This is a genomic window from Streptococcus australis, assembly GCF_901543175.1.
Classification (GTDB): domain Bacteria; phylum Bacillota; class Bacilli; order Lactobacillales; family Streptococcaceae; genus Streptococcus; species Streptococcus australis_A.
The window spans coordinates 1,094,304-1,151,974 of sequence record NZ_LR594040.1 but is presented as its reverse complement, the minus strand read 5'-3'; the positions used below and the strand labels follow the sequence as shown (position 1 = coordinate 1,151,974).

Genomic DNA, 57,671 nt, shown 5'->3' with positions numbered 1-57,671 from the left:
CGAACTAGCAATCATGCTCAAAGAAGTAGGATTGGTGGATGCCCAAAAAGCACGAGTTCAGATTGTTCCTCTGTTTGAAACTATCGAAGATTTGGATCATTCGGAAGAAACTATGAGAAAATACTTCTCTCTTCCTTTGGCTAAAAAATGGATTGCTTCAAAAGACAATTACCAAGAAATCATGCTCGGTTACTCTGATAGTAACAAGGACGGTGGTTACTTGTCCTCATGTTGGACCCTTTACAAGGCGCAGCAACAACTAACTGCTATCGGAGATGAATTTGGTGTTAAGGTCACTTTCTTCCATGGTCGTGGGGGTACTGTTGGTCGAGGTGGTGGCCCAACTTATGAAGCCATTACATCTCAACCTCTCAAGTCTATCAAGGACCGTATCCGTCTGACTGAGCAAGGAGAAGTGATTGGCAACAAATACGGAAACAAAGATGCTGCTTATTACAACCTTGAGATGCTGGTTTCTGCAGCCATTAACCGTATGATTACCAAGAAGAAGAGTGATACCAATACATCAAACCGTTACGAAGCCATTATGGACCAAGTGGTGGATCGTAGCTACGATATCTACCGTGACTTGGTCTTTGGAAATGAACATTTCTATGACTATTTCTTTGAGTCCAGTCCGATTAAGGCTATTTCAAGTTTTAATATCGGTTCTCGTCCAGCCGCTCGTAAGACCATTACAGAAATCGGTGGCCTACGTGCTATCCCTTGGGTCTTCTCATGGTCACAAAGTCGTGTCATGTTCCCTGGATGGTATGGAGTAGGATCCAGCTTTAAAGAGTTTATTGATCAAGATCCGAAAAATATCGAGTTTCTTCGTGATATGTATCAAAACTGGCCTTTCTTCCAATCTTTGCTTTCCAATGTGGACATGGTCTTGTCCAAGTCTAACATGAATATCGCCTTTGAATATGCCAAGCTCTGTGAAGATGAAGAAGTGCAAGCTATCTATTACACTATTTTAGATGAATGGCAATTGACCAAGGATGTTATTTTAGCTATTGAAGGTTATGACGAACTCTTGGCAGAAAACTCTTATCTAAAAGACAGTCTAAACTATCGTATGCCTTACTTTAATATCCTTAACTATATCCAGTTGGAGTTGATTAAACGTCAACGTCGTGGTGAGTTATCAGCAGACGAAGAAAGATTGATTCATACAACCATTAACGGTATTGCAACAGGTTTGCGTAATTCAGGCTGATATTTTCTAAACTTCCTCTTTTTCTAGGGGAAGTTTTTGAATAGTTTAAAAAATTCTAAAAATAGTCTTGACAAGTAATTGAAAAATGATATAATTTAAACATTCAGAAAGTAATCATTGAAGTTTTTTAGAGAGTCTGTGGTTGGTGAAAACAGATAGATGAAAGTGATGAAAATTGGGCTGAATGTTATAAAGAATTTGAAATCATAAGAATTCGGTGAGCACACCTTACAGTGCAACTCGTGAATGCGAGAAAGAGCGATAGGGATATTCCCTATAATTGAGGTGGCACCGCGCATCGACGTCCTCACACAAGTTTTTTGTGTGAGGACTTTTTCTTTTAGGAGGATGATGATGGAATTTAAACGATGGCGTCGCTTGTTTTGTTGAAAAGAACATTATGCAAGTGATTTAAAAGGAGAAAGAATATGAAAAATAAACGTTTGATTGGAATTATTGCTGGATTAGCAGTATTGGTAGTGGCTAGCTTGGTTTATTCATCCATGAACAAACCAGCAGCGAAGGTGGAGCAAAAGGTTGCTAAGGTTGGTGTTCTACAGTTCGTCAGCCACCCTTCTTTAGACTTGATCTATCAAGGAATTCAAGATGGACTTGCTGAAGAAGGATATAAGGACGACCAAGTAAAAATCGACTTTATGAACTCTGAAGGCGACCAGAGCAAGGTTGCAACCATGAGTAAACAATTGGTTGCAAACGGGAATGACCTTGTCGTTGGGATTGCAACACCAGCTGCTCAAGGACTTGCAAGTGCTACTAAAGACCTTCCCGTTATCATGGCGGCTGTAACAGATCCAATTGGTGCTAACTTGGTCAAAGATTTGAAAAAACCAGGTGGCAACATTACAGGAGTATCAGACCACAACCCAGCAGAACAACAAGTAGAACTCATTAAAGCTTTGACACCTGATGTTAAAACAATCGGAGCCCTCTACTCAAGTAGCGAAGATAACTCAAAATCACAAGTTGAAGAATTCAAGGCTTATGCTGAAAAAGCAGGTTTGAAAGTCGAAACCTTTGCCGTTCCATCAACCAACGAAATTGCTTCAACTGTTAATGTTATGACCAGCAAGGTCGACGCTATCTGGGTTCCAATTGACAACACCATCGCATCAGCTTTCCCAACAGTTGTATCAAGCAACCAAACAGCTAAAAAACCAATCTACCCAAGCGCAACTGCCATGGTGGAAGCAGGAGGTCTGGCATCTGTAGTAGTTGACCAACACGATCTTGGAGTGGCTACTGGTAAGATGATTGCTAAAGTTTTGAAAGGTGAAAAACCAGCTGATACTCCAGTCAATGTCTTTTCAACTGGTAAGTCGGTTATCAACAAAAAACTAGCGCAAGAACTTGGAATCACCATTCCTGAGTCTGTTCTAAAAGAAGCAGGGCAAGTGATTGAATAAGGATAAAGGAGGAGTTGGGGACATCTCCTCCCGTTTTTACTAAAGAAAGAAATGAGTGAAAGATTATGATAGTATCCATTATTTCTCAGGGAATGGTCTGGGCGATTTTAGGTTTGGGAATCTTTATGACTTTTCGAATTTTGAATTTTCCAGATATGACTACTGAGGGCTCTTTTCCTCTAGGAGGAGCAGTCGCTGTAACCTTGATAACACAAGGAGTCAATCCATTTTTAGCGACCTTGGCTGCAGTAGGAGCAGGCTGCCTAGCTGGAATGGCGACAGGTCTCTTATATACCAAAGGGAAAATTCCAACTCTCTTATCAGGGATTTTGGTCATGACTTCTTGTCATTCCATCATGTTGATGATTATGGGACGTGCCAATCTGGGTCTTCTTGGCACCAAGCAAATTCAGGATGTTTTGCCTTTTGATTCGGACCTCAATCAACTCTTGACTGGATTTATCTTTGTTGCCCTTGTTATTGGTCTCATGCTCTTTTTCCTAGATACCAAACTAGGTCAGGCCTACATCGCTACAGGTGATAATCCTGATATGGCTCGTAGTTTTGGAATTCATACTGGTCGTATGGAACTCATGGGTTTGGTTCTTTCAAATGGGATTATCGCGCTTGCAGGAGCCTTAATTGCTCAACAAGAGGGATATGCAGATGTTTCTCGAGGAATTGGAGTGATTGTCGTAGGGCTTGCTAGCTTGATTATTGGTGAAGTTTTGTTCAAGAGTTTGACCTTGGCAGAGCGACTCATGACCATCGTTGTAGGTTCTATCGCTTATCAGTTCCTCGTTTGGGGAGTGATTGCTCTTGGATTTAATACAAGTTATCTGCGTTTGTACAGCGCCTTAATTTTGGCAGTTTGCCTTATGATTCCAACTTTCAAAAGCAAATACCTGAAAGGAGTCAAGTTTAGCAAATGACAGCAATTGTAGAATTAAAAAATGCTACCAAAGTCATCACGAATGGCTTTGATGAGGAAAAAATCATTCTAAATGATGTTTCTCTTGAAATTTTCGAACATGATTTCATTACTATACTAGGTGGAAATGGAGCTGGGAAGTCAACGCTTTTTAATACCATTGCAGGTACTTTACCTTTAACAAGTGGAAGTATCCATATCATGGGCGAGGACGTGACGCATTTTTCACCTGAAAAGCGGGCTAAGTACTTGTCTCGTGTCTTTCAGGATCCTAAGATGGGTACGGCTCCACGTATGACCGTTGCAGAAAATCTTCTGATTGCTAAGTTTCGAGGTGAGAAAAGAGGTCTCCTGCCTAGAAGACTATCAAGTCATAGAGAAGAGTTTCAGGCTACTATTGAAAAAGTTGGAAATGGACTTGAAAAACATCTGGACACCCCTATAGAGTTTCTATCAGGTGGTCAACGTCAGGCCTTGAGTCTCTTGATGGCAACCTTAAAGCGACCAGAGTTGCTCTTGTTGGATGAACACACAGCAGCTCTCGACCCAAAGACCAGTGTTGCATTGATGGAGTTAACAGATGAATTTGTCAGCAAAGATCATCTGACAGCCCTCATGATTACCCACCATATGGAAGATGCCCTCGAGTATGGCAATCGTCTCATCGTTATGAAAGAAGGTCGTATCATCCAAGATTTGAACAAAGAAGAAAAAGCAAAAATGAAAATTTCAGACTACTATCAATTATTTGAGTAAAGTAGAGAATCGTTCATCAAAAATAGAGAAGAAAAACTTAGAAACACAGAAGTGATTCTGAGTTTTTTATCTTCCCTTTCTATCAAGAAAAATAAGGTAAAGAGAATTACGGAAAGCGTATGAAATGGTTTACTTTTTTTCAGAAATAAGCTATACTAGTTTACGTGAAACTATGATAAGATGGAGGTATTGTGTATGGTTGACAAGCAAGTCATTGAAGAAATCAAAAACAATGCCAACATTGTGGAAGTCATAGGTGACGTGATTTCTTTACAAAAGGCTGGACGGAACTATTTAGGGCTCTGTCCTTTTCATAGTGAGAAGACCCCCTCTTTTAACGTTGTTGAAGACAAGCAGTTTTATCATTGCTTCGGTTGTGGGCGCTCAGGAGATGTCTTTAAGTTCATCGAAGAATACCAAGGTGTGTCCTTTATGGAAGCCGTTCAGCTCTTAGGTGAGCGCGTCGGTATTCAACTAGCCATGCCTATTCAGTCTCGTCCTCAACAGCTTTCTCCTCATCAAGCTCTATATGATATGCATGAAGAAGCTGCACGCTTTTATCATGCAATCCTCATGACGACCAAGATGGGAGAAGAAGCAAGGGCTTATCTCTACAAACGTGGATTGACGGATGAGGTTTTGAAGCACTTTCAGATTGGACTGGCTCCAGCCGAGAGAAACTATCTCTACCAACGTTTATCTGGCAAGTTTGAAGAAAAGGATTTATTGGATTCTGGTTTGTTTTATTTGTCAGATGACAATCAATTTTATGATACTTTTTTTGGACGTATCATCTTTCCTTTGACCAATGACAAGGGGCAGGTCATTGCCTTTTCAGGTCGTATTTGGCAAGAAACAGATAATCAGACTGCCAAGTACAAAAATAGTCGTTCCACTGCAATTTTTAACAAGAGTTACGAATTGTATCATTTGGACAAGGCTAAAAAGGGAACGGGTAAGATCACAGAACTCTATCTGATGGAAGGTTTCATGGATGTTATCGCGGCCTACCGTGCTGGTATAGAAAATGCTGTAGCTTCCATGGGGACAGCTCTGAGCAAGGAACATGTTGATCACCTCAAACGCTTCACCAAAAAGATAGTTCTCAGCTATGATGGTGACAAGGCAGGACAGGCAGCGACAGCCAAAGCTCTGGAAGAATTAAAAGATTTCTCAGTGGAAGTTGTCCGAGTACCTGATGCCATGGACCCAGATGAGTATTTACAAAAGAATTCTGCTGAAGACCTAGCCTACCTCTTAACCAAGACACGTATCAGTCCCATAGAGTTCTATATTTACCAACTCAAACCTGAGAATAGTGATAACTTGCAAGCGCAAATCGAATTCATTGAAAAGATTGCGCCCTTAATCGCCAAAGAAAAGTCGATCACAGCCCAGAATTCTTACATCCACATTCTGGCGGATAACCTACCTTCCTTTGATTACCAGCAAGTAGAACAGATTGTAAATGAAAGTCGGATTGTTCAAAGGCAGGAAAGAGTCAAAGAGGAGCAACCTCCAGTAGCGATTAGTTTACCTGTGACGCGACAACTGACAGCAGTTATGAGAGCAGAGGCTCATCTCCTTTATAGGATGGCTGAAAATCCAGTTGTGTTAAATGACTACAGATTAAGAGAAGATTTTTTCTTTGATACCCCAGAATTTCAGATTCTTTACGAATTATTAAATGTAGAGGGAGAAATCGGATCAGAGGAACTTTCTCATCAGACTCCTGAGGTTGAAAATGCCTGGTACCATGTTCTTGGTTTAGATTTGCCAGCTGAGATGTCTCCTCAGGAGCTAGTAGAAGTAGAAGCGACTCGTAACCGTGCCCTCCTCAGCAAGGACAACTTACGAATTAAAAAGAAAGTGCAGGAAGCTAGTCATGTAGGAGATACAGACACAGCCTTGGAAGAATTGCAACGATTGATTTCCCAAAAGAGAAGAATGGAGTAATAATGGCAACAAAACAAAAAGAAGTAACGACATTTGATGTGCAAGTAGCAGACTTTATCCGTAACCACAAAAAAACAGGAACAGCAACAGATGATGAAATCAATTCAAGTCTGGTTATTCCTTTTACCCTAGATGCAGACGGTATTGAAGACCTTTTGCAACGGATTCAGGATGCTGGAATTTCTATCACAGACAACGAAGGAAATCCAAGTGCGCGTGTTCTTAGTGCAGAAGAAGAACCAGAACTCAGTGATGAGGATTTGATTGGCTCAACCTCTGCCAAGGTTAATGACCCTGTCCGTATGTATTTGAAGGAAATCGGAGTCGTTCCTCTCTTGACCAACGAAGAGGAAAAAGAATTGGCCCTAGCTGTTGAAGCAGGTGATATCGAAGCTAAACAACGTCTTGCGGAAGCCAACCTTCGTTTGGTGGTTTCCATCGCTAAGCGCTACGTAGGGCGTGGCATGCAGTTTCTTGACTTGATCCAAGAAGGAAACATGGGCTTGATGAAGGCCGTGGACAAGTTTGACTATTCAAAAGGCTTTAAGTTTTCTACTTATGCAACTTGGTGGATTCGTCAGGCAATCACTCGTGCCATCGCTGATCAGGCTCGTACCATTCGTATTCCTGTTCACATGGTTGAAACGATTAACAAGCTTGTCCGTGAACAGCGAAATCTCCTTCAAGAATTGGGTCAAGATCCAACTCCTGAACAAATCGCTGAGCGTATGGATATGACACCTGACAAGGTGCGTGAAATCCTAAAAATCGCTCAAGAACCAGTATCTCTTGAAACACCGATTGGTGAAGAGGACGATAGCCATCTTGGGGATTTTATCGAAGACGAAGTGATTGAAAATCCTGTAGACTACACGACTCGAATCGTTTTGCGTGAGCAGTTGGATGAAGTCTTGGATACTCTCACAGACCGTGAAGAAAACGTTTTGCGCCTTCGTTTTGGTTTGGACGATGGGAAAATGCGCACCCTTGAGGATGTTGGTAAAGTCTTTAACGTAACTCGTGAACGTATCCGTCAGATCGAGGCCAAGGCTTTGAGAAAATTGCGTCAACCAAGTCGCAGCAAGCCCCTTCGTGATTTTATTGAAGATTAGAGTGAGGATGAATATGGCTTATACAGAAGAGCAAATTGAAACGATCAAAACACGCATTTTAAATGCTTTGGAAGAAGTCATCGACCCTGAGTTGGGAATTGATATTGTCAATTTAGGTTTGATTTATGAAATTCGTTTTGATGGGGACACAGGTCACACTGAAATTGATATGACCTTGACGACTATGGGCTGCCCACTGGCTGACCTTTTGACAGACCAGATATATGATGCGATGACAGATGTGCCTGAGGTAACTAATACCGAAGTTAAATTGGTCTGGTATCCAGCTTGGACTGTTGAAAAAATGAGTCGCTATGCACGTATCGCGCTAGGAATTAAATAAACAGTAGAAAAATGTGAGAGACGATTGGAAAATGAGGAAATCTCCTTCTTTTTCCTTTGGTCTCTTCTTTCTTTTGCTGATTTTCTGGAAATAAAATGGTATAATGAATGGTATGGAAAACGAAAAATTGCGTATTAATATGCTAAGTTCAAGTGAAAAAGTGGCTGGTCAGGGAGTATCAGGAGCCTACCGTGAGTTGGTACGTCTCCTACATCGTGATGCCCAAGATCAGTTAATTGTTACGGAGAATCTTCCTGTTGAGGCAGATGTAACTCACTTTCATACCATTGATTTCCCTTATTATTTATCTACATTCCAAAAGAAGCGATCTGGGAGAAAAATTGGCTATGTGCATTTTTTGCCTGATACGCTTGAGGGGAGTTTGAAAATTCCATTTTTCTTAAAGGGAATTATCAAACGCTATGTTTTTTCATTTTACAACCGAATGGAACACTTGGTGGTGGTCAATCCCATGTTTATCGAGGATTTGGTGGCAGCTGGTATTCCACGTGAAAAAGTAACCTATATTCCAAACTTTGTAAATAAGGAAAAATGGCATCCACTGCCAGCTGACCAAGTAGCAAAACTTCGTCAGGAAATGGACTTAGCTGAGGATCAGTTTGTTGTTGTCGGTGCAGGTCAGGTTCAGAAACGTAAAGGTATTGATGACTTTATCCGCCTTGCGGAGGAATTGCCAGAAATTACTTTTATCTGGGCTGGTGGTTTTTCATTTGGCGGGATGACAGATGGTTATGAACGCTATAAAAAAATCATGGACAATCCACCTAAAAATCTAATTTTCCCAGGTATTGTTCCTCCAGAGCGAATGCGGGAGCTCTACGCTTTAGCGGATCTCTTCTTGCTACCAAGTTATAACGAACTATTCCCTATGACCATCTTAGAGGCAGCAAGTTGTGAAGCGCCGATTATGTTGAGGGATTTAGATCTATACAAGGTCATTCTCGAAGGGAATTATCGTGCGACAAGTGATGTTTCAGAGATGAGAGAAGCCATTCTCGAATACAAAGATCATCCTGAAAAGTTGAAAGACTTGAAAGAAAAAGCTAGAGAGATTTCTAAAGAGTATTCCGAGGAGCATTTATTGGAAATCTGGTTGAAGTTCTATCGGGAGCAGGCGGCTCTAGGCAAAAAGTGAGGTAATCTATGCGAATTGGTTTATTTACAGATACCTATTTTCCTCAAGTTTCCGGGGTCGCGACTAGTATTCGGACCTTGAAGACAGAGCTTGAGAAGCAAGGGCATGCAGTTTTTATCTTTACAACAACTGATAAAGACGTGAATCGATACGAGGATTGGCAAATTATTCGCATTCCGAGTGTCCCTTTCTTTGCATTTAAAGATCGACGATTTGCCTATCGTGGTTTTACAAAGGCGCTTGAAATTGCCAAACAGTATCAGCTGGATATCATTCATACCCAAACAGAGTTTTCACTAGGTTTGCTAGGGATTTGGATTGCAAGAGAATTGAAAATTCCTGTTATCCATACCTACCATACCCAGTATGAAGACTATGTACATTACATTGCTAAGGGCATGCTAATTCGTCCGAGTATGGTAAAATATTTGGTGCGTGGCTTCCTTCATGATGTAGATGGCGTGATTTGTCCTAGTGAGATTGTTCGGGATCTTTTATCTAAATACAAAGTCAAGGTTGAAAAGCGTGTTATCCCAACTGGCATTGAGCTAGCTAAATTTGAACGCCCTGAGATCAAAGAGGAAAACTTGAAAGAACTTCGTTCGAAGTTAGGCATTCCGGAAGGCGAGAAAATGTTGCTGAGCCTTTCACGTATTTCTTATGAGAAGAATATCCAGGCAGTCCTAAATGCTTTTTCTGAGGTTTTGAAAGAAGAAGACAAGGTGAAACTTGTTGTTGCTGGTGACGGTCCCTATCTGGACAGTCTGAAAGAGCAAGCAGTGAAATTAAACCTGCAAAAACATGTGATTTTTACAGGTATGATTCCTCCAAGTGAGACAGCCTTATACTATAAGGCTGCAGATTTCTTCATCTCTGCCTCTACTAGTGAAACCCAAGGATTAACTTATCTAGAGAGTTTAGCAAGTGGAACGCCTGTCATTGCTCATGGCAATCCTTATCTGGATAATCTGATCAGTGACAAAATGTTTGGAACCCTCTACTATGGAGAGCATGATCTTGCTGGTGCAATCTTGGAGGCCTTGATCGCCACTCCAGATATGGATGAGCAGAAGTTGGCTGACAAGTTGTATGAGATTTCGGCTGAGAATTTTGGGAAACGAGTTCATGAGTTTTATCTCGATGCGATGATTTCAAATAAATTTGAGCAGGAACTGCGTGGCGACGAACCCATGACACAGCGATTCTTAAAAACTATTTTGTACCTACCTCAGCAGGCTGTTTCAGCTCCAGTTAAAGAGTCCAAACGAATATTAAAGGCTTCTAAAAAGCAATTGTCTAGCATCCGGGATTACTGGAGAGATTAGTAAAAATATGGGAGAATAAAATATGGCAAAAAAATTTATGAGAAGTGGTAGAGATCAAAAAATTGGAGGCGTTTGCGCAGGTGTAGCCCACTATTTTGATATTGACCCTACCATTGTCCGTGTGATTTGGGGTGTTCTTGCCTTTTGTTATGGGGCAGGGGTACTTGCTTACTTGATTTTGTGGGCAATTGCGCCTGTTTCTAGCGAATATTAAAAGAGAATTAGAATAGAACAAAGAGAAATAAAAAGGAGTCCAGATGGCTTTTGGAGATAATGGAAAACGTAAAAAAACAATGTTTGAAAAAGTAACGCTTTTTGTCGTGCTAATTATGTTGTTTGTAACCCTTGCTGGTATCTTTGCGACAGCGCTTGGAGCTTTTAGCAGATTCTAAGCAAGTTGCTAAGATAGAAACAATAACTAATGACTGGATTTTCCAGTCCTTTTTAAAGTGAGAAGAAAATATGAGTATGTTTTTAGATACAGCCAAGATCAAGGTCAAGGCTGGTAATGGTGGCGATGGCATGGTTGCCTTTCGCCGTGAAAAGTATGTCCCGAATGGCGGTCCTTGGGGTGGTGATGGTGGACGTGGAGGTAACGTCGTTTTCGTTGTGGACGAAGGCTTGCGTACCTTGATGGATTTCCGCTATAACCGTCATTTCAAGGCCGAATCTGGTGAAAAAGGAATGACTAAAGGAATGCATGGACGTGGTGCAGAAGATCTTCGTGTTCGCGTACCACAAGGAACGACTGTACGTGATGCAGAAACAGGTAAAGTCATTACAGACTTGATTGCACATGGTCAAGAATTTATCGTGGCCCATGGTGGTCGAGGTGGTCGAGGAAACATCCGTTTTGCGACACCAAAAAATCCTGCACCTGAGATTTCTGAGAATGGGGAGCCAGGTCAAGAACGTGAGTTGCAACTAGAATTAAAAATCTTGGCGGATGTCGGTCTGGTAGGTTTCCCATCTGTTGGAAAGTCAACTCTGCTTAGTGTCATTACTTCAGCCAAACCAAAGATTGGTGCCTACCACTTTACGACAATTGTCCCAAATCTTGGGATGGTTCGTACCCAGTCAGGTGAATCGTTTGCCGTAGCGGACCTGCCAGGTTTGATTGAGGGAGCTAGCCAGGGTGTCGGCTTGGGGACTCAGTTCCTTCGTCATATTGAACGCACTCGAGTCATCCTTCATATCGTCGATATGTCGGCTAGCGAAGGTCGTGATCCTTACGAAGATTACCTTGCTATCAATAAAGAGTTGGAATCATACAACCTTCGTCTCATGGAACGTCCGCAGATCATCGTAGCCAACAAGATGGATATGCCTGAAAGTCAGGAAAATCTTAAAACTTTCAAGGAAAAGTTGGCTGCAAACTACGACGAGTTCGAGGAACTTCCAGCTATCTTCCCTATTTCTGGATTGACTAAGCAAGGTTTGGCTACTCTTTTGGATGCGACAGCTGAATTGTTGGACAAGACTCCAGAATTTCCGATTTATGATGAATCCGATATGGAAGAAGAAGCTTACTATGGCTTGGATGAGGAAGAAAAAGCCTTTGAGATTAGTCGTGATGATGATGCGACATGGGTGCTTTCTGGTGAAAAACTCATGAAACTCTTTAACATGACTAACTTTGACCGTGATGAGTCTGTCATGAAGTTTGCTCGTCAGTTACGTGGTATGGGGGTAGATGAAGCCCTTCGTGCGCGTGGAGCTAAGGATGGAGACTTGGTTCGAATCGGTAAATTTGAGTTTGAATTTGTAGACTAGGAGACAGATATGGGAGATAAACCGATATCATTCCGAGATGCAGATGGAAATTTTGTTTCTGCAGCAGATGTATGGAATGAAAAGAAACTAGAAGAATTGTTTAATCGTCTCAATCCCAAACGTGCTCTTAGATTAGCACGAGAAAAAAAAAGCAATGAGAAGGCTGATAAAGAAGAAAAATAGCCTATCGACATTGATAAAACAGAACCCCGTGATTGTATTCATCACGGGGAATTTTTTAGTCATTGAAGAAAAATGGTGGCGCAAATTTTTTAAGAATTTCAAAGCAAGTCTGTGCTTCTTCGGCATTTTCACAGATAAGAAGGCAGACGTCATCACCACATACTGTGGCAATGATTTGTTTAAAATTGAGAGCATCGAGAACAGCTCCAAACGATTGGGCAAGGCCTGGCAAGGTTTTGAGGACAACCTGATGCTGGACAGGACGTAGCATGACTAAGCCATCTTCCATATAGTTTTCCAAGCGTTTTTCCCATTTGGAGATGGAACCAGTATTTAAAACATAATAAGAATGATCTGCTTCGCGAACCTTTGATAGATTCATGGTTTTGATATCGCGTGAGAGAGTAGCCTGTGTGACTTGGATGTCGTTTTCAGCTAGTAAAGCTTGCAACTCTGCCTGTGTATGAATCTTATTTTTGGCTACAAGCGCACGGATGAGTTGGTGTCTATGTTCAGATTTATTCATATGAGGCTGACTCCTTTTATGAGGGGATGGTGATGGAGGATTGTGTGAGATCGACTGTTAAGTGATAGTCTGTATTATCACGGACAGTGATTTCAAAGTCGGTAGTATAGAGAACAAGGCGAAGTGTGTCACCTTTTTTCAGCTTGTAAATAGTTGGTTGCAGCTCTAGCTTGAAGTCCATCCATTCATTTGGTTGGATATTGTCAATCTTTAAGAGGTCACTTCGGTTTTGTAAATTAAGGTAGCCTTTGGAGATGACACGTTGGGCACTTGGATTGAATGGTAGTTCGCAGAGATTTTCAAGCATGTGGTAGCGACCGTTGTCAATGGTTCTAGCACTTAAAACAGCTGGATAAGGCTGCAGATATTTCTTTTGTCCAAGTTCTAACAGTTGGGCTGATAATAAGCCCTTGTTTGTACTCGATTTGACATGAAGTTTCAGCTCCACTCGCCCATTTAAGTGAATGTCTTGACTTACTGGAAGGTCAATGGTGATCTGATTAGCTTTTCCTTGGTAAAGTTCTGTGTTGAAAGTCTGGTAAGTCTTACCATAACGATCAAAATCTTTTTGATCATACTGGTTTTGAATCACTTTTTCCTCATTACCAAGAGAGAAGGTATGCAGTTCATCTTGCTTGCCAAAGTCATCAAGACTTTGCCATGTTTGCGGTTCGGTATTGTCCTGCCAGATAACAGTCGGAAGTTGATAGTCTGAGTCAAGTCCCAACAATTTCTTACTTAACAAGGTATTCATGGACTCGCGGAAGTCAATCGACTGCCAGTTGTTCATATAGACATGGGCACCATGATGGAAAAAGAGGTGCTTATTGATATGGCTAGGAAGGGCATGAAACATCTGGTAAACATGAAGAGGTTTGACATTCCAATCCTGAGAACCATGCGTAAAGACAACCTCAGCTTGAACCTTGTGAGCATTGAGCAGATAGTTGCGGTCATACCAAAACTGATTGTAGTCACCAGTCTTGCGATCAAGAAGCTCTTTTACCTTTTCTAAGTCTGCGTGATGAGTTTCATTACCACGGATATAGTCACCAGCTAGGAGATTGCGGGAGTAAGTCAATTCAGCAAGTGAGTCAAAATCCTCACCTGGATAACCACCTGGGCTAGTCACTAGGCCATTTTCACGATAGTAGTTATACCAAGAGGAAATACCTGCTTCAGCGATAATCACTTCCAAGCCATCAACACCTGTGGTTGCAAGACCATTGGACATGGTACCTAGATAGGAAATTCCTGTTGTTGCGACTTTGCCGTTTGACCAGTTGGCCTTAACTTGGCGCTTGCGCGTGTGGTCTGTGAAAGCACGACAACGCCCATTGAGCCAATCAATGACATTTTTATATGCCTCAATCTGCTGGTAGTCCCCATTGGTCATGAGACCTTGGGAATCTTTGGTTCCAACGCCCGATACATAGAGATTGGCAAATCCTCGGGGAAGGAAGTAGTCGTTGAGAGTATATGAACTATTGATATGAGATAGTTTTTCTTCAGCTTCTGAGACGACTTCTGCTTGACCATGAGGTTCGACTACATTCAGCTTAGGCTCCTCGAACTCAATGGTGTGGGCAGGTTTGACCTCAAGCTCTCCTTCCATTTTGTAGAGAGCCTTGTCGCTGGCTTTATCATTGGTGCCTTGGTGATAAGGACTGGCAGTCATAAGAGCAGGGACTTGTCCATCATAACGTGGACGAATAATGCTAACCTTGACTAAATCAGGGAGTCCGTCTTTATCAGTATCCACACGACTCTCGACATACACGACTTCACGAATGACATCATGAGTAGAGAAGGTTGCCAAGCTTTTACCGTTAAAGTAGTGGTAGTGATTATCTTCTGAAATGAGTCCATCACTAACAAGCTGATCGATGAGCGTATTTCCTTTTTTGGTTCGCGTATTGAGTAACTGATAAAGATTTTCAATGAGATCTCCATAAACAATAGGAAAACCAGTTTCTTTACGGAACTGTTCGGCATCCTCAAAGTCAACAAGGTAGCTAAATCCTAAAAGTTGAAAAACTACTGTGTAGAAAATATCAGCTGTCAACTCTTTATCAGACTGAAAGAAGCTTAGTAGATCCGTTTCTCTATCTGCAGCTAGGGTGGATAGAGCATAATCGGTATTGGTATAAGTGAAAAAACTCCAGCGGACAAATTGTTCAAGTTGTTTTTTTGATGATTGTTCTGGTACCAGCTTCAAACCAAGTTGGGATAACTCGCGCAAAACTTGCGAATGAGAAACGGGCAAGTAGCTGAATTGATTAAAACGCATGGCGCTCTCCTTTGAAAATATTCTAAATTTAGTATATCAAAAATAAGGTAAAAAAGATATTGTTGACCTGTGATGAAGTCACTTTAAAAGGAATGGTCTTCTACCTTTTCATTCTAGTTTTTAAAATGGTATAATAGTAGTATATCTAAAGCAAGGAGGAGATGGAATGATTGCGCAGCTCGACACCAAGACTGTTTACAGTTTTATGGAAAGTGTGGTTTCTATTGAAAAATATGTACATACAGCTAAAGAATATGGCTATTCTCACCTTGCTATTATGGATGTGGATAATCTCTATGGAGCCTATCACTTTTTAGAAGTGACTCGAAAATATGGAATCCAACCTTTAATTGGTCTTGAAATGACCTTGATTATAGACGAGAAGGCGATTTCTTTCCGTTTTCTAGCCCTATCTACTAAAGGTTACCAAGAGTTGATGAAGTTATCCACTCTAAAAATGACTGGTCGAAAAAATTGGTCTGACTTTACCAGTCACCTTGAGGATATTGCTGTTATTGTTCCCTATTTTGATGGAATCGAACAGCTGGATTTGGGTCACGATTATTTTATCGGTGTTAGTCCCGATACTCACCAAGAAGTCTTTACGAAACCCATTCTCCCACTGTATCAGGTCAACTCTTTTGAGAAAGAAGACCTACAGGTTTTGCAAATCCTATCGGCAATCAAGGATAATGTCAGTCTGAGAGAAGTGGATGTGCATTCACAACAAGGGATCTTTCTAACCGCATCAGACTTAGAAGCTAGATTTAAAAATCACTTCCCTCAGGCACTTGCCAATCTTCAAGGACTGATAGAGAATGTTAGCTACCAACTTGATCCAAGTTTAAAACTCCCTCGCTTTAACCCGGAAAGATCAGCGGTAGAAGAACTTCGAGAGAGAGCTGAACAAGGGTTGATTGACAAGGGGTTAAGCTCAGCTATCTATCGTGAGCGACTGAATGAAGAATTGGCTGTGATTCATGATATGGGATTTGACGACTACTTCCTAGTGGTTTGGGATTTGCTCCGTTTTGGACGATCACAAGGCTACTATATGGGAATGGGGCGCGGGTCTGCTGTGGGTAGTTTGGTCGCCTACTCACTTGATATCACAGGGATTGATCCAGTTGAGAAGAACTTGATTTTCGAGCGCTTTTTAAATCGTGAGCGCTACACTATGCCTGATATTGATATTGATATTCCAGACCTTTATAGACCAGAGTTTATTCGTTATGTTCGTGATCGGTATGGCAGTCAACACGTGGCGCAGATTGTCACTTATTCGACCTTTGGAGCAAAACAAGCAATTCGTGATGTTTTCAAACGTTATGGTGTTCCTGAGTACGAATTAACAAATATTACGAAAAAGATCAGTTTTCGAGATACCTTAACCACGGCCTATGAAAAGAATTTACAGTTTAGGCAGTTAATCAATAGTAAGATTGAATACCAAAAAGCTTTTGAGATTGCTCGAAAGATTGAAGGTTATCCACGTCAGACCTCTATCCATGCAGCCGGAGTCGTTATGAGCGACCAAGACTTGACGGACTATATTCCTCTCAAATACGGTGAGGATATGCTGATCACCCAGTATGATGCTCATGGTGTTGAAGCTAATGGCCTTCTAAAAATGGATTTCCTCGGTTTACGTAACCTGACTTTCGTACAAAAAATGCAGGAATTGCTTGCGGAATCAGAAGGTATACATCTAAAAATCGAAGAAATTGATCTGGAAGACGAAGAAACCTTGGCTCTCTTTGCAGCTGGAAATACTAAAGGTATTTTCCAATTTGAACAACCTGGTGCCATTCGACTCTTGAAACGAGTCAAGCCGCAAGTTTTCGAAGAAGTGGTGGCAACGACTTCTCTCAACAGACCAGGTGCTAGTGATTATATTGATAACTTTGTCGCTCGAAAGCACGGCAAAGAAAAGGTGACGGTGCTGGATCCTGCCTTGGAAGACATCCTTTCATCAACCTACGGTATCATGCTCTATCAAGAGCAAGTCATGCAGGTGGCTCAGCGCTTTGGAGGTTTCAGCCTTGGCAAAGCCGATATCCTCAGACGAGCCATGGGTAAGAAAAATGCTAAAGAGATGCATTTGATGAAGGAAGATTTTATCACAGGGGCTATGAAACTTGGGCATTCAGAAGAAAAAGCCAACCAAGTTTTTGCAGTGATGGAAAAGTTTGCAGGCTATGGATTTAATAGATCTCATGCCTATGCTTACTCAGCACTGGCATTCCAACTTGCTTATTTCAAGACGCATTATCCTGCTATTTTCTTTCAAGTCATGTTGAATTATTCTAGCAGCGATTATATTGTAGATGCTCTGCAGATGGGATTTGATGTAGCGCCTTTAGCAATCAACAGCATTCCCTATCATGATAAGATTGCTCAGAAGAAAATCTATCTTGGTCTAAAAGCCATTAAGGGCATGCCAAGAGATTTGTCTTACTGGATTATTGAAAATCGTCCCTTCTCAAGCATTGAAGATTTTGTCACACGTCTTCCCAAGAATTACAAGAAACTGTCGCTTTTGACTCCATTGGTTGAACTGGGGCTCTTTGATGAATTTGACAAGAATCGTCAGAAAATCTTAGTGAACCTGCCCAATTTGTTTGTTTTTGTTGAGGAGTTAGGAGGACTCTTTGCGAATGCAAACTATAGTTGGACTGAGGCTGATGATTTTACAGAGGCGGAGAAATTTTACAAGGAGCAGGAACTGATCGGGGTAGGTATCAGTGCCCATCCTCTCCAGACTCTTGCCAAACAAGCCCTATATCCGACGACTCCAATCACTAATCTAACCGAGGGAGCTCAAGCCATTCTCCTAGTTGAAGTGCAAAAAATAAAAGTCATTCGAACTAAGAAAGGCGAGAGTATGGCCTTTCTACAGGTTCATGACAGTAAGTCTAGGCTGGATGTAACTGTATTTTCTGACCAATATCGAAAATTCGCTTCCATTTTATCCGAAGGGAAATTTTACTATATCAATGGGAAGGTTCAATCTCGAGATGGTCGTCTGCAAATGATTGCACAAGATTTGAAAGAAGCAGTGGCTGAACGATTCTGGATTCAAGTTAAAAATCATGAATATGATAAAGAGATTTCAACTATCTTGGAACAATATAAAGGCTCTATTCCTGTGATTATCAGGTATGTTGAGGAGGAGAAAACAATTGTTTCCTCCCAACATTTTGTAAAAAAAGATCCACTTTTACAGGAAAAATTAGAAGGAATTGTTATGAAAACGATTTATCGCTAAAAATACGGAAAATAGAAGAATTTTCCAATTAAATGTGGTATAATCAGTAAGAATGTTAAAAGAAAAAGGAGCATAACCAAATGAAACGTATTGCTGTTTTGACTAGTGGTGGAGACGCCCCTGGTATGAACGCTGCCATCCGTGCAGTAGTTCGTCAAGCAATCTCAGAAGGAATGGAAGTCTTTGGTATCTATGATGGATACGCAGGGATGGTTGCCGGTGAAATCTATCCACTTGATGCTGCTTCAGTTGGAGATATCATTTCACGTGGTGGTACTTTCCTTCACTCTGCTCGTTACCCTGAGTTTGCACAACTTGAAGGTCAACTTAAAGGGATTGAGCAGTTGAAAAAACACGGGATCGAAGGTGTTGTTGTAATCGGTGGTGACGGTTCTTATCACGGAGCTATGCGCTTGACTGAGCATGGTTTCCCAGCTATCGGTCTGCCTGGCACAATCGATAACGATATCGTAGGTACTGACTTTACAATCGGATTTGATACTGCAGTTACTACTGCAATGGATGCGATCGATAAGATTCGTGATACATCATCAAGTCACCGTCGTACTTTCGTTGTTGAAGTTATGGGACGTAATGCTGGTGATATCGCACTTTGGGCAGGTATTGCAACAGGTGCCGATGAAATCATTATCCCTGAAGAAGGCTTCAAGATGGAAGATATCGTAGCTAGTATCAAAGCTGGTTATGAATGCGGTAAAAAACACAACATCATTGTTTTGGCTGAGGGAGTTATGTCTGCCGATGAGTTTGGTAAGAAACTCAAGGAAGCTGGAGACACTAGTGACCTTCGTGTAACTGAACTTGGTCATATCCAACGTGGTGGTTCACCAACTGCGCGTGACCGCGTCTTGGCGTCACGCTTGGGAGCACATGCTGTTAAACTTCTCAAACAAGGAATCGGTGGTGTCGCTGTTGGTATCCGTAATGAGAAAATGGTTGAAAATCCAATTCTTGGAACAGCAGAAGAAGGAGCCTTGTTCAGCCTAACAGCTGATGGCAAAATCGTTGTTAACAACCCTCACAAAGCTGACCTTGGACTTGCTAGCTTGAACAAGAGCTTGTCATAATCAACTTTAACTAATCTGGTAAAATGACCATAAAAGGTCAAATTATATAAAGGAGTCACAAATCATGAATAAACGTGTAAAAATCGTTGCAACTTTGGGTCCTGCGGTAGAAATCCGTGGTGGTAAAAAATTCGGTGATGACGGATACTGGGGTGAAAAACTTGACGTTGAAGCTTCAGCAAAAAACATTGCTAAATTGATTGAAGCAGGAGCAAACACTTTCCGTTTCAACTTCTCACACGGTGACCACCAAGAACAAGGTGAACGTATGGCAACTGTTAAACTTGCAGAAAAACTTGCAGGTAAAAAAGTTGGTTTCCTTCTTGATACTAAAGGACCAGAAATCCGTACTGAATTGTTCGAAGGTGAAGCTAAAGAGTACTCATACAAAACTGGTGAAAAAATCCGTGTTGCAACTAAACAAGGAATCAAATCAACTCGTGAAGTGATTGCTTTGAACGTTGCGGGTGCTCTTGACATCTACGACGATGTTGAAGTTGGTCGTCAAGTATTGGTTGACGATGGTAAACTTGGTCTTCGCGTTGTTGCTAAAGACGATGCAACTCGTGAATTTGAAGTTGAAGTTGAAAACGACGGAATTATCGCTAAACAAAAAGGTGTAAACATCCCTAACACTAAAATTCCTTTCCCAGCACTTGCTGAACGTGATAACGATGATATCCGTTTCGGTCTTGAGCAAGGTATTAACTTCATCGCGATCTCATTCGTACGTACTGCAAAAGACGTGAATGAAGTTCGTGCAATCTGTGAAGAAACTGGAAACGGGCATGTTCAATTGTTCGCTAAAATCGAAAACCAACAAGGTATCGACAACTTGGATGAAATCATCGAAGCTGCTGACGGTATCATGATTGCTCGTGGTGACATGGGTATCGAAGTACCATTCGAAATGGTTCCAGTTTACCAAAAAATGATTATCACTAAAGTTAACGCAGCTGGTAAAGTTGTTATCACAGCAACAAACATGCTTGAAACTATGACTGAAAAACCACGTGCCACTCGTTCAGAAGTATCAGACGTATTTAACGCTGTTATCGACGGAACTGACGCAACAATGCTTTCAGGTGAGTCTGCAAATGGTAAATACCCACTTGAGTCAGTTACAACAATGGCTACAATTGACAAGAACGCTCAAACTCTTCTTAACGAATACGGACGTTTGAACTCAGATACTTTCGAACGTAACTCTAAGACAGAAGTTATGGCTTCAGCAGTTAAAGATGCAACAAACTCAATGGACATCAAATTGGTTGTAACTCTTACTAAGACTGGTCACACTGCACGTTTGATCTCTAAATACCGTCCAAATGCTGATATCTTGGCATTGACATTTGACGAATTGACAGAACGTGGATTGATGTTGAACTGGGGTGTTATCCCAATGTTGACAGATGCTCCATCATCAACTGACGATATGTTCGAAATCGCTGAACGTAAAGCAGTTGAAGCAGGTCTTGTACAATCTGGTGACGATATCGTTATCGTTGCAGGTGTACCGCTTGGAGAAGCTGTCCGTACAAACACGATGCGTATCCGTACAGTACGTTAATCTAAACTTTTAAAAGCCTATCATACCAAGCTTTTGTGCTTGTATGATGGGTCTTTTTTCTATTTTAGAAGATAAAAAGAGAGAGATTTTTATTAAACAGAAATGGGAAAAATAAGAGAACTATGGTATAATAGAATGTAAAGACCTTTTTAGTAAATTTTGAAAGAGTATAACATGAGAAAAATTGTCATCAATGGTGGACATCCATTGCAAGGTGAGATCACCATTAGCGGTGCTAAGAATAGTGTTGTAGCATTAATCCCTGCTATTATACTGGCAGATGATGTTGTCACTTTGGATTGTGTCCCAGATATTTCAGACGTTGCTAGTCTTGTAGAGATTATGGAAATCATGGGAGCGAAAGTAAAACGCTATGATGATGTTTTGGAGATTGATCCGAGAGGTGTTCAAAACATTCCTATGCCTTATGGTAAGATTAATAGCCTTCGTGCTTCTTATTATTTCTATGGAAGTCTGTTAGGTCGCTTTGGTGAAGCAACAGTTGGACTTCCTGGTGGATGTGATTTGGGACCTCGTCCGATTGACCTTCACTTAAAAGCTTTTGAAGCCATGGGAGCTAAGGTGAGCTATGAGGGAGACAATATGAATTTGTCTGCTCAGGGTAAGGGACTTCACGGCGCAAGTATCTATATGGATACTGTCAGCGTTGGTGCGACGATTAACACCATGATTGCTGCAGTAAAAGCTAAGGGACGTACTGTCATTGAAAATGCGGCCCGTGAACCAGAAATCATCGATGTGGCTACCCTTTTGAATAACATGGGGGCTCACATTCGTGGTGCAGGGACTGATATTATCATCATTGATGGTGTCGAGCAACTTCATGGGACGCGTCATCAAGTCATTCCAGACCGTATCGAAGCTGGAACCTATATTTCACTTGCTGCAGCGGTTGGTAAAGGAATTCGTATTAACAATGTTCTCTATGAGCATTTAGAAGGCTTTATCGCCAAACTAGAAGAAATGGGCGTTCGCATGACAGTCTCTGAGGATAGTATCTTCGTTGAAGAACAGTCTGATTTGAAGGCCATCAATATCAAAACAGCTCCCTATCCAGGGTTTGCAACCGATTTGCAACAGCCTATCACGCCACTTTTACTAACTGCTCAAGGTCGTGGAACTATTATTGATACCATTTATGAAAAACGTGTCAACCATGTTTTTGAGTTAGCAAAAATGGATGCGGATATTACGACTACAAATGACCATATTTTCTACACTGGTGGGCGTGTTCTACATGGTGCCAAGGTGAAAGCTACAGATCTTCGTGCTGGTGCTGCACTTGTCATCGCTGGTTTGATGGCTCAAGGCCAGACTGAAATTACAAATATTGAGTTTATCCTTCGTGGTTACTCAGATATTATTGAAAAATTGCGTAGTCTTGGAGCGGATATTACACTTGTTGAAGACTAAACCGTTGAGGTGATTATGAATATTTGGACCAAATTAGCAATGTTTTCTTTTTTTGAAACGGAGCGCTTGTATTTGCGTCCTTTCTTTTTTAGTGACAGTCAAGCGTTTTTCGAGATTGCTTCAAACCCTGAGAATTTGCAGTTTATTTTTCCCAGTCAAGCAAGTTTGGAAGAAAGTCAGTACGCACTTGCTAACTATTTTATGAAGGCTCCTCTGGGTGTCTGGGCAATTTGTAGCCAAGACAATCAGGAAATGATTGGTTCCATCAAGTTTGAAAAAATAGACGAAATCAAAAAAGAAGCTGAAATTGGTTATTTCTTAAGAAAGGATTCTTGGTCACAAGGTTTTATGACAGAAGTAGTTACCAAACTTTGTCAGCTTTCATTTGAAGAATTTGGTCTCAGACAGCTGTCAATTATCACCCATTTGGAAAATGAGGCTAGCCAAAAAGTGGCTCAAAAAGCAGGGTTTGGTCTCTTTCGCCAATTCAAGGGGAGTGACCGCTATACGCGTAAAATGAGAGACTATCTTGAATTTCGTTACATAAAAGGAGAGTTCAGTGAGTAAACACCAAGAAATCTTAAGTTATCTGGAAGAGTTACCAATAGGAAAACGTGTCAGCGTTCGTAGCATTTCCAATCACTTGGGTGTCAGTGATGGGACGGCTTATCGTGCCATTAAAGAAGCTGAAAACCGTGGAATTGTAGAAACTCGACCTCGTAGTGGAACCATTCGTGTCAAATCTCAGAAAGTGGCGATTGAAAAACTGACCTATGCAGAGATTGCAGAAGTAACCTCATCTGAAGTCTTGGCTGGTCAGGAAGGGTTAGAGAGAGAGTTTAGTAAATTCTCCATTGGTGCCATGACTGAGCAGAATATTCTCTCTTATCTCCATGATGGTGGTTTGTTAATCGTCGGAGACCGTACTCGTATTCAACTTTTGGCTTTGGAAAATGAAAACGCAGTTCTGGTGACGGGTGGTTTTCATGTGCACGAGGATGTACTGGAACTTGCCAATCAGAAAGGTATCCCTGTTTTACGAAGCAAGCATGATACCTTTACAGTTGCAACCATGATCAACAGAGCTTTGTCAAATGTGCAGATTAAGACAGACATTTTAACAGTTGAAAAAATCTATCGTCCTAGCCATGAGTATGGCTTTTTGAGAGAAACGGACACAGTGAAAGACTATTTGGACTTGGTACGTAAGAACAGGAGTAGTCGTTTCCCAGTCATTAACCAACACCAAGTGGTTGTTGGGGTTGTTACCATGCGAGATGCGGGGGATAAATCACCCAGCACAACGATTGATAAGGTGATGACTCGTAGTCTCTTCCTTACAGGATTGGCAACGAATATAGCTAACGTCAGTCAACGGATGATAGCAGAAGACTTTGAGATGGTCCCAGTCGTGAGAAGCAATCAAACTTTGCTCGGGGTGATTACAAGACGAGATGTCATGGATAAGATGAGTCGTTCTCAGGTTTCAGCCTTGCCGACTTTTTCAGAGCAAATTGGTCAGAAGTTGTCTTATCATCACGACGAAGTTGTGATTACAGTTGAGCCCTTTATGCTTGAGAAGAACGGAGTTTTGGCAAATGGTGTTCTTGCTGAAATTTTAACTCATATGACACAGGATTTGGTGGCAAATAGCAGACGCAATCTCATCATTGAGCAGATGCTAATTTACTTCTTGCAGGCTGTGCAGATAGATGATACTCTGCGGATTCAGGCTCGTATTATACATCATACCAGACGTTCAGCTATTATCGATTACGATATTTATCATGGTCATCAGATTGTTTCAAAAGCAAATGTCACAGTGAAAATCAATTAGAAACTAGGAGAAAAAATGATAACTTTAAAATCAGCACGTGAAATCGAAGCCATGGACAAGGCTGGTGATTTCCTAGCTAGTATTCATATCGGCTTACGTGATTTGATTAAGCCTGGCGTGGATATGTGGGAAGTTGAAGAGTATGTTCGTCGTCGTTGTAAAGAGGAGAATTTTCTTCCTCTACAGATTGGAGTAGATGGGGCAGTCATGGATTACCCCTATGCCACTTGTTGCTCTCTCAACGACGAAGTAGCTCACGCTTTTCCACGTCATTACATCTTGAAAGATGGCGATTTGCTCAAGGTTGACATGGTACTCGGAGGTCCGATTGCCAAATCCGACCTCAATGTGTCAAAACTCAACTTTAATAATGTCGAGCAAATGAAAAAATACACCCAAAGTTATACTGGTGGTTTAGCTGACTCATGTTGGGCTTATGCGGTTGGTACTCCGTCTGAAAAAGTGAAGAACTTGATGGATGTGACCAAGGAAGCTATGTACAAAGGGATTGAGCAAGCAGTTGTTGGAAATCGTATCGGAGATATCGGTGCAGCGATTCAAGAATACGCTGAAAGTCGCGGTTATGGTGTGGTGCGTGATTTGGTTGGTCACGGTGTCGGCCCAACTATGCACGAGGAGCCAATGGTCCCTAACTATGGTGTTGCAGGTCGTGGTCTTCGTCTCCGTGAAGGAATGGTGCTGACCATTGAACCCATGATCAATACTGGAGACTGGGAAATTGATACAGATATGAAGACTGGCTGGGCTCATAAAACCATCGATGGTGGCCTATCTTGCCAGTATGAACACCAGTTTGTGATTACCAAAGACGGTCCTGTTATCTTGACAAGTCAAGGTGAAGAAGGAACTTATTAAAATGAAAGGAGCTTAGCTCCTTTTTTTATATTCAGTTTAGATAAAATAGACAAGCGTAGCAAAGTTGTCACAAATTTTTTCTTTTGTAGTAAAATAAGATTAGAATTTTGTGAAAGTAGGTAATTCGTTGGAATCTATTATATTTTTAGTATCGGTTTTTTTAGCCGGCATTCTATCTTTCTTTTCACCTTGCATCTTCCCTTTGCTACCAGTCTATGCTGGTATTTTATTGGATGATCAAGGAAATTCGAAAAGCTTTCGATTTTTCGGAAGAGAGGTTGCATGGTCAGGCTTAATTCGGACTTTGTGCTTTATTGCTGGAATCTCTCTTATTTTCTTTATTTTGGGATTTGGAGCTGGATTCCTAGGGCACATGCTCTATGCTGACTGGTTTCGTTATGTTATGGGAGCAGTCATTATCCTCTTGGGTCTTCACCAGATGGAAATCTTGCATTTCAATAAACTGGAGGTTCAAAAGACAGTCACCTTCAAACAATCACAGTCCAATCATTATCTGTCAGCCTTTTTGCTTGGCATAACCTTTAGTTTTGGTTGGACTCCTTGTATCGGACCAGTTTTGAGTTCGGTCTTGGCTCTTGCGGCTTCAGGAGGGAATGGTGCTTGGCAAGGAGCTATACTAACCTTAGTGTATACATTGGGAATGGCACTGCCTTTCCTTGTTTTGGCCTTGGCTTCGGGCTGGATTATGCCCTACTTTAGTAAACTAAAACCCCATATGATCCTACTAAAGAAAATCGGGGGAGCTTTGATTATTTTGATGGGATTATTATTAATGCTAGGGCAGTTAAATGCCTTGTCAGGAATTCTTGGATAAAAGGAGAAAAAGATGAAAAAAGTTATTTTTGCAGGATTGAGCCTCATGTCATTATTTTTGTTGATTGCCTGTGGCGAAAAAGAAACCAAACAATCAGAAAATCCCAAACAGCCTGCTGTACAACAAATCGCAGTAGGAAAGGATGCACCAGACTTCACCTTGCAGTCTATGGATGGCAAAGAAGTCAAGTTATCAGACTATAAGGGCAAAAAAGTCTATTTGAAATTCTGGGCTTCTTGGTGTGGTCCTTGTCGAAAGAGTATGCCCGAGTTGATGGAATTAGCTGCAAAACAAGATCGAGACTTTGAAATACTAAGTGTCGTCGCACCAGGATTACAAGGTGAAAAAACAGTTGATGAGTTTCCAAAATGGTACCAAGAACAAGGCTACAAGGATATACCAGTTCTATATGATACCAAGGCAACTACCTTCCAAGCCTACCAAATTCGTAGTATTCCAACAGAATACTTGATTGACAGTCAAGGAAAAATTGGAAAAATCCAATTTGGTGCTATTAGCAATGCAGATGCTGAAGCAGCTTTTAAAGAGATGAAATAAACCTAAAGAATACGAAAAAATCGCGAAAAATCGCGATTTTTTTATAGTTTTTCATTGATAAAGCGGATAAATTGATTCCACCAAACTTTTAAGAAGAAGGCTTTTTCAACTTTCTTTTCAGAAACCATTTCAAAAGATGGTTTTTCGGAAGTGAGGTAGCCTTGACCAACCAAATCTTGATCATCATAGGTTAGATGACCAACAACAGTTTCAGCTTCTAGTGGCGCTGTCTCGGTCTTGGTTTTTGGAGTGAACTGCAGGCTTGATGATGCTCGACTTCCCAATCGTTGAATGACAGTGATATCAGATTTAGCAACAGCAGTTACGGTATCTTCCTTCCCATCAAGTACAGAAACTTTGCTATCTTTGTAGGCCTCTCCTTTCTGGACAATTGTTTTGGGAGCATAATTAGATGTTATATAGTCCAAGAGAGAAGAAGTAGCAGTAAAGCGAGCGTAAGGATTACTGTTTTGCTGGTCAGCGTTTAGGACAACAGTGATGATTCGCATCCCTTTTTCGGTAGTTGTTCCAACGAAAGAAGCTCCAGCCTTGTCTGTTGTACCAGTTTTGAGCCCATCTACTCCACCTCGATATGCTGGCATTCCTTCCAACATATAGTTAGTAGAGTGAATTTCCATACCAGCAAATGTTGATGAAGATTTCTTGGTAATTTCTAAAACTTGAGGATAATCTCTGATGAGGTTTCGAGCGATGATGGCCACATCGTAAGCACTTAATTTGTTTTCCTCATCCTTTTTAGAACCAGGATAGATATTATTTCCAAGTGTTTCGTTATTAAGCCCAGTAGTATTGACAATAGTAGCATCTTGGATACCCCATTCAAGAAGTTTCGCTCTCATTTTGTCAACGAAGTCTTTCTCTGAACCAGCAATTTTTTCAGCAAGAGCAATTGCTGCACTATTGGCACTTGATACTAGAGTCGCTTCCAATAATTGTTCCACTGTGTACTTACGCGCTTCCATAGGAACATTGCTAGCCTCAGAATTGGTTGTGAGTTGGTATGGATAGTCAGAGATATCAACTGGGGTAGATAGGCTAATTGTACCTTGCTCCAAGGCTTCATAGACTAGGTAGACAGTGAGAATCTTGGTGATAGAAGCAATTTCAACAGCTTGAGTAGCATCTTTCTCGTAGAGAATTTTTCCAGTGTTTGCTTCAACAGCAATGGCATGTTTGGCAGCAACATCAAAATCTTGCGCAGATACAGTAGGAATGGTTGTACCAAAAATGATAAGAGTTAGTAAGGATAAAATTATTTTCTTCATAGTAGTTTTATTCTATCATAAAGCGAAAAAATATTCTCGTTTTTATAGTAAAGCCATCTTATATTTTTGAAGAATTATGGTAAAATAGAAAGAAGGAGGCGCCTATGTTCCGTAGAAACAAGTTATTTTTTTGGACAGCTGAAATTTTACTACTAACTCTTATTTTATATCTTTGGAGAGAGATGGGGGCGATTGTCACACCTTTTGTGATGGTCGCCAATACCATTATGATTCCATTTTTGCTCGGAGGATTTTTCTATTACCTGACAAATCCCATCGTAACATTTTTAGAAAAGAAATGTAGAGTCAATCGTTTGATAGGTGTGCTCATCACTCTTTGTGCCTTGATTGGTACAATAGTAGTAGGGGTAGTCTACTTGCTACCGATTTTGATCAATCAGTTGACAAGCTTGATTATTTCTAGCCAGAATATCTATAGCCGCTTGCAAGATTTGGTTATTGATTTATCGATGAATCCTATTTTCCAAAATATTGATATTCAAAAAGCCATTCAACAGTTGAATTTATCTTATGTTGATATTTTACAAAACATTCTCAACAGTGTGAGCAATAGTTTAGGCAGCGTTCTTTCGGCCTTGTTTAGTACTGTTTTGATTCTCATTATGACACCAGTCTTTTTGATTTATTTCTTGCTTGATGGTCATAAGTTCCTTCCAATGATGGAACGAACAGTCCTAAAACATGATAAATTAAACTTCTCCAGTCTATTGAAGAATTTGAACGCCACTATCGCACGTTATATCAGCGGAATTGCGATTGATGCTGTTATCATCGGATGTTTGGCCTATATTGGATACGGTACGATTGGGTTGAAATATGCTCTGGTCTTTGCCATTTTTTCTGGTTTGGCAAATCTTATTCCCTATGTTGGACCAAGTATCGGTCTGATTCCTATGATTATTGCCAACGTCTTTACTGATCCCCACAAGGTTCTCATTGCAGTAATTTATATGTTGATTATCCAACAAGTGGATGGGAATATCCTCTACCCTCGTATCGTTGGAGGGGTTATGAAGGTTCATCCAATCACCATTCTGGTTCTTCTCTTGTTATCTAGCAATATTTACGGTGTTATCGGAATGATTGTAGCAGTGCCAACTTATTCTATCCTAAAAGAAATTACTAAGTTCTTGGCGAAATTATATGAAAATCATAAAGAAGCCAAAGAAAAAGAACAAGAAAAATCAGAATTAATCTAAAAATCAGGGAGACCTGATTTTTTTGATAAAAGGACTTGAGGTTAGTCTGGTCAAAAGTGTTTAAAATGATTCCGTTGGAGAAGGAAAAGAATGGAAAATTATGAGATTTAGAATAATTCACAAAATATGTGTAAAACACTTGCAATTTAGCTGAAATTTGATAAAATAGTAAGGAAAGTTAGACTGTATTGCCTACTGTCTATCTATAAAATATATTTTATTGGAGGCTTTTACTCAAATGGCAAAAGAAAAATACGATCGTAGTAAACCACACGTTAACATTGGTACTATCGGACACGTTGACCACGGTAAAACTACTTTGACTGCAGCTATCACAACTGTATTGGCACGTCGCTTGCCTTCATCAGTTAACCAACCTAAAGACTATGCGTCTATCGATGCTGCTCCAGAAGAACGCGAACGCGGTATCACTATCAACACTGCGCACGTTGAGTACGAAACTGAAAAACGTCACTACGCTCACATCGACGCTCCAGGACACGCGGACTACGTTAAAAACATGATCACTGGTGCCGCTCAAATGGACGGAGCTATCCTTGTAGTAGCTTCAACTGACGGACCAATGCCACAAACTCGTGAACACATCCTTCTTTCACGTCAGGTTGGTGTTAAACACCTTATCGTCTTCATGAACAAGATTGACTTGGTAGACGACGAAGAATTGCTTGAATTGGTTGAAATGGAAATCCGTGACCTCTTGTCAGAATACGACTTCCCAGGTGACGATCTTCCAGTTATCCAAGGTTCAGCTCTTAAAGCCCTTGAAGGTGACTCTAAGTATGAAGACATCATCATGGAATTGATGGCTACTGTTGATGAGTACATCCCAGAACCAGAACGTGATACAGACAAACCATTGCTTCTTCCAGTCGAGGACGTATTCTCAATCACTGGACGTGGTACAGTTGCTTCAGGACGTATCGACCGTGGTACTGTTCGTGTCAACGACGAAATCGAAATCGTTGGTATCAAAGAAGAAACTTCAAAAGCAGTTGTTACTGGTGTTGAAATGTTCCGTAAACAACTTGACGAAGGTCTTGCTGGAGACAACGTAGGTGTCCTTCTTCGTGGTGTTCAACGTGACGAAATCGAACGTGGACAAGTTATCGCTAAACCAGGTTCAATCAACCCACACACTAAATTCAAAGGTGAAGTCTACATCCTTACTAAAGAAGAAGGTGGACGTCACACTCCATTCTTCAACAACTACCGCCCACAATTCTACTTCCGTACTACTGACGTTACAGGTTCAATCGAACTTCCAGCAGGTACTGAAATGGTAATGCCTGGTGATAACGTGACTATCGACGTTGAGTTGATCCACCCAATCGCCGTAGAACAAGGTACTACATTCTCAATCCGTGAGGGTGGACGTACTGTTGGTTCAGGTATGGTTACAGAAATCGAAGCTTAATTCGATTTAGTTCCCAGAAGAACAATTATTTAAGTCAGACACTAAAAGAATCTTGCTTTGCAAGGTTCTTTTTTTCATTCTATTTTTTTAAGAAGACCTTCTAGTATAGCGATATGATAGATTTTTTGGTATAATAAATGTTATGGAAATCGAAAAAACCAATCGCATGAATGCGCTTTTTGAATTTTATGCTGCGCTTTTGACTGATAAGCAGATGAACTATATAGAGCTTTATTATGCAGATGATTACAGTCTTGCTGAGATTGCTGAAGAATTCGGTGTCAGTCGCCAAGCTGTTTATGACAATATTAAGCGGACAGAAAAGATTCTGGAAGACTATGAGATGAAATTACACATGTACTCAGACTACATTGTCCGCAGTCAGATTTTTGACCAGATCTTGGAGCGATATCCTAAGGATGACTTTCTGCAGGAGCAGATAGAAGTTTTAACAAGCATTGATAATAGAGAATAAGAGGAAGAAAAATGGCATTTGAAAGTTTAACAGAACGTTTACAGAACGTCTTTAAAAATCTACGTAAAAAAGGAAAAATTTCTGAGGCGGATGTCCAAGAAGCGACTAAAGAGATTCGTCTAGCCTTACTGGAAGCCGACGTTGCTTTGCCTGTTGTAAAGGACTTTATCAAGAAAGTTCGTGAACGTGCAGTCGGACATGAGGTCATTGATACTCTTAATCCAGCACAACAGATTATTAAAATCGTTGATGAGGAATTGACAGCTGTTTTAGGTTCTGATACGGCTGAGATTATCAAGTCACCTAAGATTCCTACCATTATCATGATGGTCGGTTTGCAGGGGGCTGGTAAAACAACCTTTGCTGGTAAGCTGGCTAACAAACTCAAGAAGGAAGAAAATGCACGACCTTTGATGATTGCTGCGGACATCTATCGTCCAGCTGCCATCGATCAGCTGAAAACACTTGGACAGCAGATTGATGTACCAGTTTTCGCTCTTGGAACAGAAGTACCAGCTGTTGAGATTGTTCGACAAGGTTTGGAACAAGCGCAAGCCAACCACAACGACTATGTCTTGATTGATACGGCAGGGCGTTTGCAGATTGATGAGCTCTTGATGAATGAGCTTCGTGATGTTAAGGCCTTGGCCCAACCAAATGAAATCCTACTCGTCGTTGATGCCATGATCGGTCAGGAAGCGGCCAATGTCGCCCGTGAGTTTAATGCTCAGTTGGAAGTGACTGGTGTCATCCTTACCAAGATTGATGGAGATACTCGTGGTGGTGCGGCTCTGTCTGTTCGTCACATCACTGGAAAACCTATCAAGTTCACTGGTACAGGTGAAAAGATTACAGATATCGAAACCTTCCACCCTGACCGCATGTCTAGCCGTATCCTCGGTATGGGGGATATGCTGACCTTGATCGAGAAAGCTTCTCAAGAATACGATGAGCAAAAAGCTCTTGAAATGGCTGAGAAGATGCGTGAAAACACTTTTGATTTCAATGATTTCATTGATCAATTGGATCAGGTGCAAAACATGGGGCCGATGGAAGACTTGCTCAAGATGATTCCAGGTATGGCTAACAACCCTGCCCTTCAAAATATGAAGGTCGATGAGCGCCAGATTGCTCGCAAACGTGCCATCGTATCTTCGATGACACCTGAAGAGCGTGAAAATCCTGATTTGTTAAATCCAAGCCGTCGTCGTCGTATCGCTGCAGGTTCTGGAAATACCTTTGTCGAAGTCAATAAATTCATCAAGGACTTTAACCAGGCCAAACAGCTCATGCAGGGTGTCATGTCTGGTGATATGAACAAGATGATGAAGCAAATGGGAATCAATCCAAATAACCTTCCTAAAAACATGCCAAATATGGGTGGCATGGATATGTCTGCCCTTGAAGGAATGATGGGACAGGGTGGCATGCCTGACTTGTCAGCACTTGGAGGAGCAGGAATGCCAGATATGAGCCAGATGTTTGGTGGTGGACTCAAAGGTAAAATCGGTGAATTTGCCATGAAACAGTCTATGAAACGTATGGCCAACAAAATGAAAAAAGCGAAGAAGAAACGCAAATAAAAAAGGGAAGCAGAAGTGCTTTCCTTTTTTATATAAAATATGTGCTTTCTATGCTTAGGCAATTTTCTTAATCGAAAAATTACTAAATAGAAAGGGTGATCTCAAATCCTTGCATCCATTCGGATTTTACTGCGATGTCAATTTTTAAAGCATCTGCTAATTGTTTGACCAGGTAGAGTCCCATGCCTGTTGATTTTTTTCTTGTATCACCTGAATCACCTGTAAAGCCTTTTTCAAAGATATGAGGGAGGTCGCAAGCTTTAACTCCGCAACCATTATCCCTAATAATCAGACTTGTGTGTCCCTTCTCTCTTGACATAGAAATATTGAGTTCAGGCTTGTCAGAGCTATATTTAAGGGCGTTGGCTAGGATTTGAGAGAGGATAAATTCAAAACTGCGTTGATCGGTGTAGCAGGTTCCTTGTATGTTTTCTAACTTAATCGTAAAATTCTTTTCTTTGAGCAAGGGATCAAAGTTTTCCAAAAGATCTTGGATACACTCTTCTAAGTCAAGATCTTCAAATAGAAAATCATTTTTTTCACTTTTCACCCTATAATAGAATAAGATCTGTGATACATTTCCTTGGATTTGATTTTTCACATAGTCCAACTTAAAAGCTGTATCCTCAGGCAACTGGTCGCTTTGATTGTCTAAAAGGAGGGAAAGAAGTGATAGAGGGAGTTTAATCTCATGCGCCCATTTTTCAACATAGTCCTCGTACTCAGCTAGTAATGAGTTGAGCTTTCCTATTTCAACTTGCTTTTGATAAAGTGTATCTGCCATTTTTTCAATGCTTTCTTTCTCTGAGGCACTTGATAAATGCAATAATTCAAGCTCAGTATCCGTCTTGGGATTGGCTATGAAGGATTTATAGGCAGCGGATTTTTTTCTTTCTTTTCTTATAAGTAGGAATGATAGGATGAAAAAGAGCAGGACGGTAGCTAAAAGATAGAGAAGGATGAGGGCTTGAAACATTCTCAAATCTGAAAGCCAAAGCAGGACAGCTGTGAATAGATCAAATGCTAAAAGAACAAGTAACCAGGGCAGATAGGCAGCTAGATATTTAAGATTCTGTTTCATCTGGACTTACCTCTTCTAGCTTGTAACCAATACCTCTGACGGACTTGACTTGAAGGGCAATGCCAGCCTGTTTCATCACCTTTTTGAGCCTTGCAATATTTACTTGAAGGGCATTTTCATCGATGAACTCAGTTGTATTCCACAGTTTCATGCTTAGTTCTTCTTTTGTGACGACAGAATCAGTTGCCACTAATAAGATTTCTAACAATTTTCCTTGATTTTGGGGGAGTAAAATCGAATGTCCATTGATATAAAGGGCATAGGTCTGTCTATCCAGCAGAAAATTATCTTTTTCAAGTAGATTTTGTCTGCCTTCATAGCGTTTCAAGATATTTTCTATACGTGCCAGAAATCTTTCTTTCTTGAAAGGTTTTGTTAGATACTCATCTGCCCCTAATTTCAGGGCGTAGATTTCATCTTTTAGTTGTTCACGAGAGGTGAGAACCAATATAGGCACAGAGCGTTTTGACTTGAGATTTTTACAAATTTGAAAACCTGTTTCTCCCGGTAAATTCAAATCCAGTATGATTAGATCTGTATCGTATTGCAGCACTTGCTGGGTTGTATCTTTGAAGTCAGTCAACTTATCAACCTGATAACCCGCTTTCTCTAACAAGATGACAATTTCATCTCGAATCAAGGCTTCATCTTCAATTACCAGAATATGCTTCATATTAGTTCCTCCTTTTCCTCGCTTTTTAAATTTTATTCTTGTCTTTTTGGTTCCATTAAGGATAACAAGTACTTGTTACTATTTTTCTTTACAATTCTGATATAGATGACTTCAAAACCAGCTAAGAGCAGTACGATCAGCATGGCTGTGATAAATTTCTGCCCCATGTCCATTCTTACACTAGCAGGTACTATTCCTGTGAGGAGGGAGCTCACACCGAAGCTACTGCTGATAAGTGCGAGGGCTATTGGTAGACCGAAATACCAGTTGACTTGCTTTTCTGACGATTTACAAAGAGTTTCATAGTTGGCGCCAAGATGAATCAAGGTTTGGTATCGTCTGTAGGATTGTCTTTGTCCCATCATAAACTGGACGCCGATAATTGTATTTGCGACAACAAGGAAGATGATTGCCAGATAAATAGTAATATAGCTGGCAGAGATAATATAAAATAATTGTCTTCCCATATTTTGTATATAGCTTTCATAACCAAGAGAGGTTTGATTTAGCTTTTCATTGGCATCTGAGATAGCTCTCATCAAGCCTTTTTCCTTGACAAGATTAGGAGCTAGGATGCCACTGACATAGTTTGAGTATTTACTGTCAGTATAGTTCATAAAGGCCTCATCTGGAAGAATGAGAGCGACAGAGAGGGTTACCTCACGGTCCGTTACAATTGGTAAAGACTGTACCTCTCCAATCAATTTTATATCATTTCCCATGACTTTGATTTGAGGGGTTGCTTTCAGAACAGAGTTAACCAAGTTCTCATCAGGTAGAAAATCTTTCCCCATATACAAGTAGGCTTCCTTACTAGTTAATTCTAGAGGAGGGAGGTTTGCAGCCTTTCTAAGCTCATTGTATTCAGAGAGTGGCAAAAGGTGGCAACTTATATATTTTTGGAAATTATGGACTAAGATTTCCTTGTTTTTACTGTCTTTTTGCTCTTTCAATACCTTGATGAACTGTTCAAAGGATACGGACTCATGTTCTTTTGGTTTGCCGACTTTGATTTGCAGAATCTTTGAAAACTGTGATGCTAGTCCTGTAGCTTCAAGCTCTTTTTTAACTGTGTCTATATCAAGATTTTCATCTGTTTCTTGCTTGCTATCTCTAAAAGTATAATCCAATACGTGGGTTTGATTGCCTGAATTGCCGCTTGCAATGGCAACACCTGCTCCAAAGAGGCACAAGGCAGAGAAGATTAAGAGGGAGCAGATGGCCAGTATAGTTGAGCGCTGGATAACTAATTCCTGAATCTGTCTAAAATTATAGGTATGAAGTTTTCGATTGCTTCCAAGCTTGACCAAAAAGTCTATAAATAAACGCATACCAAAGAAGAGCAGGATGGTTCCTAGAGTTCCCAAGAGAACAGTGATGCCCATGGTTATGACACTCTTCCAAGCTCGTCCACTCATACCCAAGTAATAGGCTGCCCCGAGAAGCAACATTCCAATGGAAGAAGCAAGCCAATAAATACCTCTAGGTAGAACTTTCTTCATACCGGAAGGAGAATAGGATAGTAGGTTTCCGATTTCTTTATTGGCCGTCTTTGCACTTAAAAGAACAAAGACTGCTAATTTGACGGCTAGGAAGCCGATGACTGTATAGAGTAGAGCTGTGGTAGATAGAGAAAATTGATGCTCAATAATCCCTAGTCCCACAATTTTAGCGGTTATTAGGCTGATCAGTTCTGAAATCAAGATGGCAATAGGAAGGCCTATTCCAAGAGCAAGGATGCTGTTTCTCAAATCCTCGAGTAGGAGCAATATGAACAGTTTACCTCTCCGCATCCCCAGTGTGAGATAAACACCAAATTCATGTTTTCTCCTTTCCATCTGCATACTGCTTGCGAAGTAAACTAGAAAAAAGAGGATAAAGAGGGTTGCTACATAAAGGATGGGAATCATGCTAAAGAGTTTATTTACAGCGTCACTCTCTATTTGTTTGAGAAAGATCATCACATCTTGATGGGACAAAGAAAGGATGATGTAAAAGGAGATAATAGAAAGAATCATAGAACTGAAATACAAGCCATTATTCTTTCGATCTCTCTTGCTATTTCTTGAGACTAATTTAGAAAACATTGCCATCACCTCCAGCCAGGGCAGCCATAACCTTTAGTATTCTGTGATAGAAGTCTTCTTGACTTTCTCTTGGATAATCGCGTCGGATTTCATGGAATAGTTTTCCATCTTGGATAAACAAGATGCGATTACAAAAGCTAGCAGCGACCGAGTCGTGGGTCACCATGAGAATGGTGGTCTTTTCTATTTGATTCATTTCGGATAATTTTTGCATCAAAATGGTCGCATTTTTTGAATCCAAAGCCCCTGTGGGCTCGTCTGCAAATATAATCTTAGGGTCTAAAATCAAGGCACGCGCAGCAGCTACCCTTTGCCGTTGACCACCCGATAATTGAGATGGGAACTTATCCAGAAGTTCAGAAATATCCAGATATTGGGAAAGCAATTCTAATCGAAGCTTGCTTTCGTTGGCATCGACCTTGTGCAAAGATAAGGGGAGTAAGATATTTTCTTTGGCTGTCAGATTGTCCAAAAGCTCAAAATTCTGGAAGAGATAGCCAATTTCCTTGCCACGATAATCAGCTAACTGACTACCTTTTAACTGACCTAAATCTTTTTCTTGCATTTGAATGGAACCGTCAGTTGGCTTGATGATTGTGGCGAGACAGTTAAGAAGGGTTGTTTTCCCAGAACCGCTACTCCCCATAATTCCTAAGAACTCGCCTTTTACAACTTGAAAAGATATGCCGTCCAAGGCTTTGGTGATATTGGGTTCTTTCCCATAATGCTTTTTTAATGATTCTACTCGTAAAATGGTTTCCATGTGAAATACCTCCATCTTTTGTTACTTTCATTATAGTATGAATCAGAGTAGAATAACACTTACGGATGATGTAAGAAATCTTTATCGTTGATTTTTATAGTCAGGTTATTGGACTTATGCTTACTATATTATAGCATGGTTTCAGGGATTTAAAAAGAGGAGTAGAGGTTGAGAAATTTTCCTAATATTGAAATAATAAAAAATAATACCACTGAAGTTCATGCTCCAGCGGTATTATCTTACAGGAAAATCTATTTCCGTTCTTATTTTCTATTGTTACTTCATTTAAATCTGACAAAGAATAATTGTAGCAAGCTAGTTTTAAAGAATTCTTTTCAGCCTACACTATTTTTTATCCAAAGATAAATCTCACTATACGATTACTGGCTTTCTCTGTTACCTTATTAATATCATCTTTTTTCCAATAGGGCTTTACATCATTGCCATAAGTTTCTACAAGAGCAGTCGCTAAGGGATAAATGCTATTAACATAGCCTAATTTACTCTTTTGTGTTGTAGATACCTTTGTTCTAAACTATTCATTTCCAATTGTTTATAACCAATAAAACAGTAAGAGAATTTGATTTTATTGTTTTTTTGATTTATAATTATAATAGGTTAGATTTGTATAGTATTAAATTTTCGGAGGATACATGGATGCCAAGAGAAGGAGTGACTATTTACGATTTATTAATTTCGTGTCCCGGGGATGTTACTGGCTATCTTCAATTAATTAAGGAAGCTGTTGATAATTTTAATAAACTATATGGTAGTTTGAATAATATACAAGTATCAATCAAGCATTGGTCAACGGATAGCTTTCCTGAATCAGGTGATAAACCACAGGAATTATTGAATAAGCAAATTGTTAGGGAATGTGATGCAGCTGTTGCTATATTTTGGACAAGATTTGGTACAGCAACAGATAATTATGGATCAGGAACGGAAGAAGAAATTGAGGAGATGCTATCAGCTGATAAACAAGTTTTTATGTACTTTTTAGAAGCTCCGATAATTCCGTCTAATATAGACATTAAGCAATATGAAAAAGTGCAAGAATTTAAAGAAAGATATAAAGATAGAGGGATATTTTTTATAGTTAATGACGAGAGTGATTTTCAAAGGCTTTTTACAAATCATCTATCACTTTATTTTTTAAAATTAATTTCAGAAAAAGAAACTTATCAAAACGAAAATATAAAACCGTTTGTGACAATAAGGGATAAAAATACATTATCTGACGAAAATGTTTTACCTAAACAATTTAGTTTACTGGAGTCAAAATTTATCAATGAAAAGCAAAGTAGGATTAATGAATATATAGATGAACTAAACAGTACCGTAATTTCTGAAGAATCAGGTATATTAGAAGATAAATCTAAAAAGTTGATCATGCTTTCAAAAGAAGATGCGAATGTTGATTTTCTTTATAAAATGGCTGATTCTGTGGTTATTAGTGATGAATTCAAAGATACTATAAATGATTTCGCTAAAGAAAACCAAATCAAACTACATGAAAATTTTTGGTACTTAGGAAATTTAAGGAAAGATAAATTTCAGGTGAAAATTCCTTTCGGTAACAGTAGTCCTTCGTATATAGGGTCTGACAAGGAAAAGAAACGCTTTTCTAAATTAAACAAATTATATTGGGAAATAATATCTTACAAAGAGTACATTGAATATTTCACATACATAGATAACATTAAATTTGTCGAATTAATCGTTTCTAACTTAGGTAAAACATATGATGAAGATATCGATATAAAACTGATGGTACCAAAAGGTTGTCTGCTAAAACATAATAACTTACTTTATCCAGGAGAGAACATAATTGAGGAGATACAGGGAATTGAATTAGATGAATTTCTATTTAAAATTAAAGAAAGTGACTCAGTTGATGCTTACGCCTATTTTCAAATAATTCCATCAAATATAGAAAGAATTAATATTAATCCGCTTATCGCATATACTACAAGACCTGGTTATGAAGATCAAAAATACAACTATAAAAACTCTTTAGAACACATATTTATATATAAAAATTTTACAAATTCAGAATTTGATATTTTAAGATTTGGCATTGAGTATTTGAAACATAACTCCTCAATGGCATTTCCATCGATACTAATGTTTGAGAATGTTCCTCAAACGATTGAATATGAGATTACTTCAAAATATATACCGGATGTAGTGAAGGGTAAGATACATTTAAAAATTGATTAATAGGTGTTTAATTGGTTAATAGAGCTCAGGAAGTATTCAGAAAATTTAGGTAGTAAGGAAATAATAAATAAAGAAATAGATTTGATTAGTGAGTTTGAATATAATAATGATTTTTACCGTGTTTATGAATTGCGCGGGGATAATGGAGATTATTCTAGAATTGTTAGCGAGTCTAAGAAAGGTATGTATATAGAAAGTAGCAAAAAGGTTAAAAAGATATTAGGTTTAAATACTGAAAAATAGTTTTTGTTGTTAAATTGTTGTTAAAATAAAGTAAAAAGCCTTAGAAAGATTGATTTCTAGGCTTTTTTTAACTCATTAACTCTATTCCCACTCAACGGTTGCAGGTGGTTTACTTGTAATATCGTAGACGATACGGTTCACGTGGTCTACTTCATTAACGATACGAACAGAGATTTTTTGAAGGACTTCCCATGGAATTTTCGCGAAATCAGCTGTCATACCATCGATAGAAGTGATGGCACGGATAGCGATGGTGTAGTCGTAAGTACGACCGTCACCCATAACACCTACTGAACGAACACCAGTGTTGACAGTGAAGTATTGCCAGATATCGCGGTCAAGACCAGCTTTGGCGATTTCTTCACGAAGGATGGCGTCTGATTCGCGAACTGTTTCAAGCTTTTCTTCAGTGATTTCACCCATGACACGGATCGCAAGACCTGGTCCTGGGAATGGTTGGCGCCATACGATGTGGTCTGGCATGCCAAGTTCTGTACCAAGAGCACGAACTTCATCCTTGTAAAGAGTGTTAAGTGGCTCGATAAGCTCGAACTGCATATCTTCTGGAAGTCCACCCACGTTGTGGTGAGACTTGATAGTTTGAGCAGTATCCGTACCTGACTCGATGACGTCTGTGTAAAGTGTTCCTTGAGCCAAGAATTTCACATCTTTTAGCTTGCTTGCTTCGTCATCAAAGACATAAACAAATTCATTACCGATAATCTTACGTTTTTGTTCAGGGTCAGAAACACCAGCCAATTTATCAAGGAAACGTTTAGCAGCATCTGCTTTGACGATATTCAACCCAAACTTACCACCAAGCATGTCCATAACTTGGTCTGCTTCCCCTTTACGGAGAAGACCGTGGTCTACAAAGATACAGATCAATTGATCGCCAATCGCTTTCTGGAGAAGAACACCAACGACAGAAGAGTCAACACCACCAGATAGACCGAGAAGGACACGTTTATCACCGACTGTCTCACGGATTTTTTGAATCTGCATCTCGATGAAGTTATCCATTGACCAGTCGCCTTTAGCCTTACAGATATTAAGGGCAAAGTTGCGAAGGATATCATTTCCATAGACAGAATGGCGAACCTCTGGGTGGAATTGGATACCGTAGATGTGTTTGTCTGGGTTTTCAATAGCTGCATAAGGACAGTCGGCAGAAGTACCTGTACGAACAAAGTCGGCAGGAATTTCAGTAACCGCATCACCGTGGCTCATCAAAACAATCTGTTCTTCAGGAGTCCCTTCAAAGAGGGCAGAAGGACTGTGAGTAAGTGGGGATTGCCCATACTCGCGGTTTCCAGCATCACCCGCAGGTACAACCTTACCACCAAGTTTGTGAGTAAGAAGTTGCATACCATAGCAAATTCCTAAAATTGGAATACCAAGTTCAAAAATTTCTGGGTCAATATCAAATGCCCCCTCTTCATAAACAGAATTTGGCCCACCTGAGAGAATGATCCCTACAGGGTTAATCGAACGAACCTCTGCAGCTGAAATTTTATGGCTTTTTAACTCTGAAAAAACACCAATTTCACGGATACGGCGTGAAATTAGCTGGTTGTATTGGCTACCATAGTCCAGTACGATGATTTTTTCGACATCTTGCAAATCAGTTGAAATGTTGCTCATCTTTTTCCTTTCTCAAAAGAAATATCTTCTTCAATATTCTATCACAAATGAGAGCGAATTACCAACTAAACAAGGCAAAGTTTGACTTTTTCTAATTAAATACGGTACAATAGAGAAAACATAGAAAAGAAGTGAAAAGCATGTTACCAGCTTATATGAAAATCCATGACCAGATAAAAAAAGATATAGATGAGCATCGTTGGAAAATCGGAGAAAGGCTTCCAAGCGAACGGGATCTTGCTGACCAGTTTCAAGTTAGCCGGATGACCTTGCGACAAGCCATCTCTCTCTTGGTTGAGGAGGGAGTTTTGGAGCGTCGTGTAGGAAGCGGAACCTTTGTTTCGAGCACTCGAGTTCAAGAAAAAATGCGTGGAACCACTAGTTTTACGGAGATTGTCAAAGCCCAAGGGAAAGTTCCTTCTAGTCAGCTGATTTCCTATAGGAGAACCATTCCCAACGAGCAGGAAGTAGCAAAGCTAGGTATTTCACCAACTGAAAATATCATCCGTATGGAACGGGTGCGTTACGCTGATCAAGTTCCTCTAGTCTATGAAGTGGCTTCGATTCCAGAAAAGTTTATTAAGAATTTTAAAAAAGAAGAAGTAACCAGTCATTTCTTTCAGACCTTGCAGCAGCATGGCTACCGGATTGGCAAATCCCAACAGACCATTTATGCGAGATTGGCTAAAGAAAAGATTGCCCATTACTTAGAAGTAGAAAAAGGGCATGCCATTTTAGCCTTGACTCAGGTTTCTTATCTCGATGATGGGACAGCTTTTGAATATGTCAAGAGTCAGTATGTGGGTGAACGTTTTGAATTTTATCTTGAAAACAACTAGTCTCAGAAGACTAGTTGTTCGTTTCTAAGAAGATTAGAATTGTCAAAACAATTTGCCTAGACTTGATTTTATCCATTATTTACTATAAAATGGGAAGGAAAAACGTCAAACTTTTATATTGCAAATAGGAGAAAAAATGACAAAAACATTAAAACGTCCTGAGGTTTTATCACCTGCAGGGACTTTAGAGAAGCTAAAAGTAGCTGTTCAATATGGTGCAGATGCGGTCTTTATCGGTGGGCAGGCCTATGGTCTTCGTAGCCGTGCTGGAAACTTCACCTTTGAACAGATGGAAGAAGGGGTGCAGTTCGCCGCCAAATACGGTGCCAAGGTTTATGTGGCTGCCAATATGGTCATGCATGAAGGAAATGAAGCTGGTGCTGGTGAATGGTTCCGTAAGTTGCGTGATATCGGGATTGCGGCAGTAATCGTATCAGATCCAGCCTTGATCATGATTGCAGCAACAGAAGCACCAGGTCTTGAAATCCACCTTTCGACTCAAGCCAGTGCGACCAACTATGAAACTCTAGAGTTCTGGAAAGAACTTGGTCTAACTCGTGTGGTTTTGGCTCGTGAAGTTTCAATGGAAGAATTGGCAGAGATTCGCAAACGTACGGATGTTGAGATTGAGGCCTTTGTCCATGGAGCCATGTGTATTTCTTACTCAGGTCGCTGTACGCTTTCAAACCACATGAGTATGCGTGATGCTAACCGTGGTGGTTGTTCTCAGTCTTGTCGTTGGAAATATGACCTCTACGACATGCCCTTTGGCCGAGAACGTAAGAGCCTTAAGGGTGAAATCCCAGAAGAATTTTCGATGTCTGCCGTAGATATGTCTATGATTGACCATATCCCAGATATGATTGAAAATGGTGTAGACAGTCTCAAGATCGAAGGACGTATGAAGTCTATTCACTATGTTTCGACAGTAACAAACTGCTACAAGGCGGCTGTGGATGCTTATCTCGAAAGCCCTGAAAAGTTTGATGCCATCAAACAAGACTTGGTAGATGAGATGTGGAAGGTTGCCCAGCGTGAATTGGCAACAGGATTCTACTATGGTACACCGTCTGAGAATGAGCAGTTATTTGGTGCTCGCCGTAAGATTCCTGAGTATAAGTTTGTCGCTGAAGTGGTTTCTTATGATGAAGCAACCCAGACAGCAACCATTCGTCAACGGAATGTTATCAATGAAGGGGACCAAGTTGAGTTCTACGGACCTGGCTTCCGTCATTTTGAAACTTATATCGAAGACCTTCACGATGCCAAAGGTAACAAGATCGATCGTGCACCAAATCCAATGGAGCTATTGACAATCAAGGTTCCACAGCCTGTGCAAGCAGGTGACATGGTCCGTGCCCTGAAAGAAGGACTTATCAACCTCTATAAGGAAGACGGGACAAGTGTCACAGTTCGTGCCTAGATAGGGAAAAGGGAATGATTCAAGCGCATGGTTTATTGGTAGATGATGAAAGTAGGTGTGTTCATTATCATAGTAAAGAAGACATTGTTTCACTCCAGTGTTATGAATGCAAGAAATACTACGCATGCTATCAGTGTCACAATGCGATGGAGACACATTTATTTTCACCCTACCCCTTGACGCTTTCTGAGGATCGACCGATTTTATGTGGGGCTTGTAAGAGGACTATGACATTTCAAAAATATCAGAAACAGATGGCTTGTCCATTCTGCTCATCTCAATTTAATCCCGGTTGCAAACTTCATCATTCATTTTATTTTAAATAGAAAAAATAGATCCAAGTTTTTAAGCTTGGGTCTTTTATTTTGCTTTAGAAACCTTAGTAAAAATACGGAATTTCTTATGGTAACAGATGAAAAGTTTCTATACAATTGTACTAAAAATAGTAAAATTAGGAATAAATCATCTTAAACGCTTTCAATGTTAGTAAAAAGTTGACAAAAACAAATTTTAGGACTAAACTAAGGAAGTAAATTTAAATAAAAAAGGAGAATTCATTATGAATTTAACATTTTTTGGTCTATGTCTTGCCTGTATGGGTGTATCTCTTGCAGAAGGATTTTTGATGAACGGTTTGTTCAAATCTGCAGCACGCCAACCAGATATCATTCCACAATTGCGTAGTTTGATGATCATGGGGATTGCCTTTATCGAAGGAACATTCTTTGTAACTCTCGTATTTTCATTTATCATCAAATAAAGAGAAGTATAAAATGGAAAAGGGAGGATTCTAGATGGAAGAAAGTATCAATCCAACCATCAATATTGGTCCTGTTACCTTTGATTTAACCTTGACAGCATTGACTTTGTTGTCTGTGGCACTTATTTTTGGCTTTATCTATTGGGCAAGTCGCAATATGACAGTAAAACCCAAAGGAAAGCAAAATGTACTAGAGTATCTCTATGACTTTGTAGTCGGATTTACGGAACCGAACGTAGGTTCACGGTACATGAAAGATTACTCACTCTTTTACTTGTGTTTATTTCTTTTTATGGTTATCGCAAATAATCTGGGTTTGATGGCGAAACTTCAAACTACAGATGGGACAAACCTTTGGACATCGCCAACAGCAAATCTCCAGTTTGACTTGGCCTTGTCATTCGGAATTATCCTGATGACCCATATTGAAGGAATTCGTCGTCGCGGTGTTAAAAAATATCTAAAAGGTTTTGTAACCCCAGGGTTTATGACTCCGATGAATCTCCTTGAAGAAGTCACGAATTTCCTATCACTTGCTTTGCGGGTGTTCGGAAATATCTTTGCTGGAGAGGTGATGGCAAGTTTGCTTATTACTCTTTCGCACCAGGCTCTTTATTGGTATCCAGTCGCATTTGTTACCAATCTTGTCTGGACGGCATTTTCTGTGTTTATTTCCTGCGTTCAGGCTTATGTATTCACAGTCTTGTCTTCTATGTATCTAGGAAATAAAATTAATGATGAAGAGTAGAAAGGAGTAAATGATGCACGTAACAGTAGGTGAATTGATTGGTAACTTTATTTTAATTGCTGGCTCTTTTATCCTTTTGATCGTCTTAGTCAAAAAATACGCATGGTCAAACTTGACAAGTGTCTTCGAAGAACGCGCCGAAAAGATTGCTGCTGATATTGATGGTGCTGAGCAAGCTCGTCAAAAAGCAGAAACTCTTGCTCAAAAGCGTGAAGATGAATTAGCTGGTAGCCGTACAGAGGCTAAAACCATCATTGAAAATGCGAAAGAAACTGCTGAGAAGAGCAAAGCGGACATATTGTCTGAAGCAAAACTAGAAGCTAGTCGTCTGAAAGAAAAAGCGAACCAAGAAATTGCTCAAAATAAAGCGGAAGCTTTACAAAGCGTTAAGGGTGAGGTAGCAGATTTGACGATTAGTCTTGCCGGTAAAATAATCTCACAAAACCTTGATGGTCAAGCTCATAAGGAACTCATTGATCAGTACATTGATCAGCTAGGAGAAGCTTAATGGACAAAAAGACAGTAAAGGTAATTGAAAAATACAGCATGCCTTTTGTCCAATTGGTGATTGAAAAAGGAGAAGAAGACCGTATCTTTTCTGACTTAGCTCAAATCAAGCAAGTCGCTGAAGAAACAGGCTTGCCTTCTTTTTTAGGTCAAGTGGCAGTAGATGAGACAGATAAGGAAAAAACAGTTCGTTTCTTCCAAGACTCAGTGTCACCACTAATGCAAAACTTTATTCAGGTCCTATTATACAATCACAGAGCAAATTTATTTTATGAAGTAATTGTAGATTGTTTGAGTCGACTTGAAAAAGAAACGAATCGATTTGAAGTAACGATTGCCTCTGCTCATCCATTAACAGATGACCAGAAGGAACGTTTGCTCCCTTTGATTGAGAAAAAAATGTCTCTGAAAGTTCGGAGTATCAAAGAACAAATCGATGAAAGTCTAATCGGTGGTTTTGTCATTTTTGCCAATCACAAGACAATTGATGTGAGTATTAAACAGCAACTTCGTGTTGTTAAAGAAAATTTGAAATAGAAAGTGGTGTTCTTTTGGCAATTAACGCACAAGAAATCAGCGCTTTAATTAAGCAACAAATTGAAAATTTCAAACCCAATTTTGATGTGACTGAAACAGGTGTTGTAACCTATATCGGGGACGGTATTGCGCGTGCCCACGGCCTTGAAAATGCCATGAGTGGAGAGCTCTTGATTTTTGAAAATGGCTCTTATGGTATGGCGCAAAACTTGGAGTCTACAGACGTTGGGATTATCATCCTAGGTGACTTTACAGATATTCGTGAAGGCGATACTATTCGTCGTACAGGTAAAATCATGGAAGTCCCTGTCGGTGATAACTTGATTGGACGTGTTGTGGATCCACTTGGTCGTCCAGTTGATGGTCTCGGAGAAATCCACACGAACAAGACTCGTCCAGTAGAAGCACCAGCTCCTGGTGTTATGGAGCGTAAGTCTGTTTCAGAACCATTGCAAACAGGTTTGAAAGCTATTGATGCCCTTGTACCGATTGGTCGTGGTCAACGTGAGTTGATTATCGGAGACCGTCAGACAGGGAAAACAACCATTGCGATCGATACCATCTTGAACCAAAAAGGTCAAGATATGATTTGTATCTATGTAGCCATTGGACAAAAAGAATCAACGGTTCGTACACAAGTAGAAACACTTCGTCAGTACGGTGCCTTGGACTACACAATCGTTGTGACAGCCTCTGCTTCACAGCCTTCTCCATTGCTCTTCCTAGCTCCTTATGCTGGGGTGGCTATGGCTGAAGAATTTATGTACCAAGGCAAGCATGTTTTGATCGTATATGATGATCTTTCAAAACAAGCGGTAGCTTATCGTGAGCTTTCCCTCTTGCTTCGTCGTCCACCAGGTCGTGAAGCCTTCCCAGGGGATGTTTTCTATCTCCACAGCCGTTTGCTTGAGCGCTCAGCTAAAGTTTCTGACGAGCTTGGTGGTGGATCAATCACAGCCCTACCATTTATCGAGACGCAAGCAGGAGATATCTCTGCCTATATCGCGACCAACGTAATTTCAATCACAGATGGACAAATCTTCCTTGGAGATGGCCTCTTTAATGCAGGTATTCGTCCAGCTATTGATGCGGGTTCATCTGTATCTCGTGTAGGTGGTTCTGCACAAATCAAAGCTATGAAGAAGGTTGCTGGTACACTTCGTATAGACCTTGCTTCATATCGTGAGTTGGAAGCCTTCACTAAGTTTGGTTCTGATTTGGATGCGGCAACACAGGCTAAGTTGAATCGTGGCCGTCGAACGGTAGAAGTATTGAAACAACCAGTTCACAAACCATTGCCAGTTGAGAAACAGGTTACTATCCTGTATGCTTTGACACATGGTTTCTTGGATACAGTCCCAGTAAATGACATTGTTCGCTTTGAGGAAGAGTTCCATGCCTTCTTTGATGCTCAACATCCAGAGATTTTGGAAACCATTCGTGAAACAAAAGACTTGCCAGAAGAAGCAATCTTGGATGCTGCGATTACAGAGTTTCTCAATCAATCCAGCTTCCAATAAGAATAGAGGTGTCAGATGGCAGTATCTCTAAATGATATTAAAACAAAAATCGCCTCAACAAAAAATACGAGTCAAATCACCAATGCTATGCAAATGGTGTCAGCAGCTAAATTAGGCCGCTCTGAAGAAGCAGCTCGAAACTTTCAAATATACTCTCAAAAAGTTCGTAAACTTTTGACAGATATCCTTCATGGAAATGGAGCTGGTGGTTCAACCAATCCTATGTTGATTAGTCGTCCAGTTAAAAAGACAGGCTATATTGTCATCACTTCAGATCGTGGTTTAGTTGGGGGCTACAATTCTTCCATCCTTAAAACTGTTATGGAGTTGAAAGAAGAATATCATCCGAATGGAGATGACTTTGAAGTCATCTGTATTGGTGGTATGGGAGCTGACTTTTTCAAGGCTCGTGGCATTCAACCAATCTATGAATTACGAGGCTTGGCTGATCAACCTAGTTTTGATGAAGTTCGTAAAATTATTTCAAAAACGATTGAAATGTATCAAAATGAACTCTTTGATGAACTCTATGTCTGCTATAATCACCACGTTAATACACTTACCAGCCAAATGCGTGTGGAGCAAATGCTTCCGATTGTTGACCTTGATCCGAACGAAGCAGATGAGGAGTATAGCTTGACATTTGAGTTGGAAACAAGCCGAGAAGAAATTTTGGAGCAATTGTTGCCACAGTATGCTGAAAGTATGATTTATGGAGCCATTATCGATGCCAAGACAGCTGAAAATGCCGCTGGTATGACAGCTATGCAGACAGCGACTGATAATGCCAAGAAAGTCATCAATGATTTGACCATTCAGTATAACCGTGCCAGACAGGCGGCGATTACACAAGAAATTACAGAAATTGTAGCAGGTGCTAGTGCCTTAGAATAAGGCCCTACCCTGTACGTATCAAAATGAACTTAGGCCCTAGGTACACTAGGAACCGACAGTATCTTATATAGAATAGGAGAAGGAGATGAGTTCAGGTAAAATTGCTCAGGTTATTGGACCCGTTGTAGACGTCTTGTTTGCAGCTGGGGAAACACTTCCTGAGATTAACAATGCACTTGTCGTCTACAAAAATGACGAAAGAAAAACAAAAATCGTCCTTGAAGTAGCCTTGGAGTTGGGTGATGGTATGGTTCGTACTATCGCCATGGAATCAACAGATGGTTTGACTCGTGGAATGGAAGTTTTGGATACAGGTCGTCCAATCTCTGTGCCTGTAGGTAAAGAAACTTTGGGACGTGTCTTCAATGTTTTGGGAGATACCATTGACTTGGATGCTCCTTTCGCTGAAGACGCTGAGCGTCAGCCAATTCATAAAAAAGCTCCAACTTTTGATGAGTTGTCTACCTCTTCTGAAATTCTCGAAACTGGGATTAAGGTTATCGACCTTCTTGCCCCTTACCTTAAAGGGGGGAAAGTTGGACTCTTCGGTGGTGCCGGAGTTGGTAAAACTGTCTTGATCCAAGAATTGATTCACAACATTGCCCAAGAACACGGTGGGATTTCCGTATTTACTGGTGTTGGGGAACGTACCCGTGAGGGGAACGACCTTTACTGGGAAATGAAAGAATCAGGCGTTATCGAGAAAACAGCCATGGTATTTGGTCAGATGAATGAGCCACCAGGAGCCCGTATGCGTGTTGCCCTTACTGGTTTGACAATCGCTGAATACTTCCGTGATGTAGAAGGCCAAGACGTGCTTCTCTTTATCGACAATATCTTCCGTTTCACTCAGGCTGGTTCAGAAGTATCTGCCCTTTTGGGTCGGATGCCATCAGCCGTTGGTTACCAACCAACACTTGCTACAGAAATGGGGCAATTACAAGAACGTATCACATCAACCAAGAAGGGGTCTGTAACCTCTATCCAGGCTATCTACGTACCTGCGGATGACTACACTGACCCTGCGCCAGCAACAGCCTTCGCTCACTTGGATTCAACGACTAACTTGGAACGTAAGTTGGTACAATTGGGTATCTACCCAGCCGTTGACCCACTTGCATCAAGCTCACGCGCCTTAGCTCCTGAGATTGTTGGTGAGGAGCACTATGCAGTTGCTGCGGAAGTCAAACGTGTGCTTCAACGTTACCATGAATTGCAAGATATCATTGCTATCCTCGGTATGGATGAACTCTCTGATGAAGAAAAAACCTTAGTTGCACGTGCCCGTCGTATCCAGTTCTTCTTGTCACAAAACTTCAACGTTGCGGAGCAATTTACTGGTCAACCTGGTTCTTATGTACCAGTAGCGGAAACGGTTCGAGGTTTTAAGGAAATCCTTGAAGGGAAACACGACAAACTTCCAGAAGATGCCTTCCGTGGCGTCGGTTCAATCGAAGACGTCATTGCTAAGGCAGAGAAAATGGGATTTTAAGAGGTGATCTATGGCTCAGTTAACTGTCCAGATCGTGACACCAGATGGCCTCGTCTATGACCACCATGCCAGCTTTGTATCGGTTCGAACTCTGGATGGTGAGATGGGGATCTTGCCACGACATGAAAATATGATTGCGGTTTTAGCGGTTGATGAAGTAAAGGTAAAAAGAATCGATGATGATACTCATGTGAACTGGATTGCAGTAAACGGTGGGATTATTGAGATTGCCAATGACATCATTACCATTGTAGCCGACTCAGCAGAGCGTGCTCGTGATATCGATATCAGCCGTGCTGAACGTGCGAAACTTCGCGCTGAACGTGAAATCGAAGAAGCTCAAGACAAGCACTTAATTGACCAAGAACGACGCGCTAAGATTGCTCTTCAACGTGCCATTAACCGTATTAATGTCGGAAATAAACTATAATCAAAAAATGAACTTGAATCTCAAGTTCATTTTTTGATTATCTTAGTTCGCAAAGTGGATGCAAACTGCTTCTGGGACATGGAAATCGTTAGAAAGTTCTGCAAGACGGCCACTTTCAGAATTACGCTTAAAGACGGTTGCGTTATCAGAATCTTGATGAACAGCAATGAGAAACTCTTGATCAGGAGTTAGGTCGAAATCACGTGGATTTTGTCCATGTGTTGGTACTATCTCTAATAATTCCAGACTGCCATCAGCGAGGATTGTATAGACGGCAATGGAATCATGACCTCGGTTGGATGCATAAAGGAATTTCCCATCTTTTGAAAGACGAATGGCTGCAGTAGCGTTGAAATCTTCGTATCCATCTGGTAAGGTTGAAATGACTTGCATGCGTTCAAATTCACCAACCCCATCGTAAATCAAGACTTCAATGGTACTATTTAGTTCGCAGATGAGATAGGCAATCTTATAGTGGTGGTGGAAAACGATGTGGCGAGCACCTGCTCCAGACTGGCTGTGATAAGTGTGGAGCTTACTTAGTTTTCCTTCTGGGCTAACATCATAGGTCGTCACCTCGTCAGTACCTAGGTCACATGTGACGAGATACTGGTCAGGTGTTAGATCTGTAAAGTGGACATGAGGAGAAGTTTGATTTTCATGAGGGCCTTGTCCACTATGCTGATCCAGGTCCGTTTGGATGAGACTACCATCTGCTTGGCGCTGATAAACCAGAACTTGGCCTTTATGGTAGTTGGCTCCGTAAATGAGATTGCGCTTTTCATCAACTGCCACATAACAATGGGGAGCGCCTTCTTCAACCACATGATTTAACAAAGTACCATCGGTCTTGTAAGCAGCGATTCCCCCCAAGCCATCCTGACTCCCTACGGTGTATATGTGTTGCTGTTGGTCAAAGGCAAGGTAGGTCGGACTTGGTTCAGCAGCAAAGAGTTCAAGGTTTGCAAGCTGGCCTGTTTCTGTATCAAAATCTGCCTTGTAAATCCCTTTAGATAAGCGACGAGTGTAAGTTCCAAAATAAACAGTTTCTTTCATGTCCATACCTCTTAATAATGATAAGTTCATTATACCATAAAATGACAGTCAGGAAGTGTTCGTTTAATCTATGTAAGCACTTTAATAAGAGTTATTTTAGATTAAAAATGGTATAATGAAATAATGACAGAAAGGATGTATTTATGGAACATAAAGAGAAACATTTTAGCCTATCTTGGTTTTTTAAGTGGTTTTTAGATAATAAAGCCATCACTGTATTTTTAGTAACCTTGTTACTGGGGCTAAACATTTTTATTTTAAGTAAGATTAGTTTTATATTTTTACCCGTTTTAGACTTTCTTGGGGTTGTCATGTTACCAGTTATTTTATCTGGTTTACTCTATTACCTCCTCAATCCGATTGTTGACTGGATGGAGAAACACAAGATCAATCGTGTTCTTGCCATTAGTATTGTTTTTGTTATTATTGGACTCTTTATCATTTGGGGGCTGGCAGTCGCAATTCCAAATTTCCAACGCCAAGTCTTAAATTTTGCAAAGAATGTGCCGACTTATCTTAAGGATGCTGATATGGTTATCAATGACCTTGTAACCAAACGCTTGCCAGATGATTTTAGACCACAGTTGGAGCAGGTTCTTGCCAATGTTTCTACAGAAGCAACGATATGGGCCAGCAAAATTTCTTCTCAAGCCGTTAACTGGGTCAGCGCCTTTATCAGTAGTGTTTCTCAGGTGATTGTAGCGGTCATTATCGTCCCCTTTATGCTCTTTTATCTTTTGCGCGATGGAAAAGGTCTACGAGACTATTTGACTAAGTTTATCCCAACCAAATTAAAAGAACCTGTGGGTGAAATCCTATCAGATGTCAATAAACAGCTGTCAAACTATGTTAGAGGACAAGTTACAGTAGCTATTATTGTAGCAATCATGTTTATTATCTTCTTTAAGATTATCGGTCTCAGATATGCTGTGACTCTGGGGATCACGGCTGGTATCCTCAATCTAGTACCTTATCTAGGTAGTTTCCTTGCCATGCTGCCTGCCCTTGTTTTAGGTTTAATCGCAGGACCTGTCATGCTATTGAAAGTTGTCATTGTCTTTATCGTAGAACAAACGATTGAAGGTCGCTTCGTTTCTCCGCTTATTTTAGGTAGTCAGCTAAACATCCATCCGATCAATGTCCTCTTTGTTCTCCTAACTTCAGGTTCTATGTTTGGTATTTGGGGAGTCTTGCTGGGAATTCCTGTCTATGCTTCTGCCAAGGTCGTTATCTCTGCTATCTTTAACTGGTACAAAAAAGTCAGCGGTTTGTATGAAGAAGAAGGGGAGGAAATCAAGAGTGAACAATAGTCAACGCATGCTCCAGGCTTTGGATGAACAGGATTTAACCAAGGCGGATCAGTATTTTCGCAAAGCACTTGAAACTGATTCAAGTGAAGTTCTCTACGAACTAGCAAGCTATCTAGAGGGAATTGGCTTTTATCCTCAAGCCAAGGAAATTTATCTAAAAATTGTGTCAGAATTTCCAGAAGTGAATCTGAACTTAGCTGCAATTGCAAGTGAGGATGGCAATGTTGAGGAAGCCTTTGCCTATCTCGAGGAAATTACACCTGATAATGATTGGTATGTATCGGCTTTGGCCTTGAAGGCTGATCTCTATCAGTTGGAAGGATTGACAGATGTATCACGTGAAAAGTTACTGGAGGCCTTAAACTACTCAGATGAACCGTTATTAGTTTTTGGTCTGGCTGAGTTGGATAGTGAGTTAGGAAATTATCAGGAAGCTATTCAGGGCTATGCCCAATTAGACAATCGCTCCATCTATGAGCAAACGAGTGTCTCAACCTACCAACGAATTGGCTACGCTTATGCCCAGTTAGGCAAGTTTGAAGCTGCTACAGAATTCTTAGAAAAAGCTTTAGAACTAGAATACGATGACCAAACTGCCTTTGAACTGGCTAGTCTTTACTTTGACCAAGAAGAGTATCAAAAATCAGCTCTCTACTTTAAGCAGATTGATACCATTTCGCCAGATTTTGAGGGATATGAGTATGGTTATAGTCAATCCTTGCACAAGGAACATCAGATAGAAGAAGCTCTCCGTATCGCTAAACAGGGTTTGGAGAAAAATCCATTTGAAACTCGTCTCTTACTAGCTGCTTCTCAGTTCTCGTATGAATTACATGATCCTAGCGGTGCGGAGGACTTTCTCCTTACTGCAAAAGAAGATGCAGAGGATACAGAAGAAATATTCCTTCGCCTTGCAACCATTTATATGGAACAAGAGCGGTTTGAGGACATTATCGCTCTCCAAAGTCAAGAACCTGAAAACGTCTTGACCAAGTGGATGATTGCCCGTTCTTATCAGGAAATCGAGGATTTAGATAGGGCCTATGAGCTCTATCAAGAACTGTCGTCTGACCTCAAGGACAATCCAGAGTTTCTGGAACAATATACTTATCTCTTGCGTGAATTGGGGTATTTTGAAGAAGCTAAGACTCAAGCAGAGTTATATTTAAAACTGATTCCAGATGATGTTCAGATGCAAGAACTGCTAGAAACACTTTAAAAATATCCTATAAAGCAAAACTGTATCTAGTCATTTTGATGGATGCGGTTTTTTTATTTTCAAAAGGAAACAGAATTTTTTTACAATAACCCTTGCTAAATTGTTTATTTATGCTATAATAGGAATAATTATTTTTAGGAGGTGCAGTATGTCTTATTTATTTGAGATATTACCGAGTTTATTGAGCGGTGCAAGCATGACTTTACAGGTTTTTGTACTGGTCTTGATTTTTTCTATTCCCTTGGGCGTTTTGATTGCATTTGCCTTGCAAGTCCATTGGAAACTCCTCCATTATCTGATCAACATTTATATCTGGATCATGCGGGGAACACCCTTGCTCTTGCAATTGATCTTTATCTATTATGTGCTCCCAAATATTGGGATTCGTTTGGATCGCCTTCCTGCGGCTATTATTGCCTTTGTTTTGAATTATGCAGCTTACTTTGCTGAAATCTTCCGTGGGGGGATTGATACCATTCCTAAGGGTCAATATGAGGCTGCTAAGGTCTTGAAGTTTAGCCCTTTTGCCACAGTGCGCTATATTATCTTACCACAGGTGACCAAAATTGTTCTACCTAGTGTATTTAATGAAGTCATGAGTTTGGTCAAGGATACTTCTTTGGTCTATGCCTTGGGGATTTCAGATTTGATCTTGGCTAGTCGAACAGCTGCCAATCGGGATGCTAGTCTTGTTCCTATGTTTTTAGCTGGAGCGATTTATTTGATCATGATTGGTCTTGTGACCATTGTAGCGAAAAAACTTGAGAAGAAGTACAGTTATTACAGATAGGAGGACTGCTATGTTAGAATTACGAAATATTAACAAGAGTTTTGCTGGAAAACAAATCTTAACCAATTTCAGTCTATCTATTCCTGAAAAGCAAATCCTCGCAATCGTAGGTCCATCAGGAGGCGGAAAGACCACCTTATTACGTATGCTAGCTGGCCTGGAGACCATCGATTCTGGAGAAATCTACTATAATGGCGAATCTCTAGCTATAGATGAATTGGAAAAGCGTAATCTACTAGGATTTGTTTTCCAAGACTTTCAACTCTTTCCGCATTTGTCAGTTTTCGAGAACTTAATCTTGTCACCTATTAAAACCATGAATATGGACAAGGAAGCTGCTGAGAAAAAGGCGCGCGTTTTGTTAGAACAACTTGGGTTAGCTGGACATGCGGATGCTTATCCTTTCTCACTATCTGGTGGACAAAAGCAGCGTGTCGCCTTAGCGCGCGCCATGATGATTGATCCCGAAATTATCGGGTATGATGAGCCTACATCAGCCTTAGATCCTGAGTTACGATTAGAAGTGGAAAAACTCATCCTTCAAAATAAAGAGCGTGGTATGACCCAGATTGTTGTGACGCACGATCTTCAGTTTGCGGAAAACATTGCTGATCAGATCCTTAAGGTTGATCCAAAGTAGGAGGTGCCTATGAAGAGAAAGAAAATTGCCCTTGTACTTGCTCTGTTCTTTAACTTCTTCCTGACAGCTTGTACGCAAAAGGTCAGTGATCCGAAGCAGGATAATTGGGCCAAATATCAAGAACAGGGCAGCATTACCATTGGATTTGACAATACCTTCGTTCCCATGGGATTCGAAGAGAAGAATGGTCAATATGTAGGTTTTGATATAGACCTAGCCCAAGCTGTCTCTGAAAAACTTGGAATTCAGGTGAATTTTCAACCCATCGACTGGGATATGAAAGAAACCGAACTACAAAATGGTACCATTGATGCCATCTGGAATGGTTATTCTGCAACAGATGAAAGGCGGGAGAAGGTCGCCTTTACCATACCTTATATGGAAAATCAGCAAATTTTAGTTTCTAAAAAATCTCAAAATATCCAGTCAGTCAAAGATATGAATAACAAGGTTTTGGGAGCTCAGGCTGGATCTTCTGGTTATTTGAACTTTGAAGCGCAGCCAGATTTGCTAAAAAATCAGGTAAAAGATCAGAAGGCCAATCAATACCAAAGTTTCAATGAAGCCTTGATTGATTTGAAAAATGATCGGATTGATGCCTTGTTGATTGACCGTGTCTATGCCAATTACTACCTCCAGTCTGAAGGGATATTAAGTGACTACAATGTCTTTTCAGCTGGATTTGAAAGTGAAGCTTTTGCAGTGGGTGTTAGACCTGCTGATAAAACGTTGCTAGCTGCATTGAACCAAGCCTTTATCTCACTATACCAAGAAGGAAAATTCCAGGAAATCAGCCAGAAATGGTTTGGGGAAGATGTAGCCACCAGTCAAGTTAAAAATCAAGAATAAGAAAAGAGATTGAGTTTTTCCTCAGTCTCTTTTAGTATTAAAAATCCTCTGGCAAGGGCCAGAGGATAAGAGTTTATTTCATTGTTGGGAAAAGCAATACATCACGGATAGTAGTTGTATCAGTGAGGAGCATGCAGAGACGGTCGATACCGATTCCCAAACCACCTGTTGGTGGCATACCGTATTCGAGGGCTTCGATGTAGTCATAGTCGATGCCAGTCGCTTCATCATCCCCAAGTTCTTTAGCTTTTGCTTGAGCTTCAAAACGGCTAAGCTGATCGATTGGATCATTCAACTCAGTAAAGGCATTACCGTATTCCTTGGTCATGATGAAGAGCTCAAAGCGGTCAGTAAAGCGTTCGTCTTCAGGATTTTTCTTAGCGAGTGGAGACACAGCTACTGGATGTCCATAGACAAAGGTTGGTTGGATCAAGGTTTCTTCAACAAACTCTTCAAAGAAGGCGTTGATAATGTGGCCAACTTCAGTGTAGTGTTTTTCAACTGGAACTTTCTTCTCAGCAGCGATAGCTTTTGCTTCTTCAAAAGTCATATCTTGCCAGAAATCAACACCAGTAATTTCCTTGATAGCATCCACCATATGGACACGTTTAAACGGTTCATTGATCTTAATTTCAGTTCCTTGATAGTTTACTGGGCCATCACCTTTGACTGATTTAGCAGCGTGTTGGATAATACCTTCCGTCAAGTCCATGATATCTTGGAAGTCAGCATAAGCTTGATAAACTTCGATAGAAGTGAACTCAGGGTTATGAGTGGCGTCCATTCCTTCGTTACGGAAGATACGGCCAATCTCGTAAACACGTTCCATACCACCAACGATGAGGCGTTTCAAGTGAAGCTCAGTTGCAATACGAAGAACCATGTCAATGTTTTGGGCATTGTGGTGAGTGATAAATGGACGAGCAGCAGCACCACCGGCTTCGTTGTGAAGGACAGGTGTTTCCACTTCAAGGAAACCTTTTTGGTCTAGATAACGACGGATTTCAGAGATGATTTTTGAACGAGTGACAAAACGCTCAAAGCTTTCACGGTTAGAAATTAAGTCTAGGTAACGTTTACGATAGATGGTTTCAACATCAGTCAAACCGTGGAATTTCTCGGGAAGAGGACGAAGCGCTTTAGACAAGTGCGTGATGTGTGTGGCTTTGATAGAGAGCTCTCCCATATCTGTACGCATAACCTCACCTTCGACACCGAGGAAGTCTCCTAGGTCAGCCTTTTTGAAGATTTCGTAGTTTTCTTCACCAACTTCGTCTTTACGAACGTAGATTTGGATTTGACCTTCACGATCTTGGAGATGGGCAAAGCCGACTTTTCCTTTACCACGTTTAGTTACCAAGCGTCCTGCAATTGTAGCAGTTTCGTTTAATTCATGTAATTGTTCTTTATCGAGTTCTGCAAATTTCTCTTTAAGCTCTTGTGAGTTAGCAGTACGTTCAAAACGTTTTCCGAAGGGATCG

General features: G+C 40.5%; 54 protein-coding genes and 1 other annotated feature (2 of these 55 cut by a window edge). Of the genes, 44 read left to right on the top strand and 10 right to left on the bottom strand.

What is annotated here, in order from left to right; genetic code table 11:
- From ppc to FGK98_RS05670, 13 genes are all read left to right on the top strand, one after another.
- Window positions 1-1,222, top strand: the 3' portion of a protein-coding gene (ppc, locus tag FGK98_RS05730; RefSeq protein WP_138100423.1) for a phosphoenolpyruvate carboxylase. The gene continues 1,475 nt to the left of window position 1, outside the view; the window shows 1,222 of its 2,697 coding nt (coding positions 1,476-2,697); its start codon lies beyond the left edge, outside the window; its stop codon occupies window positions 1,220-1,222.
- Between the two features lie 95 nt (window positions 1,223-1,317).
- Window positions 1,318-1,534: a binding site (T-box leader), on the top strand.
- Between the two features lie 116 nt (window positions 1,535-1,650).
- Window positions 1,651-2,646: a tryptophan ABC transporter substrate-binding protein gene (trpX, locus tag FGK98_RS05725; RefSeq protein ID WP_138100422.1), complete on the top strand. Its 996-nt coding sequence runs from the start codon at window positions 1,651-1,653 to the stop codon at window positions 2,644-2,646.
- A gap of 65 nt (window positions 2,647-2,711) precedes the next feature.
- The gene (locus tag FGK98_RS05720; protein ID WP_061409118.1) at window positions 2,712-3,578 is read left to right on the top strand and encodes an ABC transporter permease; all 867 of its coding nucleotides are present in this window, start codon (window positions 2,712-2,714) and stop codon (window positions 3,576-3,578) included.
- Window positions 3,575-4,333, top strand: a complete 759-nt coding sequence (locus FGK98_RS05715; RefSeq protein ID WP_138100421.1) for an ABC transporter ATP-binding protein — start codon at window positions 3,575-3,577, stop codon at window positions 4,331-4,333. Before FGK98_RS05720 ends, FGK98_RS05715 begins: the two co-directional genes overlap by 4 nt.
- Before the next feature lie 195 nt (window positions 4,334-4,528).
- Complete coding sequence (gene dnaG / locus FGK98_RS05710) at window positions 4,529-6,289, top strand: DNA primase (RefSeq protein WP_138101045.1); 1,761 nt, start codon at window positions 4,529-4,531, stop codon at window positions 6,287-6,289.
- A gap of 2 nt (window positions 6,290-6,291) precedes the next feature.
- A complete protein-coding gene (rpoD, locus tag FGK98_RS05705; protein WP_000201892.1) occupies window positions 6,292-7,401 on the top strand; it encodes an RNA polymerase sigma factor RpoD in 1,110 nt (369 codons plus the stop codon).
- 13 nt (window positions 7,402-7,414) lie between these two features.
- The gene (locus tag FGK98_RS05700) at window positions 7,415-7,744 is read left to right on the top strand and encodes a metal-sulfur cluster assembly factor (RefSeq protein WP_138100420.1); all 330 of its coding nucleotides are present in this window, start codon (window positions 7,415-7,417) and stop codon (window positions 7,742-7,744) included.
- Window positions 7,745-7,856: 112 nt separating this feature from the next.
- Entirely contained in the window at window positions 7,857-8,900 is a 1,044-nt protein-coding gene (locus FGK98_RS05695; protein WP_171011119.1) for a glycosyltransferase family 4 protein, read from the top strand.
- Window positions 8,901-8,908: 8 nt separating this feature from the next.
- The gene (locus FGK98_RS05690; protein WP_138100419.1) at window positions 8,909-10,225 is read left to right on the top strand and encodes a glycosyltransferase family 4 protein; all 1,317 of its coding nucleotides are present in this window, start codon (window positions 8,909-8,911) and stop codon (window positions 10,223-10,225) included.
- Between the two features lie 22 nt (window positions 10,226-10,247).
- Window positions 10,248-10,439: a PspC domain-containing protein gene (locus tag FGK98_RS05685; RefSeq protein ID WP_171011118.1), complete on the top strand. Its 192-nt coding sequence runs from the start codon at window positions 10,248-10,250 to the stop codon at window positions 10,437-10,439.
- A gap of 43 nt (window positions 10,440-10,482) precedes the next feature.
- Window positions 10,483-10,617 (top strand): DUF4044 domain-containing protein, encoded by a 135-nt coding sequence (locus FGK98_RS05680; RefSeq protein WP_000863854.1) that lies wholly within the window; start codon window positions 10,483-10,485, stop codon window positions 10,615-10,617.
- A 70-nt stretch (window positions 10,618-10,687) separates the two neighbouring features.
- Window positions 10,688-11,998, top strand: coding sequence for a GTPase ObgE (gene obgE, locus FGK98_RS05675; protein ID WP_138100418.1), 1,311 nt, complete (start codon window positions 10,688-10,690; stop codon window positions 11,996-11,998).
- A 9-nt stretch (window positions 11,999-12,007) separates the two neighbouring features.
- Entirely contained in the window at window positions 12,008-12,181 is a 174-nt protein-coding gene (locus FGK98_RS05670) for a hypothetical protein (RefSeq protein WP_125847303.1), read from the top strand.
- A 55-nt stretch (window positions 12,182-12,236) separates the two neighbouring features.
- Here the strand turns inward: FGK98_RS05670 and FGK98_RS05665 are convergent, their stop codons facing one another.
- Both FGK98_RS05665 and FGK98_RS05660 read right to left on the bottom strand, forming a co-directional pair.
- Window positions 12,237-12,707 (bottom strand): arginine repressor, encoded by a 471-nt coding sequence (locus FGK98_RS05665; protein WP_001043006.1) that lies wholly within the window; start codon window positions 12,705-12,707, stop codon window positions 12,237-12,239.
- A gap of 16 nt (window positions 12,708-12,723) precedes the next feature.
- Complete coding sequence (locus FGK98_RS05660; protein ID WP_138100417.1) at window positions 12,724-14,997, bottom strand: Xaa-Pro dipeptidyl-peptidase; 2,274 nt, start codon at window positions 14,995-14,997, stop codon at window positions 12,724-12,726.
- Window positions 14,998-15,163: 166 nt separating this feature from the next.
- Here FGK98_RS05660 and FGK98_RS05655 point away from each other — a divergent pair, with 166 nt between their 5' ends.
- The 9 genes from FGK98_RS05655 (at window position 15,164) to sdbB (ending at window position 26,463) form a co-directional block, all read left to right on the top strand.
- Window positions 15,164-18,265, top strand: coding sequence for a DNA polymerase III subunit alpha (locus tag FGK98_RS05655; RefSeq protein WP_138100416.1), 3,102 nt, complete (start codon window positions 15,164-15,166; stop codon window positions 18,263-18,265).
- Between the two features lie 80 nt (window positions 18,266-18,345).
- Window positions 18,346-19,353 carry a 6-phosphofructokinase gene (pfkA, locus tag FGK98_RS05650; RefSeq protein ID WP_038805109.1) on the top strand — a complete coding sequence of 336 codons (1,008 nt, stop codon included), beginning with the start codon at window positions 18,346-18,348 and terminating at the stop codon, window positions 19,351-19,353.
- 64 nt (window positions 19,354-19,417) lie between these two features.
- Window positions 19,418-20,923, top strand: coding sequence for a pyruvate kinase (pyk, locus tag FGK98_RS05645; protein WP_001042794.1), 1,506 nt, complete (start codon window positions 19,418-19,420; stop codon window positions 20,921-20,923).
- Between the two features lie 174 nt (window positions 20,924-21,097).
- Entirely contained in the window at window positions 21,098-22,357 is a 1,260-nt protein-coding gene (locus FGK98_RS05640) for a UDP-N-acetylglucosamine 1-carboxyvinyltransferase (RefSeq protein WP_093585086.1), read from the top strand.
- 15 nt (window positions 22,358-22,372) lie between these two features.
- A complete protein-coding gene (locus FGK98_RS05635) occupies window positions 22,373-22,924 on the top strand; it encodes a GNAT family N-acetyltransferase (RefSeq protein WP_138100415.1) in 552 nt (183 codons plus the stop codon).
- On the top strand, window positions 22,917-24,194 hold the full coding sequence (spxR, locus tag FGK98_RS05630) for a CBS-HotDog domain-containing transcription factor SpxR (protein WP_138100414.1): 1,278 nt from the start codon (window positions 22,917-22,919) through the stop codon (window positions 24,192-24,194). The genes FGK98_RS05635 and spxR overlap by 8 nt, the downstream gene beginning before the upstream one ends.
- Window positions 24,195-24,209: 15 nt before the next feature.
- Window positions 24,210-25,070: a methionyl aminopeptidase gene (locus FGK98_RS05625; protein ID WP_125395049.1), complete on the top strand. Its 861-nt coding sequence runs from the start codon at window positions 24,210-24,212 to the stop codon at window positions 25,068-25,070.
- Window positions 25,071-25,197: 127 nt separating this feature from the next.
- The gene (gene ccdA2 / locus FGK98_RS05620; protein ID WP_138100413.1) at window positions 25,198-25,905 is read left to right on the top strand and encodes a thiol-disulfide oxidoreductase-associated membrane protein CcdA2; all 708 of its coding nucleotides are present in this window, start codon (window positions 25,198-25,200) and stop codon (window positions 25,903-25,905) included.
- A 12-nt stretch (window positions 25,906-25,917) separates the two neighbouring features.
- Window positions 25,918-26,463, top strand: coding sequence for a thiol-disulfide oxidoreductase-associated lipoprotein SdbB (gene sdbB / locus FGK98_RS05615; protein ID WP_138100412.1), 546 nt, complete (start codon window positions 25,918-25,920; stop codon window positions 26,461-26,463).
- 41 nt (window positions 26,464-26,504) lie between these two features.
- On the opposite strand, the gene pbp3 is transcribed toward sdbB, so the two are convergent.
- Complete coding sequence (gene pbp3, locus FGK98_RS05610; protein WP_138100411.1) at window positions 26,505-27,749, bottom strand: D-alanyl-D-alanine carboxypeptidase PBP3; 1,245 nt, start codon at window positions 27,747-27,749, stop codon at window positions 26,505-26,507.
- 104 nt (window positions 27,750-27,853) lie between these two features.
- Here pbp3 and FGK98_RS05605 point away from each other — a divergent pair, with 104 nt between their 5' ends.
- From FGK98_RS05605 to ffh, 4 genes are all read left to right on the top strand, one after another.
- The gene (locus FGK98_RS05605; RefSeq protein WP_138100410.1) at window positions 27,854-28,969 is read left to right on the top strand and encodes an AI-2E family transporter; all 1,116 of its coding nucleotides are present in this window, start codon (window positions 27,854-27,856) and stop codon (window positions 28,967-28,969) included.
- Between the two features lie 238 nt (window positions 28,970-29,207).
- Window positions 29,208-30,404 (top strand): elongation factor Tu, encoded by a 1,197-nt coding sequence (gene tuf, locus FGK98_RS05600; RefSeq protein ID WP_138100409.1) that lies wholly within the window; start codon window positions 29,208-29,210, stop codon window positions 30,402-30,404.
- 142 nt (window positions 30,405-30,546) lie between these two features.
- Window positions 30,547-30,879 (top strand): putative DNA-binding protein, encoded by a 333-nt coding sequence (locus FGK98_RS05595; RefSeq protein WP_000402068.1) that lies wholly within the window; start codon window positions 30,547-30,549, stop codon window positions 30,877-30,879.
- 11 nt (window positions 30,880-30,890) lie between these two features.
- Window positions 30,891-32,462, top strand: a complete 1,572-nt coding sequence (gene ffh / locus FGK98_RS05590; protein ID WP_000863612.1) for a signal recognition particle protein — start codon at window positions 30,891-30,893, stop codon at window positions 32,460-32,462.
- Between the two features lie 82 nt (window positions 32,463-32,544).
- Here ffh and FGK98_RS05585 read toward each other — a convergent pair whose 3' ends face one another.
- The 4 genes from FGK98_RS05585 to FGK98_RS05570 are packed head-to-tail and all read right to left on the bottom strand — an operon-like array spanning window position 32,545 to window position 37,066.
- Complete coding sequence (locus tag FGK98_RS05585) at window positions 32,545-33,543, bottom strand: sensor histidine kinase (protein WP_138100408.1); 999 nt, start codon at window positions 33,541-33,543, stop codon at window positions 32,545-32,547.
- Window positions 33,527-34,216: a response regulator transcription factor gene (locus FGK98_RS05580; RefSeq protein ID WP_138100407.1), complete on the bottom strand. Its 690-nt coding sequence runs from the start codon at window positions 34,214-34,216 to the stop codon at window positions 33,527-33,529. The genes FGK98_RS05585 and FGK98_RS05580 overlap by 17 nt, the downstream gene beginning before the upstream one ends.
- A 32-nt stretch (window positions 34,217-34,248) precedes the next feature.
- Window positions 34,249-36,303 carry an FtsX-like permease family protein gene (locus FGK98_RS05575; RefSeq protein WP_138100406.1) on the bottom strand — a complete coding sequence of 685 codons (2,055 nt, stop codon included), beginning with the start codon at window positions 36,301-36,303 and terminating at the stop codon, window positions 34,249-34,251.
- Window positions 36,293-37,066 carry an ABC transporter ATP-binding protein gene (locus FGK98_RS05570; RefSeq protein WP_138100405.1) on the bottom strand — a complete coding sequence of 258 codons (774 nt, stop codon included), beginning with the start codon at window positions 37,064-37,066 and terminating at the stop codon, window positions 36,293-36,295. Before FGK98_RS05570 ends, FGK98_RS05575 begins: the two co-directional genes overlap by 11 nt.
- Window positions 37,067-37,723: 657 nt before the next feature.
- On the opposite strand from FGK98_RS05570, the gene FGK98_RS05565 reads away from it, so the two are divergent.
- Entirely contained in the window at window positions 37,724-39,289 is a 1,566-nt protein-coding gene (locus FGK98_RS05565; RefSeq protein ID WP_138100404.1) for a hypothetical protein, read from the top strand.
- A 3-nt stretch (window positions 39,290-39,292) separates the two neighbouring features.
- Window positions 39,293-39,532, top strand: a complete 240-nt coding sequence (locus tag FGK98_RS05560) for a hypothetical protein (protein ID WP_138100403.1) — start codon at window positions 39,293-39,295, stop codon at window positions 39,530-39,532.
- 81 nt (window positions 39,533-39,613) lie between these two features.
- Here the strand turns inward: FGK98_RS05560 and guaA are convergent, their stop codons facing one another.
- Window positions 39,614-41,176: a glutamine-hydrolyzing GMP synthase gene (guaA, locus tag FGK98_RS05555; protein WP_138100402.1), complete on the bottom strand. Its 1,563-nt coding sequence runs from the start codon at window positions 41,174-41,176 to the stop codon at window positions 39,614-39,616.
- Between the two features lie 140 nt (window positions 41,177-41,316).
- Between guaA and FGK98_RS05550 the strand changes: the two genes are divergently transcribed.
- The 11 genes from FGK98_RS05550 to FGK98_RS05500 all read left to right on the top strand — a co-directional run bounded on the left by FGK98_RS05550 (window position 41,317) and on the right by FGK98_RS05500 (window position 50,326).
- Window positions 41,317-42,015: a GntR family transcriptional regulator gene (locus FGK98_RS05550; protein WP_138100401.1), complete on the top strand. Its 699-nt coding sequence runs from the start codon at window positions 41,317-41,319 to the stop codon at window positions 42,013-42,015.
- Window positions 42,016-42,151: 136 nt separating this feature from the next.
- Window positions 42,152-43,438, top strand: a complete 1,287-nt coding sequence (locus tag FGK98_RS05545; protein ID WP_138100400.1) for a peptidase U32 family protein — start codon at window positions 42,152-42,154, stop codon at window positions 43,436-43,438.
- Between the two features lie 14 nt (window positions 43,439-43,452).
- Window positions 43,453-43,764 carry a CHY zinc finger protein gene (locus FGK98_RS05540; RefSeq protein WP_138100399.1) on the top strand — a complete coding sequence of 104 codons (312 nt, stop codon included), beginning with the start codon at window positions 43,453-43,455 and terminating at the stop codon, window positions 43,762-43,764.
- Between the two features lie 233 nt (window positions 43,765-43,997).
- Window positions 43,998-44,198, top strand: coding sequence for a F0F1 ATP synthase subunit C (locus tag FGK98_RS05535; protein WP_001054552.1), 201 nt, complete (start codon window positions 43,998-44,000; stop codon window positions 44,196-44,198).
- 34 nt (window positions 44,199-44,232) lie between these two features.
- Window positions 44,233-44,946 (top strand): F0F1 ATP synthase subunit A, encoded by a 714-nt coding sequence (atpB, locus tag FGK98_RS05530; RefSeq protein WP_000392856.1) that lies wholly within the window; start codon window positions 44,233-44,235, stop codon window positions 44,944-44,946.
- Between the two features lie 13 nt (window positions 44,947-44,959).
- Window positions 44,960-45,454 (top strand): F0F1 ATP synthase subunit B, encoded by a 495-nt coding sequence (atpF, locus tag FGK98_RS05525; RefSeq protein WP_138100398.1) that lies wholly within the window; start codon window positions 44,960-44,962, stop codon window positions 45,452-45,454.
- Window positions 45,454-45,990: a F0F1 ATP synthase subunit delta gene (locus FGK98_RS05520; RefSeq protein WP_138100397.1), complete on the top strand. Its 537-nt coding sequence runs from the start codon at window positions 45,454-45,456 to the stop codon at window positions 45,988-45,990. The genes atpF and FGK98_RS05520 overlap by 1 nt, the downstream gene beginning before the upstream one ends.
- Before the next feature lie 14 nt (window positions 45,991-46,004).
- Window positions 46,005-47,510 (top strand): F0F1 ATP synthase subunit alpha, encoded by a 1,506-nt coding sequence (gene atpA / locus FGK98_RS05515; protein ID WP_138100396.1) that lies wholly within the window; start codon window positions 46,005-46,007, stop codon window positions 47,508-47,510.
- Between the two features lie 15 nt (window positions 47,511-47,525).
- Window positions 47,526-48,404, top strand: a complete 879-nt coding sequence (locus FGK98_RS05510; RefSeq protein WP_138100395.1) for a F0F1 ATP synthase subunit gamma — start codon at window positions 47,526-47,528, stop codon at window positions 48,402-48,404.
- Window positions 48,405-48,489: 85 nt separating this feature from the next.
- Window positions 48,490-49,896, top strand: a complete 1,407-nt coding sequence (gene atpD / locus FGK98_RS05505; RefSeq protein WP_138100394.1) for a F0F1 ATP synthase subunit beta — start codon at window positions 48,490-48,492, stop codon at window positions 49,894-49,896.
- 10 nt (window positions 49,897-49,906) lie between these two features.
- Window positions 49,907-50,326, top strand: coding sequence for a F0F1 ATP synthase subunit epsilon (locus FGK98_RS05500; protein WP_000068036.1), 420 nt, complete (start codon window positions 49,907-49,909; stop codon window positions 50,324-50,326).
- 42 nt (window positions 50,327-50,368) lie between these two features.
- Here FGK98_RS05500 and FGK98_RS05495 read toward each other — a convergent pair whose 3' ends face one another.
- On the bottom strand, window positions 50,369-51,382 hold the full coding sequence (locus FGK98_RS05495) for a lactonase family protein (protein ID WP_138100393.1): 1,014 nt from the start codon (window positions 51,380-51,382) through the stop codon (window positions 50,369-50,371).
- A 143-nt stretch (window positions 51,383-51,525) separates the two neighbouring features.
- Here FGK98_RS05495 and FGK98_RS05490 point away from each other — a divergent pair, with 143 nt between their 5' ends.
- From FGK98_RS05490 to FGK98_RS05470, 5 genes are all read left to right on the top strand, one after another.
- The gene (locus FGK98_RS05490; protein WP_138100392.1) at window positions 51,526-52,692 is read left to right on the top strand and encodes an AI-2E family transporter; all 1,167 of its coding nucleotides are present in this window, start codon (window positions 51,526-51,528) and stop codon (window positions 52,690-52,692) included.
- Window positions 52,682-53,911: a tetratricopeptide repeat protein gene (locus FGK98_RS05485; RefSeq protein WP_171011117.1), complete on the top strand. Its 1,230-nt coding sequence runs from the start codon at window positions 52,682-52,684 to the stop codon at window positions 53,909-53,911. The genes FGK98_RS05490 and FGK98_RS05485 overlap by 11 nt, the downstream gene beginning before the upstream one ends.
- A 148-nt stretch (window positions 53,912-54,059) precedes the next feature.
- The gene (locus FGK98_RS05480) at window positions 54,060-54,701 is read left to right on the top strand and encodes an amino acid ABC transporter permease (protein WP_138100391.1); all 642 of its coding nucleotides are present in this window, start codon (window positions 54,060-54,062) and stop codon (window positions 54,699-54,701) included.
- A gap of 10 nt (window positions 54,702-54,711) precedes the next feature.
- On the top strand, window positions 54,712-55,341 hold the full coding sequence (locus tag FGK98_RS05475; RefSeq protein WP_138100390.1) for an amino acid ABC transporter ATP-binding protein: 630 nt from the start codon (window positions 54,712-54,714) through the stop codon (window positions 55,339-55,341).
- Window positions 55,342-55,350: 9 nt separating this feature from the next.
- Entirely contained in the window at window positions 55,351-56,190 is an 840-nt protein-coding gene (locus tag FGK98_RS05470) for an amino acid ABC transporter substrate-binding protein (protein WP_138100389.1), read from the top strand.
- Window positions 56,191-56,263: 73 nt separating this feature from the next.
- Here FGK98_RS05470 and lysS read toward each other — a convergent pair whose 3' ends face one another.
- A protein-coding gene (lysS, locus tag FGK98_RS05465; protein WP_138100388.1) for a lysine--tRNA ligase crosses the window boundary here: on the bottom strand, window positions 56,264-57,671 show its 3' portion. The gene runs 83 nt beyond the window's last position; 1,408 of the gene's 1,491 nt are visible here — the last part of the coding sequence; its start codon lies off the right edge, out of view — the gene reads right to left on this strand; the stop codon is at window positions 56,264-56,266.

Bases quoted from the DNA above. Each gene is read 5' to 3' on its own strand.
- FGK98_RS05625 (WP_125395049.1), top strand. From the start codon at position 24,210: ATGATAACTTTAAAATCAGCACGTGAAATCGAAGCCATGGACAAGGCT.
- sdbB (WP_138100412.1), top strand. From the start codon at position 25,918: ATGAAAAAAGTTATTTTTGCAGGATTGAGCCTCATGTCATTATTTTTG.
- FGK98_RS05540 (WP_138100399.1), top strand. From the start codon at position 43,453: ATGATTCAAGCGCATGGTTTATTGGTAGATGATGAAAGTAGGTGTGTT.
- FGK98_RS05545 (WP_138100400.1), top strand. From the start codon at position 42,152: ATGACAAAAACATTAAAACGTCCTGAGGTTTTATCACCTGCAGGGACT.
- pyk (WP_001042794.1), top strand. From the start codon at position 19,418: ATGAATAAACGTGTAAAAATCGTTGCAACTTTGGGTCCTGCGGTAGAA.
- FGK98_RS05570 (WP_138100405.1), bottom strand. From the start codon at position 37,066: ATGGAAACCATTTTACGAGTAGAATCATTAAAAAAGCATTATGGGAAA.
- FGK98_RS05715 (WP_138100421.1), top strand. From the start codon at position 3,575: ATGACAGCAATTGTAGAATTAAAAAATGCTACCAAAGTCATCACGAAT.
- atpF (WP_138100398.1), top strand. From the start codon at position 44,960: ATGCACGTAACAGTAGGTGAATTGATTGGTAACTTTATTTTAATTGCT.
- FGK98_RS05535 (WP_001054552.1), top strand. From the start codon at position 43,998: ATGAATTTAACATTTTTTGGTCTATGTCTTGCCTGTATGGGTGTATCT.
- FGK98_RS05655 (WP_138100416.1), top strand. From the start codon at position 15,164: ATGATTGCGCAGCTCGACACCAAGACTGTTTACAGTTTTATGGAAAGT.
- FGK98_RS05640 (WP_093585086.1), top strand. From the start codon at position 21,098: ATGAGAAAAATTGTCATCAATGGTGGACATCCATTGCAAGGTGAGATC.
- obgE (WP_138100418.1), top strand. From the start codon at position 10,688: ATGAGTATGTTTTTAGATACAGCCAAGATCAAGGTCAAGGCTGGTAAT.
- FGK98_RS05720 (WP_061409118.1), top strand. From the start codon at position 2,712: ATGATAGTATCCATTATTTCTCAGGGAATGGTCTGGGCGATTTTAGGT.
- FGK98_RS05680 (WP_000863854.1), top strand. From the start codon at position 10,483: ATGGCTTTTGGAGATAATGGAAAACGTAAAAAAACAATGTTTGAAAAA.
- atpD (WP_138100394.1), top strand. From the start codon at position 48,490: ATGAGTTCAGGTAAAATTGCTCAGGTTATTGGACCCGTTGTAGACGTC.
- atpB (WP_000392856.1), top strand. From the start codon at position 44,233: ATGGAAGAAAGTATCAATCCAACCATCAATATTGGTCCTGTTACCTTT.
- FGK98_RS05470 (WP_138100389.1), top strand. From the start codon at position 55,351: ATGAAGAGAAAGAAAATTGCCCTTGTACTTGCTCTGTTCTTTAACTTC.
- FGK98_RS05695 (WP_171011119.1), top strand. From the start codon at position 7,857: ATGGAAAACGAAAAATTGCGTATTAATATGCTAAGTTCAAGTGAAAAA.
- tuf (WP_138100409.1), top strand. From the start codon at position 29,208: ATGGCAAAAGAAAAATACGATCGTAGTAAACCACACGTTAACATTGGT.
- FGK98_RS05490 (WP_138100392.1), top strand. From the start codon at position 51,526: ATGGAACATAAAGAGAAACATTTTAGCCTATCTTGGTTTTTTAAGTGG.
- FGK98_RS05700 (WP_138100420.1), top strand. From the start codon at position 7,415: ATGGCTTATACAGAAGAGCAAATTGAAACGATCAAAACACGCATTTTA.
- FGK98_RS05685 (WP_171011118.1), top strand. From the start codon at position 10,248: ATGGCAAAAAAATTTATGAGAAGTGGTAGAGATCAAAAAATTGGAGGC.
- FGK98_RS05665 (WP_001043006.1), bottom strand. From the start codon at position 12,707: ATGAATAAATCTGAACATAGACACCAACTCATCCGTGCGCTTGTAGCC.
- FGK98_RS05520 (WP_138100397.1), top strand. From the start codon at position 45,454: ATGGACAAAAAGACAGTAAAGGTAATTGAAAAATACAGCATGCCTTTT.
- FGK98_RS05565 (WP_138100404.1), top strand. From the start codon at position 37,724: ATGCCAAGAGAAGGAGTGACTATTTACGATTTATTAATTTCGTGTCCC.
- FGK98_RS05575 (WP_138100406.1), bottom strand. From the start codon at position 36,303: ATGTTTTCTAAATTAGTCTCAAGAAATAGCAAGAGAGATCGAAAGAAT.
- FGK98_RS05510 (WP_138100395.1), top strand. From the start codon at position 47,526: ATGGCAGTATCTCTAAATGATATTAAAACAAAAATCGCCTCAACAAAA.
- FGK98_RS05635 (WP_138100415.1), top strand. From the start codon at position 22,373: ATGAATATTTGGACCAAATTAGCAATGTTTTCTTTTTTTGAAACGGAG.
- ffh (WP_000863612.1), top strand. From the start codon at position 30,891: ATGGCATTTGAAAGTTTAACAGAACGTTTACAGAACGTCTTTAAAAAT.
- FGK98_RS05660 (WP_138100417.1), bottom strand. From the start codon at position 14,997: ATGCGTTTTAATCAATTCAGCTACTTGCCCGTTTCTCATTCGCAAGTT.
- FGK98_RS05670 (WP_125847303.1), top strand. From the start codon at position 12,008: ATGGGAGATAAACCGATATCATTCCGAGATGCAGATGGAAATTTTGTT.
- pbp3 (WP_138100411.1), bottom strand. From the start codon at position 27,749: ATGAAGAAAATAATTTTATCCTTACTAACTCTTATCATTTTTGGTACA.
- FGK98_RS05585 (WP_138100408.1), bottom strand. From the start codon at position 33,543: ATGAAACAGAATCTTAAATATCTAGCTGCCTATCTGCCCTGGTTACTT.
- dnaG (WP_138101045.1), top strand. From the start codon at position 4,529: ATGGTTGACAAGCAAGTCATTGAAGAAATCAAAAACAATGCCAACATT.
- pfkA (WP_038805109.1), top strand. From the start codon at position 18,346: ATGAAACGTATTGCTGTTTTGACTAGTGGTGGAGACGCCCCTGGTATG.
- FGK98_RS05605 (WP_138100410.1), top strand. From the start codon at position 27,854: ATGTTCCGTAGAAACAAGTTATTTTTTTGGACAGCTGAAATTTTACTA.
- FGK98_RS05495 (WP_138100393.1), bottom strand. From the start codon at position 51,382: ATGAAAGAAACTGTTTATTTTGGAACTTACACTCGTCGCTTATCTAAA.
- FGK98_RS05595 (WP_000402068.1), top strand. From the start codon at position 30,547: ATGGAAATCGAAAAAACCAATCGCATGAATGCGCTTTTTGAATTTTAT.
- rpoD (WP_000201892.1), top strand. From the start codon at position 6,292: ATGGCAACAAAACAAAAAGAAGTAACGACATTTGATGTGCAAGTAGCA.
- FGK98_RS05550 (WP_138100401.1), top strand. From the start codon at position 41,317: ATGTTACCAGCTTATATGAAAATCCATGACCAGATAAAAAAAGATATA.
- FGK98_RS05690 (WP_138100419.1), top strand. From the start codon at position 8,909: ATGCGAATTGGTTTATTTACAGATACCTATTTTCCTCAAGTTTCCGGG.
- FGK98_RS05580 (WP_138100407.1), bottom strand. From the start codon at position 34,216: ATGAAGCATATTCTGGTAATTGAAGATGAAGCCTTGATTCGAGATGAA.
- FGK98_RS05480 (WP_138100391.1), top strand. From the start codon at position 54,060: ATGTCTTATTTATTTGAGATATTACCGAGTTTATTGAGCGGTGCAAGC.
- FGK98_RS05500 (WP_000068036.1), top strand. From the start codon at position 49,907: ATGGCTCAGTTAACTGTCCAGATCGTGACACCAGATGGCCTCGTCTAT.
- FGK98_RS05475 (WP_138100390.1), top strand. From the start codon at position 54,712: ATGTTAGAATTACGAAATATTAACAAGAGTTTTGCTGGAAAACAAATC.
- trpX (WP_138100422.1), top strand. From the start codon at position 1,651: ATGAAAAATAAACGTTTGATTGGAATTATTGCTGGATTAGCAGTATTG.
- guaA (WP_138100402.1), bottom strand. From the start codon at position 41,176: ATGAGCAACATTTCAACTGATTTGCAAGATGTCGAAAAAATCATCGTA.